Genomic DNA, 56,262 nt, shown 5'->3' with positions numbered 1-56,262 from the left:
AGCATCGCTGACACCGAAACCCGTGACCCGGCCTAGGGTCGAAGTATGGCTGAACTGCACGACCTGACCGCGATCGAGCAGCTGGCGGTGTTGCGGGCGAGCGACGTCAGCCCCGTTGAGCTCGTCGCGCATTATCTCGACCGGATCGAGCGCGTCAACGGCGCGGTGGGAGCCTTCGTCGAGGTGACGGCGGATGCTGCGCTCGCGCGAGCCGCATTGCTTTCGGCTGCTGCGCCCGCGGGGGCGCTGTGGGGTCTGCCGTTCGCCGACAAAGACCTCGTGGCTCGCGCGGGCGTGCCGACACGATTCGGCTCCCAGCTGCACCGCGACTTCGTTCCGGATGCCACAGCCGATCAGGCGGCGGTGCTCGATGAGGCCGGGGGCATCAGCCTCGGCAAGACGAACACCCCCGAGTTCGGATTGACGGGATACACCGAGTCGAAGGTCGCGCCTCCCGCGCGAGACCCGTGGAACACGGACAACGGCGCGGGGGGATCGAGCGGAGGGGCCGCGACCGCTGTGGCTGCCGGGCTGCTGCCGCTCGCCCCGGCTTCCGACGGTGGCGGGTCGATTCGAATTCCCGCCGCAACCGTCGGAGTCGTCGGACTGAAGCCGTCTCGGGGGAGGATCTCATTCGCATCCGGACTCGACAGCCCCGGCGGGCTCGCAGTCGCCGGCCCCATCGCGCGCACCGTCGCGGATGCCGCGCTGCTGCTGGACGTGCAGGTCAGCGGACGGCCGTATCCGTACGCCACCGGGGCACCGGGGCGCGGCTCTTTCCTCGATGCGGCGACGGCGGCCACGGCATCCGCTCGCATCGGCGTGACGATGGTCTCACCCTGGGATGACGACGAAGACATCGCACTCGACCCGGACGCGGCGCGCGCTGTCGACGTCGCGATGGCGCTGCTGACGGATGCGGGGCAGGGCATCGACGAGTTCGACTGGCGTCCGCGCGGGTACGCGGAGATGTTCACCACGATCTGGCGCACGAGCGCTGCGCGAATGACCCTGTCGGATACTGAGCTTGAGCTGGTCGAGCCGATCACCGCGTGGCTCGCCCGCGAGGGGCGTGCCCTCAGCGGCACCCAGGTGCTGGATGCGCTCGCCGCTGCGACGGTGTTCGAGCGCGAGACGATCACCGCGTTCGCACCGTTCGACGCAGTCCTGACACCGGCGCTCGCGCTGCCGCCGCGGCCGATCGGATGGTTCCACCCGACCGACGCAGCGGAGAACTTCTCGCAGCAGGTGCGTTATGCGCCGTACTCGAGCTTTGTGAACGTCGCTGGGCTCCCGGCGGTGGTGGTGCCGGTGATGCTGGATGCCTCGGGGCATCCGGTAAGCGTGCAGCTCATCGGGCGCCCCGGAGGGGAAGCGGCGATCATCGCGCTCGCCGCGGAACTGGAGCGCCGCACAGGCGCACTCCCTCGGCCCCCTGTCTGGGACGCCTGATGGCTGGTGTGCGGGATGCCGGCGATCCAGCCCCTTGACGTACCGCGCATCGGGTGCTCAAATATCACACCGGAACTGAGCTCGAGGGGGCAGCATGTGGGGTCGCATCAGAGCGAGCAGTGATCGCGGACTGCCGGGCGGCAGCAGCCACCTGAACCGAATCGAACCGTTCACATTCGGACTCGTCGGGGCGCTGGGTGTGCTCGTCGCGCTTCTGATCGGCGCGATCGTCGGTCAGCTCGCGACGGTCTTGATCTACGTCGGAGTGGCGCTATTCCTCGCCCTCGGCCTCGATCCCATCGTGGTCTTCCTGGAGAAGCGGATGCCGCGTGCGGCGGCGGTGAGCGTGGTCGTCGCCGGAGTGCTGGTGATCTTCGCCGGCATCCTGCTCGCGATCGTGCCGATCATCGTGCGTCAGATCGCCAATCTCATCGAGGATGCCCCGATGCTGATCGAAGACGTGATGAGCAGCGACTGGTTCACACAGGTGACCGGCCAGTACGCCGCCGAGATTGCGAACGCCGCCGATGGTGCTCTGGAATTCATCCAGGATCCCGATAACCTCGGCCAGATCGGCGGCGGGTTGATCGCTGTGGGATCGGGGATCGCCAGCGGGGTCACCGGGGTGATCATCGTGCTCATCCTGACGCTGTACTTCATGGCGTCGCTTCGAAGCATGAAGCGGACAGCCGCGCGGTTCGTTCCCGCGTATCGGCGGGCGCGTTTCACCGAACTTCTCGAAGACGTGTCAACGGCGGTGGGGCGCTACGTGATCGGTCAGGCCAGTCTGGCGTCGATCAACGCGGTGCTGACGATCATCTTGATGAGCATCATCGGGGCGCCGGTGCCGGCGCTGCTCGCACTCATCGCGTTCATCGGCTCGCTCATCCCGCTTGTTGGAACCCTCAGCGCTTCGATCATCATCTCGCTCGTCTGCCTGATCGACGCACCGGTCACCGCGTTGATCGCAGCCGCCTACTACCTCATCTACATGCAGATCGAGGCGTATGTGCTGAGTCCGCGCATCATGAGCCGAGCGGTGTCCGTGCCCGGTGCGATCGTCGTGATCGCGGCGGTCGGCGGCGGCGCGCTCGGCGGAATCCTCGGTGCGCTGGTGGCGATCCCGGTGATGGCGAGCATCATCATCATCGTGCAGAAGGTGCTGTTTCCCGCGCAGGACCGGAAGGTCGTGCCGCCCGACGCGGAGGTGGGGGTCATCGCCTAGGCGACAGCATTCAGAGGCGAGTCCAGCCTTCGATGGGCGCGTCACTCATGAGTCTTGCCTGGATCGTCGAGCTTCGCGGACTGTTCATCGGCGGCATCCTGTTCGTCCGCAGTATCTGCGTCGACGACGATGATCGGAAGCGACGAGGTCTCGAAAACTTCGGTGAACGCCTCGTCTACGGGCACGTCGATCCAGGGGTGATCGTCCTGGGAGTGATCGTATTCACTCGGGACGAGCGCGAAGTCGTCACCGAACTCGGCCAGCCCGGTGCGCACGCTGTGTCGCAGCGCTTGCCGCGCATACTTGTCGCGCAGGATCAGCGGATCGCGGCCGAGATCCTTCATCAGCGCGATCATCATGAATACCAGGATGATGGCGAATGGCAGCGCCGCGATGATCGTCACGTTCTGCAGTGCGCGCAGACCGCTTCCCTCGACCCCGGTGACGAGCAGAACCGCAGCGATCACGCCGACGAGCGTGCCCCACGTGATCGTGACCCAACGCTTGGGCGTCGGGTCGCCCTGCTGTGACATCGTGCCCATGACGAGTGACGCCGAGTCGGCGCCGGTGATGAAGAAGATCGCGATGAGGAGCATCAGCATGATGTTCGTGATGCCGGTGAGTGGCAGGTTCTCGAGCACGCCGAAGAGCACATTCTCCGGCGGCGTCGTCGCCAGCTCTGCTCCGTTCATCTGCAGATCGATCGCGGTTGTTCCGAAGATCGCGAACCACACCAGAGAGATCAGCGATGGAACGGCGATCACGACCAGCACGAACTGCCGGATCGTGCGGCCACGGGAGATCTTGGCGATGAACATGCCGACGAACGGCGACCACGAGATCCACCACGCCCAGTAGAAAATTGTCCAGGATGCCAGGAACTGCTCCGTCGCTTCGCCTTGCGCGCCCGAGCGACCCATCATCTGGGGAAGGTCATTGATGAACTCGAAAGCGATTGCCGGGATCATGTTCAGGATCAGCAGCGATGGGCCGACGAAGAAGACGAACAACGACAGCACGATGGCCGCTACCGAGTTGATATTCGACAGTGCCTGGATGCCCTTGGACACGCCGGATGCTGCGGAGGCGATGAAGCAGGCGGTGAGGACGGCGATCACGGCGATGAGGACGCCGTTGCCGATCTCGCCGATGCCGGCGACGAGCTCGACTCCGTGACCGATCTGCAGAGCGCCGAGACCGAGAGACGCCGCCGTTCCGAAGAGCGTCACGAGGATCGAGAAGATGTCGATCGTCTTGCCAATCGGGCCCGTCGTCTTGTGCTCGCCCAGCAAGGGCGCGAACACCGACGAGATGAGCGGCGTGCGCCCTCGCCGGAAGGATCCGTATGCGATGGCGACGCCCACCAGTGCGTAGAAAGCCCATGCCTGCGGGCCCCAGTGATACAGAACCTGGGCCTGTGCGGTCTGCATGGCCTCGAGCGTTCCGCCTTCGACGGTTCCCGGTGGCGGGTTGTCGAAGAATGTCAGCGGCTCTGCGGCGCCCCAGAACACCAGGCCGATGCCCATGCCCGCGGCGAAGAGCATCGAGATCCAGGAGAACATCGAGAACTCCGGGGCTTCATCGTCGCGCCCGAGGGGAATGCGGCCGTACTTGCTGACGCCGAGGAAGATCATGAACAGCAGGATCGCTGTGGCCACGGAGGTGAACAGGACTCCGGTGTACTCAATGACCCAATTCAGTGTGGACTGCGCAGTGGTGGAGAGGCTCTCGCCGCCGAGGATGCCCCAGCCGATGAATGCGACGACAAAGGCCGCTGCGACACCGAACACCAACCAGTCGGTGCGATACACCCGTCCGGTCTGCTCGACCCCCACGCCGGGGATCAGCGCCGGGTGCACGCCCTTCGGCGACAGGTCCTTCAGGCTGCGCGCGATATTTCGTGCGACTTTCACCGCGCGTGTGGGCGGGCGTGCTGTCGATGACCCGTCTGGGGCGTTCTTCCGCGTTCCCTGATCGCTGTTCACGAGACCCATACTTGCAGTGTCTGGGTCGTAGCGGAGGTAGGGTGAGCAGAAACGGAGGGATGCCGCAGTGATCACTCGGTTCGAAGAGCTTGACTGGCAGCCCACCCCGATCGGCGACCTGATGCTGCGACGGCGCACGGAGCCGTCGGTAGGACAGGAGATCTACGAGGTAAAACTCGGTGACGAGTACCTCATGTCGAGTCTGTTCACGGTGGCGGAGGAAGAGCTGGCAAATCTCGGACTCGCCGCTGTCGAAGGCGATGATCTGTCCGTCCTGGTGGGAGGCCTCGGGCTCGGGTACACAGCCGTCGCCGCTTTGCGTGACGAGCGCATGCGCGCGCTCACGGTGATCGACAGGCTCGGTGCGGTGATCGGCTGGCATGAGCGCAAGCTGCTGCCGGCGTCGGCCGAACTCGTCGAAGATGCTCGAACGACGCTTGTCGAGGACGATTTCTTCGCCATCGTTCGGGCTGAGCCTGCGGGGGACCGTGCCGGATACTCGGCCATCCTGCTCGACGTGGATCACTCACCGCGACACCAGCTGGATCCCACCCACGCCGATCTTTATACGGCGGCGGGGTTGCGGGCTCTGGACCGGCACCTCGCAACGCGGGGGATCTTCGCGCTGTGGTCGGATGATCCGCCTGACGATGTCTTCATGATCGAGTTGAACGCGGTGTTCGACGATGCCGTCGCGCATGTCGTGGACTTCGACAATCCGGTCACGGGTGGCGTGTCATCCAATACGGTCTACGTCGCGCGCAGTCGCGGCTGACCGAGACTGCGCGGGTCAGGCTCAGCGGCGGACGCGCGCGCGGGATTTCGCCACACTGGCGAGCGTCGCGCGCAGCGGTGTGCCGAGGTAAAGTCCGAGCGAAGCCCCGGCCGCGAGGCCCACGCCGATCGTGGCAGCCAACACGAGCGGGCTGATGCCGGCTAGCATCCCCTCGACCGTTCCGTCGGAGTCGACGATGCCGAGCAGCCCGCGGAACACGGCGGAGCCGGGCACGAGGGGGACGATCGCCGCGGTGGTGACCGCGACCGAAGGAACATGCTGGTTGCGGGCGAGAAGCACGCCGATGAAGCTGGCAAGGAGAGCCCCCACGCCGCTCGCACCGGCCGCGTGGATGTCGAGCAGTATCGCGAGGTTGTAGCCGATGATCGCGATCACGCTCAGCAGGGCGCTGACGACGATGATGCGCATCCCGGCGCCGTTGAACAGGGCCACGGAGACCGCAATAATGATGGCGCCCACGATCTGAGAGGGGAGCGATCCGAACGGCAGGGTGTCGGTGGGCAAGGCCATGCTGAAACCGACGAGACGGGCGAGTTCCAGTCCGATCAAGATGCCGAGCACGACCCCCAGGGTCTGCATCGTGAGGTCGAGGATCCGGCCGACCGCCGTTACCGCGAACCCGTCGATAGCATCCTGAGCGGCACCGACGACGGTGAGTCCGGAGAGCATCAGCACGATCCCCGATGCGACCATGATCGACGGTTGCACGTCAGTGAACGGCGTGATGTTCGCAGCGCCCAACGCTGACACGATGGTCGCGACGGCGGTGATGACGAATGCGCCGGCAGTCTGGCTGAAGAACGACGGCACCTGAATGCGTGCCAGCCCTGCCTGGGTGAACGCGGCCCCGAGCGCTGCGATGAAGGTCAGCAGCATCATCAGCGGTGAGGCGCTGAACAGGAACGCGACGCCGACGGTGAGCAGTGCGCGCGAAACGATCACGACAATCGGGCGGTACAGGAATGGCGTGCGGCGGATGACACGGAATGCCAGGCGTGCTTCGCCGAGCTCCATCCCCTCGCTGATGTCGACCAGGAGCGCTTGCAGGCGCTGCAGTTTTGCGTGGTCGGGTGACGCGGCTTTGACCACGCGCAACAGGGTCGTGGGCCAGTCCTCCTCACCGCGGTGGTACGAGACGTTGACCGAGTTATAGGTGACGTCAACGTGCACACCGGTCAGGCCGTACACCTGGGCGACGCGGACGATGGCGAAGGTCACGTCGTGCGCGGAGGCACCGACCGTGAACATCGACTCACCGATCCGCAGCGCGAGGTCGAGGATCTTGACGACAACAGTCTCGTTGAGCACCGGATACGCCTCGGTGAGCGCGACCTCGGACGGATCGGACCGGATCACACGGCGCACGGTGCTCAGCAGCCGCCAGGGGTGTTCGCGAGGCATGTACCCATTCTCTCCGCGCGACGGCTGAACGTCACCCTTGCGGGACAGAGTCTGCGTTCTGGTTCGGATGAAGACGGATTCGACCACGGAGGAACGGCAGCGTCGGCGCCCGGTATTCCAGCGCCGGCCGGTCGTGCGGTTCGAGGGTAAAGTCCGCCTGTCCGAAGCGCCAGAGCCGGTTGAAGAGAAACACGCCCACTGTCACCGTTCGGTCGGACGGCACCTGCCACGTGCCCAGGCCCCACTGCGTCGGCTGTCCGCGGCCTTCGATGATCAGTGTTGGTCTGACGCCGGCGTACAGAGCGAACCAGGGCTTGTGTAAGGTCAGCTCGATGCGGCGACTCTCGTTGTCAGCGTTCACCTTTGCATCGACTCCCGGGGGTTGGATTGCGATCAGCTTAGCTGTGGCGCGGGGAGTCGCTCGTCCGTGCTCCGACTACGAGAGTGGCACGGGATGCAGCCTCGTCACCTCGCGAGTCGCGAGGTCGATCATCACGGCGCTGTCTTCGGGGACCGGTGTCCATCCTTCTGCATCGAGGCCGCTGGAGATCACGTGAACGGCGTCGACCGTGATGCGGTAGTTCATGGCGTAGTACTCGGTCGCGTGGCTGGCGGGCATCGCCTCGTCGGACTCGAAGAGCTCGCGTAGGGATTCGACGGGCGAATCGACACGGCTGTTGATATGAATCGCGAACAGCTTGCTCGGGGTCAGGAGAAGGGCGTTGAGGCTCGAGTTGGGGAACTCGCGAACCAGGATCTCAAGCGCACGAGTGACACCCTCTGCTTCATCGCCTGCAGCTTCATCGATGCATTGCATGACGAGACGGAAGTAGCGCTCGCTGTCGGTGTCGCCGATGAGTTTGTCTTGTGACGCCGTGCTGAGCTGTGATTCGAGGTGAGAGATCGGAGAGATATGTCCGTTGTGCGCGAATGCGTAGCCGTCATCGGTGAAGGGGTGCGTGTTCTCGGGCGACACGGGCAGCCCGCCGGTCGCCCAGCGCAGGTGCACGAGCCCGCAGCATCCGAGTTCCTGTTCTGACAGTGCCGTGTAATGCGGGTCGAGGGAAGCGTTGAGCGCGGACGATACCGCTTCGGTGTCGCCACCGAGCGCGCGATGCCATGCCATGCCCCACCCATCGCCGTGCACCTCGGTGAGCGCGGTGAACGTCTCGAAATCGTCGTGTCCGAGAACATCGACGATCGACGTCGGACGGGTGGTGACGTAGCCAAGCAGTCGGCACATGGGGCTGTTCTCCTCTCGTTGCAAGGCCGAGTTTCCCCTCTTCGACGCGTGCAGGCAACCCCGGCTCATCGGTTCCGCTCTCCGCGCAACCGCTTCTGCCGTTATCGAGTCGACCTGACACACTGGGCGCATGCGCACTGTCGGAGTTGAAGAAGAACTGCTGCTCGTAGACGCGGAGACGGGCCGGCCACGATCGGTTGCTGCGCGCACGCTGAGGTATGCCGAAGAAGTCGCGAACCCTGTCGAGCCTCCCAGCGGCGGCGCATCGGCCGACGTCGAGGAACCGCCAGGCGGTTCACTCGAGCACGAGTTGCAGCAGCAGCAGGTCGAGACAGACACGATTCCACACACCGACATGGTCGCGCTCGGCGACGATGTTCGGGCGTGGCGTGATCATGCGATCACCGCGGCACGCCGTGCGGGTGCTCGCGTGATCGCCTCAGGAACATCGCCGCTTCGGGTCGAAGCTGCGATCGTCGGCAAGCCCCGTTACCTGCAGATGGTGGAGCACTTCGGGCTGACCACAACCGAGCAGCTCACGGGAGCATGTCACGTGCACGTCTCGGTCGAATCGGACGATGAAGGCGTGGGTGTGCTCGACCGCATTCGAGGCTGGTTGCCTGTGCTGCTCGCGCTGAGCGCGAACTCGCCGTTCTGGCAGGGGGAGGACACGAAGTACGCGAGTTTCCGCTCGCAGGCGATGGTGCGTTGGCCCACGGCCGGTCCCACTGAGACATTCGGGTCTGCGGAGAGCTATCGCGAGCTCGTCCGCTCGATGATCGCATCCGGTGCCATTCTCGATGAGGGCATGGTCTATTTCGACGCCAGGTTGTCGCACCACTATCCGACGGTCGAGATCCGTGTCTCCGATGTTTGCCCGGATGCTGCAGATGCGGTGCTCATCGCAGCTCTGTGCCGGGGTCTCGTGGATACGGCTGCTGCGGCGTGGCGCGCGGGGGAGGAGCCGCTGCCCCTGTCTGTGTCGATGCTTCGGCTCATGAGCTGGCAGGCGGGACGGTTCGGCATCGAAGGTGACCTGATCGATCCGGAAACGCTGAAGCCGCGGGCTGCGCGTGAGATCATCACTGATCTCGTCGACCACATTCGCGCAGCACTGCGCGAGAACGGCGACGAGTCACTTGTCGACGAGCAGATCGAGCAGATCTTCGCGCGAGGTAACGGCGCAATGCGCCAGCGCGCGATGCTCGAGAAGACCGGTCAGCTGAGCGATGTCGTTGCGGATCTCGCCCGCCGTACTGCTGATCTCGCCGGCTGATTCAGGCCGCGGGGAGCCAGCGAATTACGCGGTCGTTGAAATACTCCGGGCGTTGTAGAGGGATGCCATGGCCGCAGTCGTCGATAATCGAGAGTTCGCTGCCGGGTAGTGCTGCGTGGATGCTGTCGGCTGAATCGCGCATCAAACGTCGCTCTCGTCGTCCGACCATGATGATTACGCGCCCCGGGAATGTCGACCATCCCGCGGGTAGCTCGAACCTCATGTTGTCGCCCACGGCGGCCAAGAGCGTTGCCTTCGTGATGCTGGCGCTGGTACTGATGTAATCCTCCATCAGGTGAGGAGGTACGAATAGCTCCCGGGCTTGCAGTTTCGCGAACCATCGTTGGCGAGCCAGGGGAGCGCTGAAGCCGAGCGCGCCGAGCGTGAAGCCAGTGAACGGCATGGCCTTCGCCTGAGCGCTGATGACGATCACTTGGCTTACGAGGTCAGGATGTTCGGACGCAAGTTGAATGGCGAGCTGGGCTCCGAGAGAAAAGCCGATCACGGTCACCGGCCGACTAGGCACCGTCGCGGCGAGCAGCTGCGAGAGCGCAGCGACGGTCTCTGAATGGGAGACGTACGACTCGCCGGCCGAGCGACCGTGGGCAGGTAGATCGGGAACAAGAACGGTGTAATCGGGCTCTAGCCGTCCCCTCAGGGAGTCCCACATCCACCCGGCAACGCCGCCGCCGTGGAGAAGGAGCACGGGCGATGCGTCGTCAGGGCCAGAAAGAGCGAAAAACATGATGCACTCAACCCTGCCAGAGCGCCGCGGTTGTGCGGATCCGGAACTGGAGGCATCGGCCCAAGAGGATGCGCGCTATAAGTCACTTTCAGGAAGTGGGTTTGAGAGTACGCGCCGCATCCGGCCTCGGTGCACTCGTTGCTGGTACAACCACCCGCTTGCGCCGCCGCGCTGGACCCCCTCGTCTTAGCGCAGCACCGCGCGCGCAACCTCGAGTGCAGCGGTGCCGTCGAGTGCGGGCATATCTTCCCAGCGACCGCCTCCGACTGCTACCTCAAATTCTGGCGTCCACACCACCGACTGGAGTGCGGCTACCGTTCCGGTACCCATCTCAACGACGTACGCGACACCGCCGAGTTCTGCGACCCACTTGTCCGTGATCTCGGCGGTTTCGGGAAAGACCTGTTGCAGTCCTGGAATGTCAGGCCTGGTCGACGCGTCGTCTACCGGTGTGACGCCGAGTGAGACCTCGCGGGCATTTGCCCAGTCAGTATTGTCTTCCGGCATCGTCCAGGTACAGCTCACGCCCCACTCGTTGACGCTGTTTCCTTCGATCTGAGTGAGTCCATCGATGTACGGCGCCATCGTTGATTCCAGGTCATCACATGATGAAATGTGGTCGATCGACAGTGTTTTGGGCGCCGGCGGTACTGAGTCGGAAACATCGTTGCCCGGTGAGGCATTCTGGCCAGTGTCCTCAACGGGGTCGGGAGAAATAGCAGCCGCGCAACCCAACAACATCACAGACGAGACAGCGAATATGACAACAGACATCTGAGTTTTCACGCGTAGTAGCTTACCAAGCAACACGTGTTCGCCTCGTCGCTCGGCGGGGCCCGCGAGTTGTCGCGGGCGTGATGCGCAGGAAGGTGTGTGGCCGCTCAGCACTCGACCCCGAACGCCTCCGTAACTCCAGTGTTTCCAGGGCAAAACAAAACCCCCGCCATGTAGAAGCTAGGCGAGGGTTTCCAGGACCACTGTAATGATGACCCCTGTGGCTCTGACGGGCGTCGATCCCGTGACCTCACGATTTTCAGTTGGATTCGGTGAGGTAGCGGGTACTTGTTGGTCGCCGTTTGCCGCGTGATTCCGGGGAAGTCGTCATGGTTGCTCGCGACTGGTTGAGGGTGGTTTCAGAGGGGTTACCGGCACAATATCGGCACGTCGGCCGCGAGATCCAACCCCTGTAAGGTGGGTCGCTCAACGTGGGCGTCGAGTGCTATTCCGGTGTCTGCGCGCGAGTAAGGGTACGAACGTGGTCTCGAGGTCTTGGTAGGAGGAGAGTCCGTCATGCGTAGCGACTATTTCGCCACCGCTGAAGGCCATGAACGTCGGCGCAACGTTGACGTCGTATCGTGATGAGATTCCTGGCGATTCATCGGTGTTGACGAAAAGGGTTTGCACCTGCTTCGCGTGCTTTGAGGCGAATGCAGAAAGAGCGCGTTGGACGTTGAGCCAATGCGCCCCCTGCCAAGTCGGGCCGAGGCCTACGAGTGAGACGCCGCGATAGCCCGAAAGTAGGGCATCGAATGTGTGATCAGTCGCTAGCTGCGCGACAATGCGCGGTGGTGGAGAGAATGTGCTCAGCGTCGGGTTAAGCGCGAAATCTTGTGTTCGCTTCAAGAAACGCAATTCTGCTCTTCCCGTGAGCTTCTGTGGGCTGCCCAACGCGTACCGATCAGCCGTCGACCACACGTAAGTGCGACTCTCCTGGCGCCATGAGAAAAGGGGGGACTGCCATCGCACCTGCATGTAGAAGCCCTCGTCGGGGTGAATCTCCCACCTGTACTCGTTCGCTCGTGGCGGGTCCGAGTGATGGGTTTCAGCGGGGTCGAAGACGTCGACAAGAACGTGCTCACCACGGTGCAGTTCAGGTCTTCTCACGATCGCATCTCCGTGCATCGAGAAGTCATGCGGAGTCAATTGGCCGCCAACCACGTCAAGATTACGAACCGGGTTGGATCCATCCGAGCTGATGTGGAAGGTAATCGAGGGTACGAGACTGGGCCACGATGATGACGTGACCTTGAGCTTGGCGCGCGAACGAACAGCCCAGACCACTCCCGCAATTGCAATGATCGCAGCCAGTATCGTCAGGCTGTTAGCAACTCGTCCGAACCATGTATCGAATGACTCCACTGACTAAGCCTGGCAGACTCGAGACGCGCGGGGGAACTGGCAACCGGTATGGTTCTGGTCGGCAGACTCGCATGCGGTCGCAGAGAAGCCCTGACCTGACCTGGCGTAAGAGTACGTGTGCCGCACGAGTAGAAGCCTCGTAAGAGACAGCGGCTCCGACGGGAGTCGATCCAATGACCCCAGGATGTTCGGTTAGATGCGTTGGGTCAGTGGGTACTCACTGGCCGCGTGATTCCGAGGGAAACGCCATGGTTAGTGACAACTGGCTGAGGGCGGTTTCAGCTGAGCTACCGGCGCGAACTGGCCCGAATCACGGTGTGGTTACTATCTTGAGGAGGCTCCGGGAATTCTGCAACGAGACCTCGCTATTGCACTTCGAGCAGAAGAGGCCCGCTTCTGAGCCTATTGCGATTTCGTTACAGCCTTCGCACTCGATGATATAAGTGTCGAGGTATCGTTCGATATCTGCGACTTCTCTGTTTCGGAGGAGAATGCGCGGATCGCTGAAAGCGTATACGTGGAGGGGACGATTGCGTCCGGTCTGCTGTTCTCCGACCTTACTCACGGCGCCAATTGCATCCCACTGAAGAATCTTCTGTCGCATCGCTGGGACTGAGATTTTGAAAACGTCGCTGGCGAGCTTCGGCGTGGTGAAGCTGGCACCCGGGACACGCGAGAAATCTACCTCTATGCGTGGGAAAAGTTCCTCAACCCGCTGGCCGGAGAACTCCCGGATTCCTCGCATGAGGTCACTTCGCGAAATCGCCTCAGTGTCTCCTGCCCGCGTAGCCTCCGCGATGACGTGCTTAGCGAGGCGGATCATGTCGCGGGGAGAGCCGTGGGCCAGATAACAGAGCAGTGCATGGGCATCGATTCCGGCTTCCTCGCTCATCAGGTTGTTGAAGGAGGAGATTTCCCGACCCGAGAAAGTCAACAGCCGGCGCGAGAGCATCTCTGAGAGTTCTTCGACAGACCACCGGAGCGGCTTGATGGTCACCCGGTCAGGGCGCCCGCCTTGTGTCCGGAACAACGCCTCAGTCTGATCCCATAGGAATAGCTTGAAGCCAATTCCTGGTTGCTCGAGCGTGGGAAGGCTGGTCACCAATGATCGGATTACGTTGAACGCCGCCTGCGGATCGGCTGCGGTTGCCGACGTCTCGTCGACCCGATCTACCAGAACGTAGACCGACCTCCAAGCAAGCTTGCGGGCAATGGTCACTAGATCGGCTAGCAGGTCCTTCGCGCCAGCTGACAACGCGGTTGGCGACGAGACCAATTCCGCGTTGATCGGTGAGGTCGTGAGCCCAGCAGCAGCAGACAGCGCGCCGACGATGCCGGTGACGAGCCCGCCGTACTTGGCCCACAGTTCGCTGGCCTTGTCGTGACGGTTCTTAATGGACCCCATCGCGGCGCGAAATTGCGTTGCAGTCAAGGAGGATAACAACGCAGTCGTCGCAGTCTTGAGGACGACCTTGTCGTAGTCGTCGATGTGGGAGGACGCTTCCGTGGGTTCCGCTTCAATCTCGGACAGGATCGCGAGGGCCAGTAGACGAGCGATCTCAATCTGGTGTTGTTCCACGGTTGGGGTCGTGGCGCCTGCCCATTCGAAATCCATGTACGCAATCGCGAGGTAGGGGTTTGAGTCGTTCGTCGAATTCACTTCGAGCATGCGGCGAAGAGCAGACTTTCCGGTTCCACGTGGCGAGAAGATGATAGTCGGTTCGGGCGCCGTGGGATCACCGAGCACGCTGGGGAAGTATGGCGGTGGGACGAAGTACTCGGCGAGCAGTTCCTCGCGGTCAGAGTCCCAGGTGGCAAATGGATCGGAAGTGAAACCTGCTCGAGACATGATCGAAGGTTGCGTCACGTTGTTGGCTCCTTGGGTAGTTCGTCGGCGAACTTCCCTTAGCCTATCCGGGGCGAGATCAAGCTTCGATCTGGCCCAGCCACGTAGCGCCGCCGAGGACCGGACGCACCGCAGGCGGCGCAGCTGGCCGCTAGGCCGGCCTTGAAAGAGTATAGAAAGTTCTCACAGATCCTCGCGTCGTGTGCGCCAACGCGTTCAAGTCTGCTGCACCAGCGTCTCGAACGCGCGTCTCGCGAGCTCCCGGTCGTGCTCGTCGAGTATCTGCCAGGCAGGGTGGCCAATATCGGCGAGGTGATCTACTGCTGGCCGCAGGTGTCGACGTTGAGTGGTGGGGATGCTCGAGTACTTCAGCGGGTTGTTGGTGTCGGCCGCAAGGAGAACCACAATGTCTTCGAGGTGGCGCCCGCGGTCTCTTTGATCGTTCTTGAACGCGGCGGCCTTGAGTACGAGCGCCGCCGGTGTTCGAGGAACGGCGATCCGAACGTCGCGGCCGTCGGCTTCCACGATGTAGACGTCCGGATCCTGCAGCGCGAGCGTGGCGCCAGGGGCGCGCATGATGGGGCGCGACATCCATCTCGCGCGGCCAGCCAGGTTGGTCACCATGATGTCGACGACGTCTTCGCCTCGCGTGAATCTATGGAAGGGGCCACTGGGTTCCACTGGACGCATGCCCAGGCGCTGGAGCGGTCCGACTACAGCGCTCACATCAGCGGCGATTGCTTGGAGGTTCAGGAGCACGTCAACGTCCGTTGTGGGCCGAGCGGCGGAGACACGGCCTCGTAGCGCGTGGAGGTGAGTCATCATCCCACCCATCAGCACCCAGCTGTGAGGTGGGGTCGCCTCGACGACTTCGATCAGCAGCGGCCACGGTAGAGCTGCAATATCGACGTCTGTCAGGCGATGCTCGTCAACCATTGCGCCCTCATCTTCAGCAGTGCATCAACTCCCACTGACCTGACCCGCGTCGATGTCGAGCGGAAGCAGTCCGCGGCGACGAGCCCGACGGGCGTCTCCGGCCACGGGAACACATCGTCGCGAATCCGGTAGACGAATACGTCACCAGTTGAATCCTCGACGAGGCGCGCAGCGGCCGCGAACGTCCGAAATGCGTCGTCGCTGTGAACATACCCGTGGAGACCACGCGCGCCGGCGTGCAACTGCCGCCATGGCTCGGTAGTGATCCGATCGATCGCATTCTCGCCCGTGAAGATCAGATGCTCGGCCACGCGCTCCATCCATTTCGTGGAGTACCGGCGAACTGTGATCGCCTGGCCTATCTTCGCCGCGAGCTCCTCAGCGCTTGTGTGCATGATCAGACCGGTGTCACGCTTGCTGAGCCGCCCGCCGTCCGAGAGAGCATCGATGATGCGACGGATGGTTGCCGCAGTCCACGGGCGTCCTGCTGAGATTCCGAGTGATGCGCGCGCGGCAACCGAGGTCTCGGCGACGAGCCAGGTGCGCCCCACACGTCTGCCTGCGAGTTGTTCGTCATGAAGTAGGGAGAGCACTCGCTGCGGGCTCACTTGTAAGCGCCGAGCTGCTTCCTTTGTCGAGATCTCCATGGCTGCACAATCATTGGTTTGAAACAATAATTATGCACCGATCGGGCGGGGCTGTCCAGGGTGGCTGCCGGCACAAAACAGGCACGACGTCTCCGAGGAGCCCGTTTCGTCTCGATCCGCTCGCTCAATCACCGGGAGGGGAGGCGCGTTTCGTCTCGCTCTGTTCGCTCAATGATCGGGGACGGAAACCGCCTCTCACCAGGGCAAAGCAAAACCCCCGCCATGTAGAAGCTAGGCGAGGGTTTCTAGGATCACTGTAATGATGACCCCTGTGGCTCCGACGGGCGTCGATCCCGTGACCTCACGATTTTCAGTCGTGCGCTCTACCAACTGAGCTACAGAGCCATGCGGCACATCATAAATCTGCCGCATCCTAGACGAAAGGCCCTTACCGAAATAAGGGCCCGTCGCTTAGAGCGACCCTGACGGGACTTGAACCCGCGACCTCCGCCGTGACAGGGCGGCACGCTAACCAACTGCGCTACAGGGCCATGCATATTAAATTATATCGGAGTGACCCCAACGGGATTCGAACCCGTGCTACCGCCGTGAAAGGGCGGCGTCCTAGGCCGCTAAACGATGGGGCCGAGGCTGTCCCGGGGGACTTCCTTGCCGACGCTCAAGCATAAGCGATCTTTTGGGCAAAAAGCTAATCGAGGGCGCGTCCGCCGAACGCCCGGGCGTTTCGGGGAGAGGATGGCTCATATCCATGGCCTCCTGGCGCCCCGCGTGCTGTTGCGGATGTTAAAGATGTTGTTACTGTGGCATAAGTGAATTGGGTGGAAGGGGCCGTGTGAACGACGAGCAGTCCTTGATGGATGCTGCGCTCGACGCAGGGGACTCCTGTGGTTGCGCGCCCAGCATCGATGAGCGCCGCACCTTCTGGCAGAAGAACGTCCTCACCCGGCGCAACGCCCTCGGTCTTGGCGCACTCAGCGCCGTCGCGCTCAGCGCGTTCGGTATCGGCTCCGGTGTCAACGCTGCTTATGCCGCCAGCTACCCCACGTGGGAAGACGTCGAACGTGCGCGAAACAATGAAGCAGCCAAAGCCGGCGAGATCACCCGCATCGAGGGCTTGATCCAATCCCTCACCCAGCGCGTCGCTGAGACACAGGCGGCCGCAGAGGCAGCCGGCAATGAGTTCTTCGAGGCTCAGCAGGAATATTTCGCAGCGATCGCCGAAGCCGAGGCGCTTCAGTCGCAGGCTGACGCTCAGGCGAAGATCGCCGATGAGTCGGCCCGCAAAGCCGGCCAGGTCGCCGCACAGCTTTACCGCAACGGTGGCGACGACACCGCACTGGAACTCTTCTTCGCCGGTTCCGCGGCGAACGCGGATCAGCTGCTGTCCCGCCTGGGCACGATGGACAAGCTCCTGCAGTACAACCAGTCCGTCTACGACGACGCCGTCGCCGCTCGAAACTCCGCGCAATCGCTCAGCGATCAGGCCGTGGTGGCACGCGATGAGCGCGACCGTCTGCAGAAGGTCGCGGAAGAGAAGATGCGCGCAGCGCAGGACGCCGCAGCGGCCGCCCAAGCCGCTCTCGCAGAGCAGGCCGAACACCGAATCACGCTCGAAGCACAGCTGCAAGCCCTCAAAGGCGAAACTGCGAAGACCGTCGCCGACTACCAGGCGGGCGTTGCTGAAGCCAAGCGCATTGCCGAAGAGAAGCGCAAGGCTGAAGAAGCCGCACGCCGCGCAGCCGAAGAGGAAGCGCGACGCCGCGCTGAAGAAGAACGGCGACGTCGTGAAGAAGAAGCAGCCGCCGGTGGCGGTGGCGGTGGCGGCGGTGGTGGCGGCGGCGGAGGCGGAGAGAGTCCCGCTGCAGTCGGCAGCGGCGGCTGGGTTCGCCCGCACGGAGGCTGGCGCTCATCGGGCTACGGCCCGCGCACTGTGCAGTGCGGCAGCAGCTACTGCTCGAGCGGATTCCACTACGGCGTCGACCTCGCCAACGGCTGCGGCACACCGATCTTCGCGGCGCAGTCAGGAACCGTCGACTACGCCGGCTGGAACGGCGGCTACGGCAACTACGTCCGCATTCAGCACGGCGGCGGTGTGGGCACCGGCTATGCGCACATCAACTCCTTCGCCGTCAGCTGGGGCCAGTGGGTCAACGCCGGCCAGATCATCGCCTACGCGGGCAACACCGGCAACTCCTTCGGCTGCCACCTGCACTACGAGGTGTATATCAACGGTGGCTACACGAACCCGATCAACTTCATGGCGGCGCACGGAATCTCCGTCTGACGCCTCCCGCACACGAAGAAGCCCTCGGCCGCAATACAGCGGATCCGAGGGCTTCTACATAGGGGAACGGTTCAGTGACCGTTCTCGCCGAAGCGCACGATGGCTTCGTCGAGGATGCGCTGCGCCTCGGCAGCGTCACCCCACGCATCGACCTTGACCCACTTGTTGGGCTCGAGGTCCTTGTAGTGCTCGAAGAAGTGCGTGATCTCCTTCTTCGTGTACTCGGCGATGTCGTCGATGTCCTGGATGTGCGCCCAACGCGGGTCTTTCGACAGCACGGCGACGAGCTTGTCATCGCCGCCGGCCTCGTCGCTCATCTTCAGAACGGCGACGGGGCGGACCTCGACGACGACACCGGGGAAGAGCGCGTGGTCCAGGAGAACCAGCACGTCCAGCGGGTCGCCATCCTCGCCGAGCGTGTTGTCGAAGTAGCCGTAATCGGCCGGATAGCCGAACGTCGTGTAGAGCACGCGGTCGAGGTGGACTCGTCCGGTTTCGTGGTCGACTTCGTACTTCACGCGGCTGCCGCGCGGGATCTCAATGACGGCGTCGTGTGCGCCCATGCGTGTACTCCTCAAGAAAGACGGTTGGGATGCCGCGGACTAGCCTACCCGCGCAGTCGCTCAAGCAACTTCTCCAGGGGTGTTGAGAAGACCAACAGCAGCAGAGCGAAGTAGCCGACCTCATGCACCCAGGCCGCGATCGGCAACGCGATGCAGAACAGGGCGATAGCTGCGATGTCGCCGATCGCCCCGTGCCATAGCCGTTGCGCCGTGAAGCCGGAAAGGGACGGATGCCGGATCAAATACAGCTTGCCGGCGAGGGTGGCGGCCTGCGTGAGGATCAGCGTGCCGATGTAGACCAGCGCCTGCAGCGGGTCGGTCTCCATCTGACCGAGCATCGCCGTCGGCACGGGCAGCCAGACGATCGTCAGCATCCACGCGACGTTGATCCAGACGAGCGGCATCGTGACACGAAACACCTGATCGTACTGTCGGTGATGCTCCATCCAGAACATCGCGATCAGCAGAAAGCTGAGGATGAAGCTGATCAGCTGGCCCCGATGCGAGACCAAGAATTCCCACGTAGTGGCGCCGGTGCCGGCCTCATCGGAGATCGATTCGAGTAGCGGCAGGATCAACAGCGTCATCGCTATGGCAACGACCGCATCCACGAACGCCTTCAGCCTCTCCGGCGCCATTGTGACCGCTTCCTCGGCCGACTCCGACGATTGCGTCACGGGCCCAGAATATGACCGAGACGGATGCCGCGGTAGGGGCTCTTCGGTGTCGTACCGTTGTCGTGTGCCCTCTCTGTCACCCGCTATCGCTGAGCTTCGCCGCGCCGTGCGCACCGCCCTTCTCGACCTGCCCGACGACTCGACCGTCGTCGTCGCGCTCTCGGGTGGTGCAGACTCTCTGGCGCTCGCTGCTGCGACCGCCTTCGAAGCGCGCGCGCGGAGCATCCAGGTGGTGAGCGTCACGATCGACCACGGTCTGCAAGAACGATCGGCGGAGGTTGCGGCTTCGGCCGTCGCGAAGGCGGAAGGCCTTGGCATCCGTGCACTCAGCGAGCGCGTGCACGTCGCATGCAGCGGAACGGGGACCGGCGGGCCAGAGGCCGCGGCCCGCGACGCGCGCTACGCGGCGCTGCGTCGAATCGCGATCGAGCTGCGCGCCCGCGCAGTGCTGCTGGGACACACGCTCGACGACCAGGCCGAAACGGTGCTGCTCGGGCTCGCCCGCGGCTCCGGAGCCGCCAGCCTCATGGGAATGGCACCAGCACGCACCGACGACGAGGGCGTCGCATGGCTCCGGCCGATGCTGGCGGTGCGGCGTGAAGTGACCCGCGCGTTCTGCGCAGCATCCGATTTCACACCCTGGGATGATCCGCATAATCTCCAAGACCGGTTCGCACGAGTCCGCGTGCGCGAACGCGTGCTTCCGGTCCTGGAATCAGAACTCGGCCCCGGCATCGCCGAAGCGCTCGCGCGAACAGCCGAGCAGCTGCGCGAAGACGCCGAAGCGTTCGACGAGATGATCCACGAGACGATCGAAGACATCGTCGAGCATGCCGAGGCCGGGATCTCTGTCAGCGTCGCGGCGCTCGCGGCGAACCCGGCTGCCCTTCGCAACCGCATCATCCGCCTCGTCGCGGACAGCGAGTTCGGGGCGAGCCTGACCCGCACGCAGACCGTCGAAGTCGCTCGACTGGTGACCGACTGGTCAGGTCAGGGCCCGATCGATCTGCCCGGGTGCACGGCCGCGCGGCAGGGTGGGCGGATCGTCTTCACCGCTCGATGAGCGGGCTACTTCTTCCCGCCGAAGAGTCCGCCCAGCAGGTCGCCGATGCCCCCACCGCCGGAATTGTTGCCGCCGCCGAGAAGACCGCCGAGCAGGTCGCCGATGCCGCCGCCCGAGCTGTTCCCGCCGCCGAGGAGCCCGCCGATGACATCGCCGAGTCCGCCACCGGATTCTGCGTTGTTCGATGAAGACTTGTCCTTCGTCGCATTCGCGATCAGGCCCATGACGATCGGCGCGAGGATCGGCAGCAGCTTTCCGAAGTCGATTCCGGCGGTCTTCTCCGACGAGTTCAGCTTCGCGGTGACGTCCTTCTCAGAATCACCCAGCACGTGCTTGACGATCTTGCCGCCATCGGCCTGGTCGATGTCATCGAGCGAGGATGCCCCCGACGCGCCCTGGTGCTTCTTGAGCGCGTTCTGGATCGCCGCCGAGCCTTCGCTGCTCTGTGCGTTCTGGGCCAGACCGCTCAGCAGAACGGCCCCGCCCTGCTCGACAGCCGACTTCGCGACGTCCGGGGAGACACCGAGCTTTGCCGCGATGTCATCGAGTGGTAGCTGCTTGAGGATGTCGTCGAGAGCCATGAGAAGTCCTTCCATCTGAGGGCGAACGCCCGCTTGATCATCACAGTAGCGGGGCACCCACAGCATCCGTCACCTAAAATGCAATACATGCGTGCGGCTGAAATTCAAGAAGACCTTGCAGACATCCTCGTCACAGAGGAGGAGATCATCGCCAAACTCGATGAGCTCGCAGCCCGAGTCACCGAAGACTATGCCGGCAAAGACCTGCTGCTGGTCGGCGTTCTCAAGGGCGCGGTGATGGTGATGGCCGACTTCGCCCGGGCGCTGCCCATGCACGCACCGATGGACTGGATGGCGGTGTCCAGCTACGGATCCAGCACGAAATCAAGCGGTGTTGTGCAGATCCGCAAGGACCTCGACACCGATCTGCACGGCAAGCACGTGCTGATCGTCGAGGACATCATCGACTCGGGGCTCACCCTGAGCTGGCTGCTGGAGAACTTCGAGTCGCGCGGACCCGAGTCGATTGAAGTGCTGGCGCTGCTGCGCAAACCCGAAGCGGCCAAGGTCGAAATCGACTGCAAGTACGTCGGCTTCGACATTCCCACCGACTTCGTCGTCGGCTACGGCCTCGACTACGACGAGCGCTACCGCAACCTGCGCGACGTCGCGGTGCTCGCGCCGCACGTGTACTCCTAAGTCGCGCGCCGCCCGGACGCTTCAACAAGCTCAGCGGTCGAAAGCGTACGCCGTGGGCGAATCACAGGGGACCACTAACCGAGGCGCGATACGCTGATCGCATCATGAACGTGAAGAAGATCACCCGGAATCCGCTGGTGTATGTGGCGCTGATCGGTATTTTGCTGTTCGGCGGGTTTCTGCTGATCTCGAACCTCGGCGCTCCGAAGACGATCACGACGCAGGAAGGCCTCGACCTTCTCTCCGGCGAGACCGTCACCGAGGTCACGAACACCGACGGTGATCAGCGTGTCGATATGACGCTGTCGAAGGCGTTCGAGGACTCCAAGAAGGTCCAGTTCTACTACGTGGATGCCCGCGCGGACGAGGTTGTCACCGCCATCACCCAGGCAGACCCGAAGGACGGCTTCAACGACGTCGTGCCGCGCGCGACCTGGTTTGACGGCTTCCTCTCTCTTCTTCTTCCGCTCGTCCTGCTGGGGCTGCTGTTCTGGTGGCTGCTGTCCTCGATGCAGGGCGGCGGCGGCAAGGTCATGCAGTTCGGCAAGTCCAAGGCGAAGCTGGTCAGCAAGGAGACGCCGACGGTCACCTTCGCCGATGTCGCCGGGGCCGATGAGGCGATCGAGGAGCTCGAGGAGATCAAGGATTTCCTCCAGGATCCCGCGCGGTTCCAGGCGATCGGCGCTCGTATCCCGAAGGGCGTGCTGCTGTACGGCCCTCCCGGAACCGGCAAGACCCTGCTCGCCCGCGCTGTCGCCGGCGAAGCGGGTGCCCCGTTCTACTCGATTTCGGGTTCTGACTTCGTCGAGATGTTCGTCGGTGTCGGCGCATCCCGAGTGCGTGACCTGTTCAACCAGGCCAAGGAGAACTCTCCCGCCATCATCTTCATCGATGAGATCGACGCCGTCGGACGTCACCGCGGTGCCGGCATGGGTGGCGGCAACGATGAGCGTGAGCAGACGCTGAACCAGATGCTCGTCGAGATGGACGGCTTTGACCCGAACGCGAACGTCATCGTGATCGCGGCGACGAACCGCCCCGACATCCTCGATCCTGCCCTGTTGCGCCCGGGCCGTTTCGACCGCCAGATCGGTGTGGATGCTCCGGACCTCAAGGGCCGACTGCACATTCTGCAGGTGCACGCCAAGGGCAAGCCGCTCGCAGAGAGCGTCGACCTCGAAGTCGTCGCACGCAAGACCCCGGGCTTCACCGGTGCAGATCTTGCCAACGTGCTTAATGAGGCTGCGCTGCTGACCGCGCGCTCGAACGCGCAGCTGGTCGATAACCGTGCGCTGGACGAAGCCATCGACCGCGTGATCGCCGGCCCGCAGCGTCGCACGCGCGTCATGAAGGATCGTGAGCGGCTCATCACCGCGTACCACGAGGGTGGACACGCACTGGCTGCGGCGGCGATGAACTACACCGATCCCGTCACCAAGATCACGATCCTGCCTCGTGGCAAGGCCCTCGGCTACACGATGGTGATGCCGCTGGATGACAAGTACTCGGTCACGCGCAACGAACTGCAGGACCAGCTGACCTACGCGATGGGTGGCCGCGTCGCGGAGGAGCTCATCTTCCACGACCCGACCACCGGTGCGTCCAACGACATCGAGAAGGCGACCAGCATCGCCCGCAAGATGGTCATCGAGTACGGCATGACGACCGATCTCGGCCCGATCAAGCTCGGCTCCGAGGGCGGCGAGCCCTTCGCTGGTCGCGACATGGGCCGCGGGCGCGAGTACTCCGAATCGGTGGCCGAACGCGTCGACAATCAGGTGCGACAGCTCATCGAGCAGGCGCACGATGAGGCCTACCAGGTGATCAGCGACAACCGTGACGTCCTCGACCGCCTCGCCCTGGCCCTCCTCGAGGAGGAGACCCTCGACCACAACCGGATCGCCGAGATCTTCAGCGATGTGCGCAAGCTTCCCGAGCGCCCGCTGTGGCTGTCGAGCAACGAGCGCCCGGTGTCGGAGCGTCCCCCGATCGAGGTGCCCAAGCGCGTGATTCCGGCGGATGCTGCAGCTTCCGTCGAGGGCGCGGCGGATGCTTCGGCATCTCTCGGTGCGACCGACGGCGCGCCGGCATCCGGACAGGCACGCCCGGCGACGGCCTGATCGTGGCCGTCGACAGGGAGCGTGTCGAGCGGCTGACTCGCGAGCTTCTCGAAGCGATCGGAGAGGATCCGGAGCGCCCAGGACTCAAGCAGACGCCGGCGCGGATGGCCGATCTGTACGCGGAGTTCTTCGCCGGAGTCGGTGAGGATGCTGCGGAGCCGCTCGCTCGTACGATCAGCGTTTCTCGCGGTCCGGCGCCCGAGACGCTGCCGTCAGGCGCTGTGATGCTGCGTGACATCCGTTTCCGCTCGGTGTGCGAGCACCACCTGCTGCCCTTCGCCGGCCGTGCGCACATCGCCTATCTGCCGGGTGAGCAGGTCGTCGGCCTCGGAGCGCTCGTCCGTGTTGTCGAGACTCTCGCCGCCCGCCCGCAGGTGCAGGAACGGCTCGGTGAGCAGATCGCCGACACCATCGCCGAGCACCTCGATACTCGCGGTGTGCTGGTGGTGCTGGATGCCACGCACGGGTGCGTGACGATGCGCGGCGGCCGCCAGAGTGAAGCCTCCACGCTGACGATCGCTGCGCGCGGTGACTACAGCGAGCCGATCGCACGGCAGGAACTGATCGCACTGATCGGTACCCTTCGACCGGCTCAGGGACCGGATCAATGACCGGCATCTGGGGCATCGTCAACGTCACACCGGACTCCTTCAGCGACGGCGGGCAGTTCATCGACCCTCAGCGTGCGATCGCCCACGGACTCGCACTGCGAGATGCCGGTGCATCCGTGCTCGATGTCGGCGGCGAGTCGACCCGTCCTGGCTCCGAACGCGTCGATCCGGCCGTCGAAGAGCAACGGGTGCTGCCTGTTGTCGAAGCCTTCGCCGCCCGCGGCATTCCGGTGAGCATCGACACACTGAACGCCTCGACAGCCGCAGCCGCAGTTCGAGCCGGCGCCCGCATCGTCAATGACGTCTCCGGCGGTCTCGCCGACCCCGGCATGCTGGCAGCCGTCGCCTCATCCGGCGCCGATTTCGCGATCGGACACTGGCGGGGTCCTTCAGACGACATGTATGCGCACGCCGACTACCGTCGGGCGTCACGCGAGGTCGCGAGCGAACTGCGAGCGCGCGTGGGTGCGGCGGCCGCCGCCGGCATCGCACCGGCACGCATCATCGTCGACCCGGGCATCGGATTCGCCAAGGCGGGGGAGCAGAACTGGGATGTGCTGCGCGGGATCGCCGATATCAAGGCGCTCGGGCATCGGGTGCTCATCGGCACCTCGCGCAAACGGTTCCTGTCCGAGACGCTCAGTGGCGCTCCCGCGGACGTCGACATCGAACGCCGCGATCTTGCCACCGCGGTCACCAGCGCTCTCGCAGCCCGTCACGGTATCTGGGCCGTGCGGGTGCACAACGTCGCAGCGACCCGGGATGCCCTCGCGGTCGCGCACGCCTGGGAGGGATGACGATGTCGACCGATGTGATTCAGCTCACCGGGCTCACGGTGTTCGGCCGACACGGCGTCTTCGAGCACGAACGCGAGAGCGGCCAGGAGTTCGTGATCGACCTCAGCCTGCATCTTCCGCTGACGGATGCCGCGGCATCCGATGATGTCACCGACACCGTCCACTACGGCGAGCTCGCCGAGAACGTGGCGGCCGTTGTCGCCGGTGAACCGGTCAACCTCATCGAGACGCTCGCCCAGCGCATCGCCGACGTCGCACTCGCGGACCGGCGTGTTCAGCAGGTGACCGTTACGGTCCACAAGCCGCATGCTCCGATCGCCCTGACTTTCTCGGACGTATCGGTGCAGATCACACGCACGCAGGCGGGGGAGGGTTGATGACGAGGATGCCCCCGTTGACCGCCCCGAACGCACGGTCCGGTCGCGAAAGCGTGAACGCGGTGGTCGCCATCGGGGCGAATCTCGGCGACCGCGAAGAGACGATCCGCCGTGCGGTCGAGCGCATCTCCCGGCTGCCGCTCGTCGAGGACGTGCGGCTGTCGCCGCTGTACGAGACGGTGGCGGTGCGCCTGGATGGACCGGACCCGGATGCTCCGACCTATGTGAACGCCGTCGTCGTGTTCGCCACCCGGCTCGCGCCCGAAGTCCTGCTCGGGCTGCTGCACGCCATCGAGGACGAGCACGGTCGGGTGCGACGGGAACGCTGGGGCGACCGCACCCTCGACCTCGACCTGATCACCTATGCAGACGTGACCTCGGACGATCCACAGCTGCTGTTGCCGCATCCGCGCGCCGCCGAGCGGCTGTTCGTCTTGGAGCCGTGGCTGAGCCTCGATCCGGATGCCGAAATCCCCGGAGTCGGACGGATTGATCGTCTGGTCGCGGATCTGCGAACGGATGCCGCGGGCAGCAGCCAGGGGCATCCGTGAAGCGCACATCTGCGGTCGCGCTGATCCTGCTCGCGTTGGTCGGCGGCGGAGCGGGGTATCTGCTTGACCATCTGCTGACGGTATCGGGACGCGCAACTTTCGCCCCATCAGGTTTCTTGCCCGTCCTCCTGCTGCTGATCGCGGCCGCCGTGCTCGCGCTCGCGTGGCCGGTACGGCGCAGCGTGCAGGGGCGCACGGCCGGACGTATCGATCCGTTCCGCGCAATCCGTGCGGCGACGCTCGCGCGGGCATCGAGCCTTCTGGGCGCGCTCATGGCGGGTTTCGGTGCCGGGTTAGGAGTGTTTCTCCTCTCGCGGCCGGTGACCGCACAGGTAGGGTCGATTGTGGCGATGGCCGCGCTCGTGGTGAGTTCGCTCGTCCTCGTTGCCGCAGCACTCGTCGCTGAACACTTCTGCACTCTTCCGAAGGAACCTGATGACCGACAGCCAGATCACACCGCCGGAGCCGACGGGCGCTGACCGATCACCGGCTGCGCAACCGGTGCTCGATGAGGGCACCTACGAGCAGATCCGCGAGCCTCGCGGGGCCGGACGACTGGCGCTTGATGGGCACTGGCACCAGATCTCGCCGCGCTACGTCGTCTCGCAGTTCGTGCAGGAGGGGCTGCTGCTCGCCCTGGTGATCATCGCGGCGCTTGTCGTCGGACTGGTCTTCGACCAGAAGTGGGTGTGGATTCCCGCCGGGATCATCACCGTGGTGATTCTGTTCACTCTGGTGATCCTGCCCCGCCAGGCGAAGGCTGTCGGCTACATGCTGCGTGCGGATGACATCGTGTTCCGCAAGGGCATTCTGTGGCAGCGCGTCATCGCCGTTCCCTACGGGCGCATGCAGCTGGTCGACATCACGCACGGGCCGCTCGACCGCGCCTTCGGCGTATCTCAGCTGAAGCTGGTCACTGCCGCGGCGACGACGGGTGTGCAGATTCCGGGACTGACCCAGGCCGCTGCCGAAGCACTTCGCGACACCCTCATCGAGGTCGCCGAGACCCGTCGGACCGGCCTGTGAGCACCCCCGCCGAGAGCACGCCAGCACAGAACGTTCCCGTGCCGAGCACATCGCTCGCAGACGGTGAATGGCATCGGCTGCACCCGCTGACCCCGCTGTTCAAGGGCGGCCTGGTGCTCATCATCGTCGCCGGTGTCGTGCTGAACAACTTCCGCGATCGCATCATCTTCTGGGCGATCAACCTCTTCGCCCCAGAAGAGGTACATGTCGACGAGTACTACGGCGCCGGTGACCCCGTGGACTGGGTGATGGCGAACAACCTCATTCTGGTCGCACTGCTCGCCGTGCTCGGCGTTCTCATCGTGCTGATTCTGCTCTTTTGGATGGTCTGGCGGTTCCAGGAATTCCGCATCTCCGACGAACACGTCGAGGTGCGAAAAGGCATCATCTTCCGTTCGCAGCGTCGGGCGCCCCTGGATCGTGTGCAGGGCGTCAACCTGACGCGGCCCTTCCCCGCACGCCTGATCGGGCTGGCCAAACTCGAGGTCGTCGGTGCGGGAACCGACGCGAACGTGCCGCTGGAGTACCTTTCCACGTCCAAGGCCGAGGGTGTGCGCTCAGACATCCTCCGCCTCGCATCCGGAGCACGCGCGATGCGTCGTGGCGAGACCCCCGGTGTGCAGCCGGCAACAGCGTCGGCGACGATGCGCTCGCAGCTGGTCGGTTCGATGAACCACGGGGTCAATGACCTCATCGGCGGCGTGGACCTGGCAGACGTCGAGCCGGAAAGTGTCGTGAAGATCCCCACCGGCCGACTCGTCGGCTCACATTTACTGACCGGGGTTCTCTGGTTCCTGTTCTTCCTGGTGATCTACGCGGTCTCGCTCGGATTCACGATCCCCGTGATCCTCTCCGACGGGGACCCGGATGCCTGGATCGGCGTGGTGGCAATAATCCTCGGGATGGGGATTCCGTTCATCATCGCGACAGTCGCCATCACCTGGGGCCAGATCTCCAAGTCGCTGCGCTACTCGATCGCTCCCACCCCCGACGGTGTGCGCATCACCTACGGCCTGTTCACTACGGTGACCGAGACGATTCCGCCTGGCCGCATCTTCGCGGCTGAAGTGACGCAGTCGTTGCTGTGGCGGCCCTTCGGCTGGTGGGCGATCAAGATCAACCGCATGTCGGGAAAAAGCGCCTCACAGCAGCAGTCCAGCTCGGCGCAGCAGTTCAACGTGGTGCTCCCGGTCGGCACCCGCGCCGACGTGGAGCGCGTGCTCGCACTGATCCTCCCGAACCTGCCGGCGGAGGATCTGCCGCTGGTCTGGGAGCACGGCATCCTGGGGCCGCAGGCTGAGGATCCGTACACCTCACTGGAGCGGCGAGCATGGTGGCGCCGACCGGTGTCGTGGAAGAGGCATGGACTCGCCGTCACTGACTTCGCACTGCTGATGCGTCGCGGCCAGGTATGGCGCAAGCTCGCTGTTGTCCCGCTGGCTCGGCTGCAGGGCATCTCCGTCTCGCAGGGGCCCATCGACCGCGTCCAGCGGGTGGCCTGGATGAAGGCGCACAGCGTCGCCGGGCCGATCCTCGGCGAGGTCGTCGGAATCGACAGCGTCACAATGATGGCGACGATGCACGATATCGCGCAGAAAACCTACGCCGCGACTGGGCGGGATCAGAGCCACCGGTGGGCGCAGCACGTTCACGTGGTGGAGGATGCTGCGGGCGGGGGCCCTTCGACAGGCTCAGCGGCCGCGGACGCAGACGGGGAACCGCGTGAAGCGTGACGGACGCCTCGGTGTCGGCATCGTCGGCGCCGGACGAGTCGGGCCGGTGATCGGTGCTGCGCTGGCCGGAGCGGGGCATGCGATCACGGGGATCACGAGCGGGTCCGACGACGATCGTGTTGCCGGGATCCTTCCGGATGTTCCGGTGCTCGACGCCGCCGAAGTGCTGCGGCGCAGCGAGTTGGTGATCCTGGCCGTGCCGCATGAGGAACTACCGGGCCTCGTCCACGGTCTCGCCGAGGTCGGTGCTTGGCAACCCGGACAGCTCGTGCTGCACACCGACCCGGCGTATGGGATCGGTGTGCTCGAGCCCGCGCAGCGTTCGGGCGCGATCCCGCTGGCGGTGCACCCGGCGATCTCATTCACCGGAACCTCGATTGATCTGCGCCAACTGCAGGTGAGCTTCGCTGCTGTCACAGCCCCCGCTCCGGTGCTGCCGATCGCGCAGGCGCTCGCCGTGGAACTGGGGTGCGAGCCGGTCGTCGTCGATGAAGACAACCGTGCGGCCTACGCGGAGGCGATTGCGACGGCATCCGAATTCTCTCGAGCGATCATCGGACAGTCGACGTCGCTGCTGCGGGGAATCGGCGTGGAGAACCCGGGCGGGTACCTCTCTGCGCTCGTGCAGTCGACCGTCGAACGGGCGCTGCGCGAGGCATCCGACCCGCTCCTGCCCTGACGCCCTGGCCGTCAGCGTCCGCCGGAGAACCCGCCGCCGCCTCCGCCGCCGGAGAAGCCTCCACCCATCGACCCGCCGGCGCTCGATGAACCGCTGCTCGGGGCTGTGTAGGTGGACGACGTCTGGGTGACCGACGAGAAGATCAGCATGCGGGTGACCAGGCCGTAGTGGGAGCCGTTGACCCATTCCGGGTCTTGCTGCGCGGCGCCGTAGGCGACTTCGAGCACCGTGCCCCATTCGCGCTCCTGGCCGAACAAGATCGCATAGGGGAGCAGCTTCTCGTAGAGGTGGATCACATCGATGCTGCCGTCGCTGCGCCGCTCTGCGCCGGTGTACGACTGCAGCATCTGCAGCCGGTCGGCTTCGGCGACGCGAATGAACTCGCGCACGCCCTCCAGATACTCCAACTGCAGTGCACCTTCCTTGGTGAGGACGGTGTGCTTTTTGAAGGCGACGACGCTGGAGATGAGCACGGCGATGCCGCACAGCAGAGTCATGAAAAAGACCGGACCTGCCGACGCGCGTCCGGTGAACATGCCCCAGCCCAGCAGAAGCACCATGCCGGCGAACACCACCAGAGCGAGGGTCTGGATGATGCGTGCCAGCGTGCTGCGGGCCTGCGTCGTGAATCCGCGCTTGTCCGCTTCCTTCGGCGCCGCCGCGAGCAGCTTCTGAATCCGTGCCGCAAATGACGAGCTGTTCTTGGGCATCTTCATGACGACGCCCAATTCGGTGCTGCCGAACAGTGCCTTCAGTGACCGTTGATCGAGCGGATCGGGAATCGGTGCGTCGAGTCGGCGCAGGCGTGGCCGACGCTTCTTCTGGCCTTCCTCCGGGAGCTCCTCCACGCGGAGCAGGCCCTGCACAGCGAGGTGGATGATCTGGGCGCTGAGAGCGTCCTTCGCCTTCGGGACGATCGCACTCGCCAGCAGAGGCGGCATGGAACCGGGCACGTCGTACTGTGCGACGATGATGCCGGTTCCGCGTCGGCGGGAGCGAATCATGGATCGAGTGGCGAACCACCCGCCGAGCGAGAGCAGAAGAGCACCGCCGCCCACGGCGTACGGCAGTACGTCGGTGGCAGCGTTGGGCTGGCGCGCGGACGGCTGAGTCACCGTGCCCGAATCGAGGCCGATCGCGACAGTAAGGCCTTCGCCCGCAGGCACATCACGCGCGGCGACGCTGAACGTCGCGCCGTCGATGGTGATGTCGCACGTGGCGGTGGAATCCTGCTCTCCCTGGTAGCAGGAGGAGGCGCTGCCGGTGAGATGTTCGGCCAGCTGATCATCAAAGCGGATCTCCGCGTGGAAGGATGCAATGTCCTGAGTGCTGTCCAGGGGCAGAAGGTTCCAATAGAACTCGTCGAGCCCGCTCTCGGTCGCCGCGAGGATCACATCGCGCATCTCGTACTCGATGACGTACGTCGTCGGGCCGTGCACATAGTCGTCGTTGCCCGTGAGTACATACAGGAAACCGTCGTCGTCATCGGTCTCGTAGGGGACGTCGTCACCGTTCTCATCGCGCACGGAGAGGATCCTCGTGTCGATGCTGGCGCCCTCGAAAGAAGTCGGGTAGCCGGCGACGATTCCGCGGTTCTGGTCGAAGTCGGGGAACTCCGCAACGCGGGTCTCCTCGACGTGCATCTTCGCGCGTCCCTCGTCATCGAGGCTGATCTCGAACGTGGAATCCCACGACGAGAAGTCGAAGTCGTTGACGTTCGTCGACGCGGCAACAGCCGCTGTTGCGGGCGCCGACCCGAACAGCACCGCCCCCACCGCCGCGGCGAGAAGAGCGAGAATACGGGGAAGGCGACTCGGAGTCATGCTTCGAGCGTAGCCACGCGTGCTGCGGCTACCTGGACGAAGCCCCCAGGGGAAGGGGGCGAGTGCCCAGCCCGGTAAACTGGGACAGACTTTCAAGGAGCCGCTATGACCCCCGCGCCTGACGCGCCTGCATCAACCCCCGACGACGCCTCCGCCGAGGACATTCACGAGCAGAAGGCCGTGCGTCTCGCCAAGCGAGAGCGGCTGATCGAACAGCGAGCGGATGCCGCGGGCGGGGCGTTCCCGGTCGCTGTTCCCGTGACGCACACTATCCCCGCGCTGCGCGCCGAATACGGCGACCTCGAGGCCGGGGCCGAGACCGGCGTCGTCGTCGGTGTCGCCGGTCGTGTGGTGTTCAGCCGCAACACCGGCAAGCTCTGCTTCGCCACCCTGCAGGCCGGCGATGGCTCTCGCATCCAGGCGATGGTCTCACTGGCAGAGGTCGGCGATGAATCGCTTGCGGGCTGGAAGGAGTTCGTCGATCTCGGCGACCACGTCTTCGTGCACGGCCAAGTCATCTCCAGCCGCCGCGGCGAGCTGTCGATCATGGCAGATGACTGGACGATCGCATCGAAAGCGATCCTGCCGCTGCCGAACGCCTACGCCGACCTGAGCGATGAGAGCCGCGTGCGCAGCCGTTACCTCGACCTCATTCTCCGCGAGCAGGCACGCGTCACCGTGCGTGCACGGGCCGCGGTCAACGCGAGCCTTCGTGCGACGTTCTCCTCACACGAATACCTTGAGGTGGAGACGCCGATGCTGCAGGTGCAGCACGGCGGGGCATCCGCTCGTCCGTTCATCACGCACTCCAACGCCTTCGATACCGAGCTGTACCTGCGCATCGCGCCCGAGCTCTACCTGAAGCGCGCGGTTGTCGGCGGTCTCGAGCGCGTGTTCGAGATCAACCGCAACTTCCGCAACGAAGGTGCGGACTCGACGCACAGCCCGGAGTTCGCCATGCTCGAGGCCTATCAGGCCTACGGCGACTACAACCAGATGGCGGAGATGACCCAAGAACTCGTGCAGAAGGCTGCCATCGCCGTTTCTGGTTCGACGACGGTGACGTGGGCTGACGGCACCGAGTACGACCTCGGTGGCCAGTGGGATCGCGTGTCGATGTACGACTCGCTGTCCGAGGCGACTGCGCGCACATTCACGACCGAGGATGCCGTCGAAGACCTCATCGCCTTCGCAGAGAAGCACGGTGTGGATGTGCCGCCGCACGCCACGCACGGCAAGCTCATCGAAGAACTGTGGGAGCACTTCGTCAAGGGTGATCTGACCCGCCCGACCTTCGTGATGGACTTCCCCGTCGACACCTCGCCGCTGGTGCGCGAGCACCGCTCGATTCCGGGCGTCGTGGAGAAGTGGGACCTGTACATTCGCGGGTTCGAACTGGCCACCGGCTATTCCGAGCTCGTCGATCCGGTCATCCAGCGGGAGCGCTTCGTCGAGCAGGCGAAGCTTGCCTCCCGCGGAGACGTCGAGGCGATGCGAGTCGATGAGGAGTTCCTCCGTGCCCTGGAGCACGGTATGCCGCCATCGGGCGGTATGGGGATGGGCATCGACCGGCTGCTCATGGCGATCACCGGCCTGGGCATCCGCGAGACGATTCTGTTCCCGCTCGTCAAGTGACCATCAGCGCGGGGGGCTTATGCGCCCCCGCGCTGGAAAACCCACTCGGGCAGCACAGCAGCGCTCGTCATGACATCGATCAACCGTGCCATCGAGTACGCCGGGTCGATCTCGGCGACGGCGTCGAGATAGCGGGCGGTATGGGTTGAGCGACCCAGCGCCCACGACAGCCAAGCTGCGAGAGTGAGGGGCGCCGGACGCGCGGCGCGTGGTGCTCGCGCGGCAAGGTGCTGCGTCAGGGCCAGCGCTGCCTTGAGCCGTTCAGGATCCGGCGCGATGCCGCGACCGAGCAGTACCATTCCGAGCTCATCCGAGATGGTCTCCGCCTCGTGCGCATAGGCCAGCTGCGCCGCCAATGCGCGAACGCCGGTAGGCAGATCCGTCGCCCATTGCAGCAGCGCGGAGTCGCGGAACGGCGGCAGGTTCAGACACCACAGCAGCCCGGCCGCGGCGTACGGCGGCATATTCTCGGGGTCGTCGAGAGCGTCTTCGAAGAACTGCGGCAGATCGTCGAGCATTCCGGATGCTTCGATGGCCTGCGGATTGATGCGCTGGTTGCGCGGCTCCTCATCGGCGGAGAGGAATGCGGTCAGATCACGCAGAGCCCGGGCGACTCGTTCCTGCTCGAACACGCCGATCTTCGGCAGCTCCGCTCCGGCATCCTGATCGGTGTCGACGTCGAGTTCCGGGGGCGCTGCGGGTTCGGGAATGACGTCGAGCGGCTGCAGGACCGGGTCGTCATCCAGATAGCTCGACCACCCCTCCGGGGTCACGCAGAGGGCATCCACGATGCGCAGCCCCAGATCATCGACCACCTCGAGGAGATTGTCGACCAGCACGCACGATGGCAGAACGATGCCGTCGGGGGTGTGCTGCGGGTACTCATCGGTGTAGACCACGACAGCGATAGCGTTCATCCCATCGACCCGAGTGATCAGCTCTACAGCGGTGTCGACGTAGGTGTTCAGGTCAACGTCGGGGCGGGGCAGATCGATGCGCATGGCGCCGTGAGTGCGGGAATCGTGAAAGGGGAGCAGGACGACGCTCTGTCGGGGTCTGAACCCGGCAAGGGTGGGCACGATGCCGAGGAACTCGGCGGAATCGGTGGCTCGAAGGACTGTGTTCATGTCGAAAGTGTGCCGCGGTTCGAGCATCCGAAACCGAACTCACAGCCACATCTGTCAGCACCTCGATTGTGGAGGACAAGTCGTGCCGACCCCCAGGGCCGACAGCGTACGATGGAGGGATGGACAACTTCTGGGTCGCTGCGGCGTGGTCGCTCCTGCCGACCCTTGCTGTCGCGTTCGTGTTTTTCTTCGTGCTGCGGGCGATCTTGCGCTCCGATCGCACGGAACGCAACGCTCGTGCCAGGGTAGAAGCCGAAGAGCGAGCCGTACGCGGTTTGCCCCCGCGCCCCTGACGGGCGATTTCGACTTACCGGCTACTCTGATCTCAGACGCCGAATTCGGCAGGTTCTGACAGGTTCTTACCGGGGGTGATGGGCGTGGTTGGATGGCCGTGGTGGATTCTTGCGATCGCCGCCGTCATCGACATCACGATCCGTGTGATCGCGATCATCGTGATCCCGCGCAACCGCCGGCCTACATCCGCGATGGCCTGGCTGCTGGCAGTGTTCTTCATCCCGTACGTGGGCGTGCTCCTTTTCCTCGTCATCGGCAACCCGAGGCTGCCGCGTGCACGTCGGCGTAAACAAGACCAGATCAACGCGTACATCAAAGAGGCCAGCGATCAGCTGCACTTCGGCACGCTGCGCCCGAACGCCCCGGAGTGGTTCCCCTCGCTGGTGGCGATGAACCAGAACCTCGGGGCTCTGCCGATCTCCGGTGATAACGGCGCGCATCTGATCAGCGACTATCAGGAATCGTTGGACGCGATGGCGGAGACGATTCGCACCGCGACGGACTACGTCCACGTGGAGTTCTACATCCTGCAGTCTGACGACTCCACTGACAACTTCTTCCGCGCTCTCGAAGAGGTCGCCGCGCGCGGGGTCGAGGTGCGCGTGCTGCTGGATCACTGGGCGAACCGCTGGAAGCCGCGTTATCGCAAGACCATCAAGCGGCTCGATGCGATGGGGGCCGACTGGCACCTGATGCTGCCCATGCAGCCTTTGAAGGGGCGGATGCAGCGCCCTGACCTGCGCAACCACCGCAAGCTTCTCGTGGTCGACGGCAACGTCGGTTACCTGGGTTCGCAGAACATCACCGATTCCACCTACAACCTGCCCAAGAACATCAAGCGCGGGCTGCACTGGGTTGACCTGATGGCACGCGTCGACGGTCCGATCGTGCTGAGCCTGAACGCGATCTTCCTCAGTGACTGGTACAGCGAGACCGACGAGATCCTTTCCGAGATCGACATCACCCAGGCGGAGATCGGCAGCGCGGACCTGGACTGTCAGATCATCCCCTCCGGCCCCGGGTTCGAGGTTGAGAACAACCTGCGGCTGTTCCTCGCGCTGCTGTACGCCGCCCGCGAGAAGGTCATGATCGTTAGCCCGTACTTCGTGCCGGACGAAGCTCTGCTGTTTGCCGTCAGCGCCGCCTGCGACCGCGGCGTGCATGTCGAGCTTTTCGTCTCGGAAGAGGGCGATCAGGCGGTCGTCTACCACGCACAGCGAAGCTATTACGAGGCGCTGCTGCGGGCCGGTGTCCGCATCTGGATGTACCGCAAGCCGTACATTCTGCACACGAAGAGCCTGACGATCGATGACGAGATTGCGGTCATTGGTTCGAGCAACATGGACATGCGCTCGTTCGGTCTCAACCTCGAGATCTCGATGCTCGTGCGCGGCGAGGAGTTTGTCGCCGAGATGAGAGCAGTGGAAGACAAGTATCGCTCATTGAGTCGCGAGCTCACGCTCGAGGAGTGGATGCAGCAGCCGCTGCGCTCCACTGTCCTCGATAACCTTGCTCGGCTTACCTCTGCACTGCAGTAACGACTGCGTCAATATCGGCAGGGCTCTCTGCCGCTGACGCGCGTCGAGCGATACTCTGAGCGCATGACTTCCTCTTTGCGTCTTGTGATGTCGGCAGCGGCTGTGCTCGCCACTGCTCTGCTCGTTGCCGGTTGCACGACTTCGCCGGGATCGTCCACACCGAGCACGTCGAGCGCCCCGACCCCGGATGGCTCTGGATCGTCGACGGTGCCGGTAGCTGAAGATGACTTTGAAGCGGCATGGCTCGACGATGGGCGTCTGTTCGCCATCGTGACTTGGGGCTCTTCGATGTGCGTTCCGGTCGTCGATGAGGTCACCGCGAGCGGGCAGACGGTCACGGTCGCTCTCGTCGATGCACCCAGCGCAGACGGTGCGGAGACGGCCTGCACTGACGACCTCGTTCCTCGCGCGAGCATCGGTGGAGTTCCTGAGGGCGTTGATCCGAAACAGGACGTCGAGTTCATCGTCACCGCCGGTGACGTCACAGACGATATCGATCTTGACGGGAACGCCGCCCTTGCCGGCACCCCGGGTGAACCATCTGACTTCCTGCCCAGTGCGGGCTGGTTCGACGACGAAGGCGTCGTGCTGCTCACCTGGGGATCGTCGACTTGCCCTCCGGTCGTGGAAAATCTCGAGGAACAGCCGGGTGGTGCGACGGTGACATTCAAGCCTCATGACGGAATTTGCACCATGGACATGGCGCCTCGAGCGACGATGCTCGGATTCAGCGATGACAGCGATGACAGCGAGGAGAATGACTTCATTCTGACCCTCGTCGGTGACAACCTCGACGGCACAGTCACCGTGATCGGGAGCTGAGTGATCGAGGGTTGATCTCAGAGCGCGTCGGTGCGATGGCCCTCGGGCAACGTCACCAGCAGGGCGCCGGGGTCGACCCGGCACTCGATGCGCACGGCCAGACCGAATCCGTCGCCATCCAGTTCGATCGGGGTCGGTGCGACGGCAGCTGCTTCAATGCTCTGTGCGCGCAGATAGCGCACCGAAGCATCCTTGCCGCGCCGCTGCAGAACCAGCCGTCCGGCGCGGAACCGGCGCAGCACCGAGTTGTCCCACCAGATCTTGCGCCATACCCCGAGCCAGCCGAGTGGTCCGGTTGGCTGGATGATCGCGATATCCATTTCGCCGTCGGTGATGGATGCCGAGGGGATGAGGGAGATTCCCGCCGGCAGCGTGCCGCAGTTCGCGAAGAGCACGCTGTGCACCTTCGTGGAGTGCAGGCGAGATTCGTCCGCCTGGTAGACGATGCGGAAGGGCTTGGCATTGGGCAGTGAGCGTGCCGCGCCGTCGACATACGCCACCCAGCCCACTGATTTCTTCAGATCCGGCCGCGTGTTCGCGATCATGTCGGCATCCAGGCCCATGCCGGCCAGCACCACGAACGCATGCTCTCCGGTTTCGCCGTTGGCTCGGGTCAGCTTCGCCCAGCCGATATCGATGGGATGCCGGAACCCGCGCAGCGCCGCGCGAATCATCGCGTCCGGATCCAGCAGGGGAAGACCGAGGTTGCGAGCGAGCAGATTGCCGGTACCGCTGGGCACGATCGATAGCGGCACCCCGGTGCCGGCCATCTCCTCGGCCACCGCGCGCACCGTGCCATCGCCGCCGGCGACGAGCACGACGTCCACGCCGCGATCCAGGGCCTCGCGCGTCATGCCTTGCCCAGCATCCATGACCGTTGTGGGGTAGAAAGCGGGGTGCGCCCAACCAGCGGTCCTCGACAGTTCGCGGACGGTAGCGCGCAGACGCTTCTCGTCGACCTTGATCGGGTTGTAGATGAGAGCGGCCTGGCGGTGCTGCGAGGTGCTCTGCGTCATGCCGATCACTCTACGGCCAGCATCCGCTCGCGCGTGTCACGCCAACTAGACTTGTCGAATGATCGACCTTGCTCTTCTTCGCGACCAGCCCGACCTCGTCCGTCGCTCGCAGGCAGCCCGTGGCAACGACGAAGCCACTGTTGATGCGGCTATCGAGGCCGATCGTTCCCGTCGTTCGGCGCTGACCGCGTTCGAGGATCTGCGTGCCGAACAGAACGCTTTCGGCAAGCAGGTGGCGAAAGCCCCCAAGGACGAGAAAGCGGCTCTTGTCGCGCAGGTGAAAGAACTCGCTGAGCGGGTCAAGCAGGCGCAGCAGGCATCGAACGAGGCATCGGATGCCGCGGTATCCGCTCTCGGGCGCATCGAGAACGTGATCATCGACGGCGTCCCCGCCGGCGGCGAAGCGGACTTCGTTGAACTGCGCCGCGTCGGCGAAGCGCCGACATTCGACTTCGAAGCCCGCGACCACCTCGAGATCGGTGAGATCCTCGGCGCCATCGACATGGAGCGCGGGGCGAAGGTGTCGGGCTCGCGGTTCTACTTCCTGCGCGGCATCGGCGCCCGCCTCGAGATCGCACTGATGAACATGGCGCTCGACAAGGCTCTGCAAAACGGTTTCGTGCCGATGATCACCCCGACGCTGGTGCGCCCGGAAATCATGCAGGGAACCGGATTCCTCGGCGAGCACGCCGACGAGGTCTACCACCTCGACAAGGAAGACGACCTGTATCTCGTGGGCACGAGCGAAGTTGCGCTCGCCGGATACCACAAGGATGAGATCGTCGACCTGTCCGATGGTGCCCTGCGCTACGCCGGCTGGTCGACCTGCTACCGCCGTGAGGCCGGGTCGTACGGCAAAGACACCCGCGGAATCATCCGCGTGCACCAGTTCAACAAGCTGGAGATGTTCGTCTACACGACCCTGGAAGACGCCGAAGCGGAACACCTGCGCCTCGTCGCCCTGCAGGAGGAAATGCTGACCTCGCTTGGGCTGTCGTACCGGGTGATCGACGTCGCGGCGGGGGATCTCGGATCCAGCGCTGCGCGCAAATTCGACATCGAGGCCTGGGTTCCCACGCAGGGTGCGTTCCGCGAGCTGACCTCGACCTCGAACTGCACCACGTTCCAGGCTCGCCGACTCGACGTTCGCCACCGCCCGGCAACGGAGGATGACGCGCCCGCCAAGACGCAGCATGTCGCCACCCTGAACGGCACACTGGCGACGACGCGCTGGATTGTCGCGCTGCTGGAGACCCATCAGCAGGCGGACGGCTCGGTGATCGTTCCTGAGGCGCTGCGGCCGTATCTGGGCGGGTTGGAAGTTCTGGAGCCGCAGGCATGACCGCCGCTTGGCTTGTCGGCCTCGACGTCGACGGAACGATTATCCTCCAGGACGAGACGATGAGTCCCGGCGTGCCCGAGGCCGTGGCCCGGGTCCGCGATGCCGGAAACATCGTCACGATCGCCACGGGGCGCAGTTGGATGGCCACCGAGCGCTGGGTCGACGAGCTGGAGCTCACTCCTGAATTCGTGGTCTGCTCGAACGGCGCGGTCACCATGCGCCGGGTGGGTGACAGTTGGGAGCGGTGGAACGTCGAACTGTTCGACCCGACAACCGTGCTGGCGCTGCTCACCGAGCGGCTCCCCGAAGCCCACTACATGGTTGAGTTGGAATCCGGGCAACGGCTGTTCACCGGTGAGGTCGATGACTGGACGCTCGCCGGCGGTCGCCAGGTCACGCTGGACGAGTTGGGTTCGCGTCCCGTCTCGCGCGTGGTGGTCGTCTCGCCCGGGCACGACGAGGAGGACTTTCACCGACTGGTTGTGGATGCCGGACTCAACGAGGTTTCCTACGCGATCGGCTGGACGGCCTGGCTCGACATCGCCCCGCACGGTGTTGACAAGGGCACCGCGCTCGCACGCGTTCATTCCGAACTGGGCATTGACGGCGGCAACGTATTCGTCGCGGGTGATGGCCGCAACGACATCGGCATGTTCGAGTGGTCGCTACGCATCGGCGGACGAGCCGTTGCGATGGGACAGGCGCCGCCCGAGGTGAAGGATGCCGCGGGTGAGGTCACCGCTGACGTCGAAGACGGTGGGCTCGCGCTCGCGTTGGATACCCTGGTGAACCATCCAGCGGCTCCTCAGGTCGAAGCGCGAGAATGAAAGCGACTAGACTCGACCACTGATCAGCAGATTCATCTGTTGATGGAGGGTTGTCCGAGTGGCCGATGGAGCTGGTCTTGAAAACCAGTGGGCAGAAATGTCTCGTGGGTTCGAATCCCACACCCTCCGCAGAAAACTGACTGCGGTACTTCGTAGCACTGCAGTCAGAGTGAAAGGCATCGAGTGAGCGAGAAGATCCGCCGCCGCAGAACCGTCGCGCGCCATGGTCAGTTGCGATCGCCAGGACCTGTCGCGCAGCTGCTCAAAATGCTCGGCGTCGGGCTGACCGTCGTGCTGGTGAGCGCGCTGAGCATCGGTGCTTTCGTGGTGACCGACCTCAGTAACACCGTCAGCGCGAATGCGGTCGAGCTCGAGGGGCAGGAGGCTGCTCCGCCGAACATCAGCGAGTACGAGGGCGGGTTCGACCTGCTTCTGGTGGGCACTGACTCGTGCGAAGTGGAGTACGCGCATCTGTTCGGCGACCGGTGCGCGGGGCCTGATTCCGAAGGCAACCTCAACGACGTCAACATCCTGCTGCACGTGTCGGAGGAGCCGCGCCGGCTCACCGCGGTGAGTTTTCCCCGTGACCTGATGCTCCCCATCCCGTCGTGCACGACGGAAAGCGGCGGCACCACTTCGGCGATGAGCAAGCAGCCCCTCAACAGCGCCTACATGTACGGCGGTTTGAACTGCGTCGCCAAGACGATCACTGAGCTCACCGGCCAGGACATCGAGTTCGCGGCATCCGTCACCTTCGGCGGTGTGATCGAGATCACCAACTCCATCGGTGGCGTCGATGTATGTCTGGCCAGCCCGATCAAGGATTATCACACCGGTTTGGACATGGCAGCCGGCACGCATACCGTCACGGGCCTGGAGGCGCTGCAGTTCCTGCGCACCCGGCACGGGGTCGGCGACGGCAGCGACCTCGGCCGCATCGGAAACCAGCAGCAGTACATGTCGAGCCTGGCGCGCAAGCTCATCAGCGGTGAGGTTCTCGGAAACGTGCCGACCATGCTGCGCCTGGCGAACACCGCACTCACCAACCTCGAGGCATCCACGTCGTTGACCAACCCGATGACGATCGCGCAGATCGGTCTCGCGGTCAAGGACGTACCGTTCGAGGACATCGTGTTCCTGCAGTATCCGACCTTCGGTGACCCGGCCGACGTGAACAAGGTCGTCTCCAACACGGCGGACGCTCAGCTGATGTGGGACGCGATCAATGCGAACCAGCAGCTGCAGGTGACCCATGTGAACACCGACAATGAGGGTGTCATCGTGGAAGAGCCGGCGGCCCCGGTCGACCCGGAAGCGGTGCCGGATCCCAGCGTGTACGCGCTGCCCGACGCCATCAAGGGCAACTCGGCGGCTCAGGCGACATGCTCGAACGGCAACGTTCGGTAGAGCAGGCCTCAGCCGGTCGTCGACCTGCGGATGACGAGCTCGGGCGGGAACACCGTCTGACGCGGGATGCTGGATGAATCCGCTGCTTCTTCCAGCAGAACCCGCAGCGCGGTGCGCCCGATCATGCGGCTCGGCTGGCGGATGGACGACAGCGGAACAGCCGCCGCGGCAGCGAACGGGTTGTCGTCGAAACCGATAATGGCGATCTCGTCCGGGACGAGCATCCGCCCATCGATGACCAGGGACTGCAACAGGCCGAGCGCCAGCAGATCGTTGGCGGCGAAGATCGCGTCCGGCCAGTCCCGTCGTGAACGCGCCAGCACGCGAGTGCCGGCGGCAGCGCCCTCCTCCACCGTCATGGCGGCCGTGGCGATGACCTCGAGATCGACGGGGACGGCGGCGTTCTCTGCGGCAGCACGCGCGCCTGCGAGGCGGTCGGTGACCTGGCGCATCTCGAACGGGCCGCCGACGAAGGCGATTCGGCGTCGTCCCGCCTCGATCAGGTGATCGATTGCGAGCCGTCCGCCTGCGACGCTGTCGACCGAGACGGATGAGAACCCGCTGTCGGCGCTGAAACGGTCGACGAGAACAGTCGCGATGCCACTGGAGCGGAATCGACGCAACTGCGTCATCACATCGCCGTACGGTGCGATGAGGAGTCCGCGAACCTGCTGTTCGCGAAAAAGGTCGAGGTACACCTTCTCCCGGGAGGGATCCTCATCGGTGTTCCCGTACAGGATCGCGATTCCATGGCGGGTGGCCTCGTCCTCCGCTCCGCGGACGACGTCGTTGTAGAACGGGTTCTGGCCGTCGAGCACGACGAACCCGACCGTCGAGCTGACCCCGCCGCGCAGTTTTCTGGCCGCGTCATTGCGCACGTAGCCGAGCTCTTCGATGGCCTGTCCGACTCGTTCGACCGACTCTGCAGACACTTCGTCGGGACGGTTGAGCACATTCGAAACGGTGCCGACGGAGACGCCGGCACGCTGGGCGACATCGCGGATACTCACCGACATTCTGCATTCCTTTTGATTGATCGGGTCACGATTAGGTCACCGTGGGGTTGACGTCCTCGGGTTGTTTCATACACTAGCCTGAACGCTCATGAATCGATTCATGTAGTTTCAAAACGAAGCATCCGGATTCACCTCAACGGAGAGGACGCGCCGATGGCCGTCGAAGACGACAATCCCCGTTTGCGCAGCCCCGCGCTGGAGCTGCATCGTGTCGTGAAGTCTTTCGGGCCGGTCATAGCGCTGCGCTCGGGCAGTCTCACGCTGCGGCCGAAGTCGATCCACGCGCTCATCGGCGAGAACGGGGCGGGTAAATCGACGCTCGTGAAGATCATGGCGGGCCTGTACCGCCGCGACTCCGGCGAGTTCCGATTGCACGGTGAAGCGGTCGATTTCTCTAGCACCGCACAGTCAAAGGCTTCCGGAATCGCCGTGATCTACCAGGAGCCCACGCTGTTTCCTGATCTCTCGGTCACCGAGAACATCTTCATGGGGCGCCAGCCCACGAACCGGTTCGGGCGCATCGATCGCAAGGCGATGCGCCGAGAGGTCGAGCAGATTTTCGATCGCCTCGGCGTCGCCCTCGATCCCGACCGTCTCACCGAAGGCCTGTCGATCGCGGACCAGCAGATCATCGAGATCGCCAAGGCAATCTCCTTGGATGCCAGTGTGCTCATCATGGATGAGCCGACTGCTGCGCTCAGCGGCGTCGAGGTCGACCGGCTCTTCGCCGTGGCCCGAAGCCTGCGAGATGAGGGCCGTGCCGTCCTGTTCATCTCCCATCGGTTCGATGAGGTGTTCGCCCTGTGCGACACCGTCACCGTGATGCGCGACGGCGCGTACATCAGCACGACGCCGATCGCTGAGACCACCTCCGACGAGCTCGTACGGCAGATGGTCGGGCGCGATGTCACCGAGTTGTTTCCCAAGCAGATCGTTCCCGTCGGGGACCCACTTCTCGAAGTCTCGGGCCTGACGAGCGCAGGCATCTTCCACGACATCTCGTTCACCGTGCGTGCCGGTGAGATCGTCGCGCTCGCCGGACTCGTCGGCGCTGGTCGCAGCGAGGTCGCTCGAGCCGTCTTCGGCGTCGACCCCTACCGAGAGGGCGAGGTACGGATGCTGGGAAAGACGGTGCCGCACCGTAGCCCCACGGACGCGATGCGGGCAGGCCTCGCCCTGGTTCCCGAAGACCGGCGCAAGCAGGGGCTGGTGATCGAATCCGGGGTGGGCAGCAACATCACCCTGGCGATCCGCGGCCGGCTGGCGAAGCTCGGCCTACTCACAACCGGCATCGAGAACCGCGCTGCAAAGGAATGGGCCAGCCGCCTCGAGGTCAAGACGCATGCGCTCGACTCAGTGGCATCGACTCTGTCCGGCGGCAACCAGCAGAAGGTGGTCCTCGCGAAGTGGCTGGCGACGAAGCCTCGCGTGCTCATCATCGACGAGCCGACGCGAGGCATCGATGTCGGCACGAAGTCTGAGGTGCACCGCCTGCTCTCGCAGCTTGCCAGCGAGGGGATGGGCATTCTCATGATCTCCTCCGAACTGCCTGAAGTGCTGGGCATGGCCGACCGCGTGCTCGTCATGCGGGAGGGGCGTATCACCGCCGAGATCGACCGCGCCGAAGCCACCAGTGAGAACGTCATGTTCGCCGCGACGCACGCAACGGAGATCCACTCGTGACCACCATTTCGGCTCCGCGCGCAGGGCTGCGCAAGTCATTCGGCGGCGTCGGCAAGGCGCGAGAGGTCGGCATCCTGATCGCCCTCGCTCTCGTGGTGATCGCCGCAACCGTGAAGAACCCGAACTTCTTGTTCAGCGCTGACGGGTGGCGCGACCTGCTGCTCACGCCGTCCATCCTCATGCTGGTGGCAGTCGGACAGGCGATCGTCATCATCACCCGTAACGTCGATCTCTCCGTCGGGTCGGTGATGGGCCTGACCGCCTACCTGACCGGGCGACTGTTCATCGACATTCCCGGCATCCCGATCATTCTTGTCGTCCTTGCCGCGGTCGTCTTCGGCGGACTGCTCGGGCTGATCAACGGCGCGATCGTGGCTCTTGCCAAGGTCCCGGCCATGGTGATCACCCTCGGCACGCTATATGCCTATCGAGGAATCAACGTGCTGTGGGCCGGGAGCGACAGGGTCAACGCATCCGACATGCCGAGGGACTTTCTCGCGCTCGGAACAGCCCAGGTGATCGGGATTCCCGTGCTTGCCATCGTCGCTCTGATCGTTCTGGCCGTCGCCGCCTGGTACATGCGCAACACCCGGGGCGGTCGTGAGTACTACGCGATCGGCTCAGATCCCGCTGCGGCAGAGCTCTACGGGCTCAAGGTCACACGGCGCGTGCTTTCGGCTTTCGTCCTGTCCGGTGCTCTCGCCGGGCTCGCCGGTGTCTTCTACGCGGCCCGCTACGGCTCGGTCAGCTCACAGGCCGGTGCGGGATGGGAACTGGATGCGGTGGGTGCCGCCGTCATCGGAGGAATCGCCATCATGGGCGGCGTCGGCTCTGTCTGGGGTGCGGCGATCGGCGCGATGCTGCTGATGACCATCAACCGCGCCCTGCCGATTCTGGGGATACCGGACTTCTGGCAGCGGGCCGTCGTTGGCGCGCTCATCATCGGAGCCATCGTGCTTGACCGCGTACTTGCCGTCAGACAGAGACAGCAACTGATCGAGGCGAGGGATCAATCATGACGATGACAACAACCACGGGCTCGATCCGTGTGATCCGTGACCATGATCGTTCCCTCTGGCGCAGGATTCTGCTGACCAGAGAGGTCGCGATCATCGCACTGCTCGTCCTGGTCATGATCGTCGCTGCCACGTCGGTGAAGGGCTTTGCTCAGCCGATCACCGTGAACTACCTGCTGCTCGATGTCGCACCGATTCTGCTCATCGCCCTCCCGATGGCCCTGGTCATCGTCACCGGCGAGATCGATCTGTCCGTGGGCAGCATGGTCGGCCTCGCCAGCGTGGTGACCGGCGTGCTCACGCAGGCTGGTGCTCCGTTCGAGGTCGCGGCGCTCGCGGCGCTCGCCGTCGGTGTGATCGGCGGTGCGGTCAACGGATTCCTCGTCACGGTCGTCGGGCTTCCTTCGCTTGCCGTGACGATCGGCACACTTGCGCTGTTCCGCGGCCTCGCCGTCGGCCTGCTCGGCACCACCGCCGTTACGGACTTCCCCGAGCAGTGGACGGCTCTGGCTAAGGCGAAGATCGCCGGGACGACGATCCCGTACATCGTGATTCCGTTCCTCATCCTGCTGGTGATCTTCGTCGTGCTGCTGCACTTCACTCCGTTCGGCCGTGGGATTTACGCGATCGGCCTGTCGAAGGAAGCAGCTCGATTCTCCGGCGTGCACGTTGAACGGACGAAGTTCATTCTGTTCGTGCTCTCCGGTGTCGTGGCGGCGTTCGCCGGGATCTTCTTCACCCTGCGCTTCGGGAGCGCGCGTGGCGATAATGCCACCGGACTCGAGTTGCAGGTCATTGCCGCTGTCGTGCTCGGAGGCGTCTCGGTGTTCGGTGGACGCGGACAGCTGCACGGTGTGGTCGCCGCGGTGCTGCTGATCGGAGTGCTTTCCAGTGCCCTGCGCCTGGCCAACGTGACCTCTGACGTGATCAACATCATCACCGGCGGACTGCTCGTCCTGTCTGTGGTGGCGGCAAGCCTCCTCAGCTGGGCGCACCGGGTTCGAGCCAGGCCGACTCCAGCGCTTCGACGAGCGGTCACCTCGACCAGCTGAGATCTCCGTGCCGCCGGCATCCGTCTGCGGCAGCCCCAACGAAAGGAAGAACAATGAAGTTTGCACGCAAGCGTGTCACAGCATTCGCCGCTGTCGCCGTTGCCGCAGCCCTCGCCCTGACCGGCTGCGCTGACACCAGTGGTTCGACGGGTGGCGGCGACGCCGGAGGGTCGGAAGGCGGATCATCGGACAATCTGTCGATCACGTTCCTGCCCAAGAACCTCGGAAACCCGTACTTCGACACCTCCAGCACGGGCGGCAAAGCCGCTGTTGAAGAGCTCGGCGGCACGTTCGCCGAGGTCGGACCGGCCGAGGCCACCCCTGACGCCCAGGTGAGCTACATCAACACCGCCACGCAGCAGGGCGTCGGTGCGCTCGTCGTCTCGGCGAACGACCCGAAGGCGATCTGCGATGCACTCAACGAGGCTCGCGACGCCGGAGTGAAGGTCGTCACCTTCGACTCCGACACCAACCCCGAGTGCCGCGACCTGTTCATCAACCAGGCCGATGCTGCCGGCATTGCCAAGGTGCAGGTCGACCTCATCGCCGAGCAGATCGGCGGTGCGGGTGAGATCGCGGTGCTGTCGGCATCTGCCAACGCCACCAACCAGAACGCGTGGATCGATCTGATGAAGGAGTACCTCGCCAGCGACTTCCCCGACATCACTCTCGTCGAGACTGTGTACGGCGACGATGATGACCAGACGTCGTTCGACAAGACGGCGGCACTGCTGCAGACGCACCCCGAGCTGAAGGGCATTGTTTCGCCCACAACGGTCGGCATCGCGGCTGCTGCGCGCTACCTGTCGACCTCGGACTACAAGGGCACGGTTGCGATCACCGGTCTCGGCACGCCGAACCAGATGCGCGAGTACGTCGAGGACGGCACCGTCACCGCGTTCGCGCTGTGGAACCCGGAAGACCTCGGCTACCTCTCGGCATTCGCTGCGGCGGCGCTGATCTCCGGTGACATCACCGGCGCTGAGGGCGACACGTTCGACGCCGGCGACCTGGGCGAGTTCGAGGTCGGCGCTGACGGGACCGTTCTGCTCGGCGAGCCGTTCGTGTTCGACGCAGAGAACATCGGTGAATTCGACTTCTGAGTCGACTCGCCCGGTTCGCAAGAACGCACGAATCTCGCAGGAATCTCAGGATTCTCTGCGAGGTTCGTGCGTTTCTGCGTAGTTTGTGCGCGGCGGCGTGCCGACCTGCAGGCGAGGCTGCGCTCAGCGCGGGGCGTAGCGCTCAGGTTCATGCGTACGTGCGACGAGTGCGCGCAGCTCCTCGAGCGTTGCGGGCGCTGCTCCCAGCGCACGGGCCTGGACGAGCACGTTGCCCAGGGCTGTCGCCTCGACGGGGCCGGCGAGCACCGGCAGACCGGTGCGGTCGGCTGTGGCCTGGCAGAGGAGACGGTTCAGTGAGCCGCCTCCGACGAGACGGATGCTGTCGAGCTCACGCCCCGTCAGCACAGCAGCCGTCTGCACCGCGGTGGCGAACGCTGCGGCGATTGATTCCACGATCGTCCGCGTGAAGGCCGCACGATCCTCCGGAACCGGAGAGCCGTGCGCGCGAAGGACCGCGGCGATCCGGGCTGGCATGTCGCCGGGAGCGCTGAGCGAAGGATCGTTGGCATCGAACACCACGATGTCTCCCGCGACAGCGGCCGCGGCATCCAGCAGCTCGGGCAGATTGATCGGCGCGCCGTCCTCTGATTCCCACGCCCGCACGGTCTCGCTCAGCAGCCAGAGTCCGGTGACATTGTGCAGGAAGCGGTAGCGGCCGTCGACACCGAGCTCATGCGTGAAGTTCGCTTCGCGCGCGGCATCGGTGAGCACCGGCTCGGTTAGTTCTACGCCCACCAAGCCCCACGTGCCGCAGGAGATGTACGCCGCATCGGGCGAACTCAGAGGTGCGCCGACAACAGCGGATGCCGTGTCGTGCGAGCCGACCGCGATCACGGGAAGCTCTTTGCCGATGCGTGCGGCGAGTTCTGGGCGCAGCATTCCGATCACCGTGCCGGGGTCGACGAGCTCGGGTAGAAGCGTCGTCGGGATGCTGAGACGTTCGGCCAGCTCCGTGTCCCACTCGCCCGTTTGCACGCCCAGCAGCCCGGTTGTCGAGGCGTTCGTCCGCTCAGCGACCCGCGCACCCGTAAGCAGATGGGCGATGAGGTCGGGGATCAGCAGGGCGCTGTCTGCATCCGGCATCCGTCCATCGACGCGGTACTGATACAGCGTGTTGAACGGCAGGAACTGCAGGCCGTTGCGCTCATACAGCTCGGCGAACGGAACGATCTCGTGCACCTCGGCGACGCCGCGCTCAGAGCGTGAATCGCGGTAGTGGAACGGCTCGGCAAGCAGTTCTCCGTCCCGCAGCAGGCCGTAGTCGACCGCCCAGGAGTCGATGCCGATGCTCTCGATCGCGGGTTCCCGGCGCACGGCCTCGGCAAGTCCATCGACGATGTTCGTGTACAGCGCGTCGAAGTCCCAGTGCAGGCCGTCGGGACCCTCGACCGGACCGTTCGGAAAGCGAGTGACGAGTTCGAGTTCGAGCGTGTTCTCGCCTACTCGTCCGATCATGACCCGCCCACTGGTCGCGCCGAGATCGACGGCGGCGACGGTGCGGGTCGGACCCTGAGCCTGTCGAAGGGTCATCGCAGGAACGCCGCGGCGACGCCCGAGTCGACGGGGATGTGCAGGCCGGTGGTGCGGCTGAGCTCCGGACCGGTCAGCACGTACACGGCATCCGCGACGTTCTCAGGCACGACCTCGCGCTTGAGGATCGTACGGTTCGCGTAGAACTGGCCGAGATCCTCTTCGTTGACGCCGTAGGTGGCCGCACGGTTCGCGCCCCAGCCGGAGGCGAAGATGCCCGAGCCGCGCACGACACCGTCGGGGTTGATGCCGTTGACGCGGATGCCGTACTCGCCAAGCTCCACAGCCAGCAGTCGCACCTGGTGCGCCTGGTCGGCCTTCGTTGCCGAGTAGGCGATGTTGTTCGGGCCGGCGAAGACGGAGTTCTTCGACGAGATGTAGATGACGTCGCCGCCGAGCTTCTGGTCGATGAGCACGCGGGCTGCGGCCTGGGAGACGAGGAACGAGCCCTTCGCCATGACGTCGTGCTGCAGATCCCAGTCCTTCTCGGTGGTCTCCAGCAGCGGCTTGGAAAGCGAGAGGCCAGCGTTGTTGACGACGAGGTCGACACCGCCGAAGGCGAGGACGGCTTCGTTCATCGCGGCTTGGACCGCTTCGGCATCCGCCACGTTCGCGGCGATGCCGATCGCGACGTCGGTGCCTCCGAGTTCGGCCGCTGCGGCCTGTGCCTTCTCGAGGTCAAGATCCGCGACGACGACGCATGCGCCCTCGGCCGCAAGGCGGGTGGCGATGGCCTTGCCGATTCCGGATGCGGCGCCCGTGACGAAGGCGATACGGCCCTGGTGGGACTTCGGCTTCGGCATGCGCTGGAGCTTCGCCTCTTCCAGTGCCCAGTACTCGATGTTGAACTTCTCCGCATCCGAGATGGGGGAGTAAGTGGAGAGCGCCTCCGCGCCGCGCATGACGTTGATCGCGTTGACGTAGAACTCGCCGGCGACGCGGGCGGTCTGCTTGTTCGCGCCGTAGCTGAACATGCCGACGCCGGGGATCAGGACGATGAGCGGATCGGCGCCGCGGATCGCCGGGCTTTCCGCGGCCGCATGCGCGTCGTAGTACGCCTGGTAGTCGGTGCGGTACTCGGCGTGCAGCTCGTGCAGGCGAGCGATCTGCTCCTCGGCGGACGCCGTTGCGGGCAGGTCGAGGATCAGGGGCTTGACCTTGGTGCGCAGGAAGTGGTCGGGGCAGCTCGTGCCGAGGGCAGCGAGCGCGGGAGCCTTCTCGGATGCCAGGAAGTCGAGCACCACGTCAGAGTCAGTGAAGTGGCCGACCATGGGCTTGTCGGTGGATGCGATGCCGCGGACCGTGCCGGCAAGAGCCGCTGCGCGCTCACGCCGCTCGGTCGGGGCAAGGGCTTCGAAACCGGAGCGCACGCCGCCGAAGGGCTGTGCCGTACCGTTCGCCTCGATGTAGGCCGCGGCCGTGTCGATGATCCACAGCGAGTTCGTCTCGGACTCTTCCGAGGTGTCGCCCCAGGCAGTGATGCCGTGGCCACCGAGGATGCATCCGATCGCCTGCGGGTTCTGCTTCTTGATCTCGGCGATGTCCAGGCCCAGCTGGAACCCGGGGCGCCGCCACGGCACCCAGACAACCTTGTCGCCGAAGATCGTGGAGGTCAGCTCTTCGCCGTCAGCGGCGGTCGCGATGGCGATGCCGGAATCGGGATGCAGGTGGTCGACGTGCGCAGCATCCACCAGGCCATGCATGGCAGTGTCGATCGACGGGGCGGCGCCACCCTTGCCATGCAGGCAGTAATCGAAAGCGGCGACCATCTCGTCTTCGCGGTCGATGCCCGGGTAGACGTTCACGAGCGCGCGCATGCGGTCCAGACGCAGCACCGCCAGGCCCTGCTCCTTGAGCGTGCCGAGGTCGCCGCCGGATCCCTTGACCCACATCAACTCGACCGGCTGACCGGTGACCGGGTCGGTCTCGGTGCCCTTGGCGGAGGTGTTGCCGCCGGCATAGTTCGTGTTCTTCGGGTCGGCGCCAAGGCGGTTCGATCGTTCGATGAGAGATGCTGCGGTGGGGTTGGTCATGGGGATTCCTTGTATCAGTGGATGCATGAAAGCAAGATCACTCGCGCGCGGCGAGAGAAGGGGTGGACAGTCGTTGGATGCGTGCGGCGAAGCGGTCGATGGATGCCGCTGCTGCTGGTTCTTCCGGGCGGTTCAGATGACCGTGCGTGGTGCCGGGCTCAGTGGACACGTCGATGTCGACTCCGGCTTCTGCCAGAGCACGGGCGAAGAACTCGCCGGAGACACGGAGTTCATCGGACTCGCCGTTGATCATGATGGTCGCCGGGAAGCCGGCGAGCTGGTTGGGTGTCGCGGTGCCGGGGATCGCGTAGACGTCGGCCTCAGAAGCCGGACCGCCGAGGTAGTTCTCGTACATCCCGAGCACCGTCTCCGGGCGGAAGCGATCGGCGGTCGGGTCCGCATTGAGCAGCGCGCGCAGTGCGGCATCCGGAGCATCCTGCACGGCCTGCAGCGTCGGATAGGCGAGGACCGCGAGATCAGGAACGGTGCCGCCGTCATGCGTGAGCCGTAACGCGGCGCCGGTGGCGAGGTTGGCGCCTGCACTTGCTCCGCCGATCGCCCACGCTCCGTCTGTGAGGCCGGATGTCGCGGCCCAGCGGAAGGCGAAGATCACCTCGTCGTGGGGGACGGGATAGTGGACGCCGTTGCTGCGGTCGTCGGAAGCCTGTGCCCCCTCCAATGGTGCCGGCGCGAGGCGGTAGTCGACCGAGACGACGAGGATGCCGCGCTGTGCGAAGGCGCGGCTGACCCAGTCGGCCTCGGGCATGTCGAGGTCGCCGCCCGCGAATCCGCCACCGTGCACCCATACCAGTCCGTGACCCGAGGGATCGGACGGTGTGTAGGTGCGAACGGTGAGCGGACCGTGCGGTCCATCCAGGACCGTATCGGCGACCTCGACAGGGAGACTCATGCGCTCAGGCGCCCCAACCAGCCTGGACGCCGCCGACGCGGTCGGCAGCGATCTGCTGCTGATATCCGGATGCTGCATACGCTGCCATCGGGTCGGCGGCGAGGCCGCGGGACTCGCGCCACTCGGCAAGTGCCGGGCGGACGTCGGTGTAGAAGGCATCCATCATCACGGCATTGGCCGCGAGAACGTCGCCGGAGCGCTGGGCTGCGGTGAGGGCATCCGTGTTGACGAGCAGCGCGCGGGCGGTCATCTCCTGGACGTTCAGCACCGAGCGGATCTGACCGGGGATCTTGTCCTCGACGTTGTGGCACTGGTCGAGCATGAAGGCCACATCGGGGTTGTTGAGCCCGCCGCCGCGGACGACCTCGAAGAGGATGCGGAACAGCTGGAACGGGTCGGCAGCGCCGACGATCAGGTCATCGTCAGCGTAGAAGCGCGAGTTGAAGTCGAACGAGCCGAGCTTGCCGAGGCGCAACAGCTGCATGACGATGAACTCGATGTTCGTGCCGGGCGCGTGGTGGCCGGTGTCGAGGCAGACGAGTGCCTTGTCGCCGAGCGCGCTCACCTGCGCGTACGAGGTGCCCCAGTCGGGAACGTCCATGTGGTAAAAAGCGGGCTCGAAGAACTTGTATTCCAACACCAGACGCTGGTTCTCGCCGAGGCGCGCGTAGATCTGCTGCAGTGACTCCTGGAGGCGGTCCTGACGGCCGCGCATGTCGGCCTGGCCCGGGTAGTTCGAGCCCTCCGCCAGCCAGATCTTCAAGTCGCGGCTGCCCGTGGCATCCATCACGTCGATGCACGCGAGGTGGTGATCGATGGCCTTTCGGCGCACGGCAGCATCCTCGTGGGTCAGGGCGCCGAACTTGTAATCGTCATCCTGGAAGGTGTTCGAGTTCACGGTGCCGAGGGCAACGCCGTGATCTTCGGCGTGCTTGCGCAGATCATCGAAATCGCACATGTCCCACGGAATGTGCAGGGCGACGACAGGAGCGAGCGCGGTGTACTTGTGCACCTGCGCGGCATCCGCGATCTTCTCGAACGGGTCGCGGGGCGTGCCGGGGGTGCCGAACACCTTGAAGCGGGTTCCGGAGTTTCCGAACGCCCAGGACGGGAGTTCGATCGACTGCTTCTCGAGCTCGGTCAGCTGATCAGGGGAGAGGATGCTCATGTTGCACTGCTTTCGTTGTCGGATGCTGCGGCGGAGAGCTGCTCCGCCAGGTTGAAGACTTCGGTGAGTGGTGTCGCGGCCTGATCAGGACGGCCGTCGAGGCCGACGAAGAACCGAGCCATCTCGGATTCCCAGCGCGTGGCGACTTCCGACTGCGCGAGATACGCCTGAGCGGCAGCGTCGTCGTCGGTCTCGTAATAGCCGATCAGGCGACCGCTCTCGCCCAGGAAGAGTGAATAGTTGCGCCTGCCGGATGCTGCGATCTCGGCCAGCATCTCGGGCCAGACGGGGCTGTGCCGCTCAAGGTACTCTTCGAGCAGCTCGGGGCGGATTTGAAGCTGGAAGCAGTAGCGGGTGGCACTGGTCATCGTCGTCCATTCATGAATCGTTTCAACACACAATGCTACGGAGTTTTCACGGGTCACGTCAAGTGCGAGAGCTGTTCCCGGATACACTCGCGTCAGCATGGATGCGAGGAGTTTCGAATGACGGTTAGCGTACGAGATGTCGCAATAGCGGCAGGTGTATCGGTCGGCACGGTCTCGAACGTGATGAATCGTCCGGATAAAGTCGCACCGGCCACCGTGGCGCGCGTTGTCGCAGCCATTGAGGAGCTCGGGTTCGTCAGGAATGATGCCGCTCGACAACTACGGGCCGGGCGAAGCCGCAGCATCGGCATGATCGTGCTCGATGCGAGTAACCCCTTCTTTGCTGCGGTCGCGCGCGGCGCCGAGGCGCGTGCCGAGGAGGACCGGTTGTCGGTGCTGCTGGGAAACAGCGACGAGGATCCCGCTCGAGAAGAGGCGTACATCGACCTGTTTCGGGAGCAGCGGGTGAATGGTGTGCTCATCACTCCGACATCGACTGCTACCGAGATGCTCGCGCGTTTGCGTGACGCCGGTGTTCCCGTCGTGCTCGTCGACCATGAAATGCCGAACAGCCAGTTCTGCTCGGTGTCGGTCGATGACGTTGAGGGGGGCCAGCTGGCAACAGAACATCTGTTGCAGCAGGGGCGGCGGAGGCTCGCTTTTGTTGGCGGGCCAGCCTCGATCCCACAGGTTGAGCATCGTCTCGAAGGCGCCCGGCGCGCGGTCGCCGAGGTGCCTGGAGCATCGCTCGAAGTGGTTGAGATGCCAGCGCTGACGGTGCTCAACGGGCGAACTGCCGGAGAGGTCATCTCGCGACGCGAGCCTGCGCACCGACCGGACGGTGTGTTCGCGGCGAACGATCTGCTCGCCGTCGGCCTGCTGCAGGGACTCTCGATATTCGGCGGCATGCGAGTGCCCGAAGATATCGCCTTGATCGGATACGACGACATCGACTTCGCTGAGGCGACGGTGGTGCCGCTGAGCTCCGTGCGTCAGCCCGCGCAGAAGATTGGGCACACTGCAGTGGAACTGCTGCTCAAAGTCATCGAGAACCCGGACGGCGAGTACGAACGACGCGTGCGCTTTCGGCCTGAGCTGGTGGTTCGTCGCTCGTCTGGCGGCTGAGCTGGTGGCCAAATCGGGCTGCTGACGAGTGCGGTTCGAGCTCGGTTCGTCGCTGGTGTGGGAACCAGTTATGATGGACGAGCGCATCCGAGTTTTGGCCTGGATGCCTGGAGACGTCGCATAGTGGCCTAGTGCACCACCCTGCTAAGGTGGAGTCCTCTCTAAGGGGACCGAGGGTTCAAATCCCTCCGTCTCCGCCAAAATCCCCCTGGTCAGAAGCTATTTTCTAAATTCTCTGCACTCGTTTTGCGTCAAATTGCCCATGGAGACGTCGACCCAGGGCGCCCAGTCTGTTCGGTAGGCATGCACGACAGCGCTGGTCACAAGGCTTTTAATGATGACCTCGCGCCCGGAGGCCGAGGGATCTTCTCCCTCGGTCTCTCGCCGCCCCGCGCCTAAGTCCCGGAGCCGTTCTATTTCTGCAAAAGATGACCTACCTTTTCAGCCGAGATGCGCGCCTCGAGCGCCGCTCACCACACTGTGGGCCGGACTTTTCCGGTTGGGTCCGATGAGTTTGTCCGAGTTCGATACGGCGACGCGCGTGGCCACAGGGAAGCCACTGCTCGACTTCCAGTTCCGAGAGCACGGTGTTCAAGCCGGAGAAGGAGCTCTACGGGTTTGATGTCAAGTCATGACTCTTCGCGATGCAGTCGTTGCTCAGGGGATAATGTGCTCAAGTGGAGAGGAGCACGGCGGTGTCAGGTGTTGACAAAAAGTTTCCGTCCAAACGGGTCACAGCGGCTGATGTCGCGCGTTCAATAGGTTTGTCCCGCGCTACCGTCGGTTTTGTTTTCAACGACACCCCGGGGCAGACCATTCCGGAGTCCACGCGCCGGCGGGTGTTCGCCGAAGCGCAGCGGCTCGGATACAAACCGCACACCGCCGCACGTGCCCTCGCAAGTGGTCGAAGTCACATCGTGCTGATCCTGTTGCCAGACTGGCCCGTCGACTACAGCATGAGGGCAAATTTGGATGAGGCATCGCTGGTGCTCGATCGGGCCGGGTACTCGATGGTGACGATGACGCCGCATCCAGGGGGACAGGCAGTTCCTCTCTGGGAGAGCCTGAGTCCCGAGGTGGTCATCGCGTTGGCTCCGCTCTCGGACGCGCAGCATTCGGCGATTGTCGCAACCGGTGCACACACGCTGGTCCCCGGTAGAGATGCCCTGGAACTAGGACGTGAGCTCCATTTCGAAGAAGGCCCCAGCCTTCAAGTAGAGCACCTCGTGAACTCCGGCCGTCACCAGATTGCTTTTGTGGGGACAACTGATCCGAGGCTGCAGGATCTGGTTTCACAGCGCAGTGGGCTGGCGGATAAGACGCACCGTGCCATCACCGGGCGGCCCTTGGTGGCAAGCGTCGCAGTGAACGAGTCCACCGTCGGATCGACGCTCGCCGAACTCGTCAACAACGGAGTCGATGGGATCGTGGCGTACAACGACGACGTGGGCGCTCTCGTTCTCGGTGCCGCCATTCGCGCGAGTCTGCCCGTGCCGGGCACTCTCGCGATCGTCGGCCACGATGACACACCGCTGGCTCGTCTCGTGGTCCCGGCTCTCTCAAGTGTTCGTGTGGACACCGCGGGTCTAGGGCGATTCCTCGCTGAGCTCGCTCTGAGTCGTGTGACGGCTTCTGACTACCCCCAGGCAGGCCCGGAAGCGACTGCTGTTCTAGTGCGCCGGGAGACTAGCTAGTACCTAGTACTTTGCGCTCGTGAGCTGCGTCCCGTACCCTTAGGTAGCGCGCGCTAGTGGCGCGTCTCACGACATCGGAGTCTCATGGCATTCAACGACGAAAACACCCCAGCGGGTGCATCCGCTCAGACTGGTGCATCCACCCAGGTCGAAGTGGTACTTCCGGACCCACAGAAAAAGGTGAGTCGACTCTTCATCACCTTGTTCGGGCTGTTGAACTTCGGCCTCTACTTAACCGTGATGATGCCTGCGTTGTTCAGCCTTCCCTACAAGGTCGGCGTGTTGGACCCAGGCAACAAGGCTGCTCTTCTCGGAGTGGTCGCGACAGTGGGTGCCGTCGTCGGGCTCATCGCTGGGCC

The 56,262-nt window shown here is 64.4% G+C and carries 53 protein-coding genes and 5 tRNA genes (2 of these 58 cut by a window edge); 33 read left to right on the top strand and 25 right to left on the bottom strand.

Annotated elements, in window-relative coordinates:
* The 3 genes from ACW5CM_RS06445 to ACW5CM_RS06435 all read left to right on the top strand — a co-directional run.
* Positions 1-11: the 3' end of a hypothetical protein gene (locus tag ACW5CM_RS06445; protein ID WP_438252982.1), read on the top strand. It extends 223 nt beyond the left edge of the window; only the last 11 of its 234 coding nucleotides appear in the window; the start codon falls outside the window, past its left edge; it ends in the stop codon at positions 9-11.
* A 34-nt stretch (positions 12-45) separates the two neighbouring features.
* On the top strand, positions 46-1,452 hold the full coding sequence (locus ACW5CM_RS06440) for an amidase (protein ID WP_457124533.1): 1,407 nt from the start codon (positions 46-48) through the stop codon (positions 1,450-1,452).
* Positions 1,453-1,546: 94 nt separating this feature from the next.
* Positions 1,547-2,677: an AI-2E family transporter gene (locus tag ACW5CM_RS06435; protein ID WP_457124532.1), complete on the top strand. Its 1,131-nt coding sequence runs from the start codon at positions 1,547-1,549 to the stop codon at positions 2,675-2,677.
* A 41-nt stretch (positions 2,678-2,718) separates the two neighbouring features.
* Here ACW5CM_RS06435 and ACW5CM_RS06430 read toward each other — a convergent pair whose 3' ends face one another.
* Positions 2,719-4,671 carry a BCCT family transporter gene (locus ACW5CM_RS06430; RefSeq protein WP_457124531.1) on the bottom strand — a complete coding sequence of 651 codons (1,953 nt, stop codon included), beginning with the start codon at positions 4,669-4,671 and terminating at the stop codon, positions 2,719-2,721.
* A gap of 58 nt (positions 4,672-4,729) precedes the next feature.
* Here ACW5CM_RS06430 and ACW5CM_RS06425 point away from each other — a divergent pair, with 58 nt between their 5' ends.
* A complete protein-coding gene (locus ACW5CM_RS06425; protein WP_457124530.1) occupies positions 4,730-5,437 on the top strand; it encodes a spermidine synthase family protein in 708 nt (235 codons plus the stop codon).
* A 21-nt stretch (positions 5,438-5,458) separates the two neighbouring features.
* Here ACW5CM_RS06425 and ACW5CM_RS06420 read toward each other — a convergent pair whose 3' ends face one another.
* From ACW5CM_RS06420 to ACW5CM_RS06410, 3 genes are all read right to left on the bottom strand, one after another.
* The gene (locus ACW5CM_RS06420; protein WP_457124529.1) at positions 5,459-6,859 is read right to left on the bottom strand and encodes a threonine/serine exporter family protein; all 1,401 of its coding nucleotides are present in this window, start codon (positions 6,857-6,859) and stop codon (positions 5,459-5,461) included.
* Between the two features lie 31 nt (positions 6,860-6,890).
* The gene (locus ACW5CM_RS06415; RefSeq protein WP_438252988.1) at positions 6,891-7,220 is read right to left on the bottom strand and encodes a hypothetical protein; all 330 of its coding nucleotides are present in this window, start codon (positions 7,218-7,220) and stop codon (positions 6,891-6,893) included.
* Between the two features lie 75 nt (positions 7,221-7,295).
* Entirely contained in the window at positions 7,296-8,102 is an 807-nt protein-coding gene (locus ACW5CM_RS06410) for a class II glutamine amidotransferase (RefSeq protein ID WP_439255715.1), read from the bottom strand.
* A 130-nt stretch (positions 8,103-8,232) separates the two neighbouring features.
* Between ACW5CM_RS06410 and ACW5CM_RS06405 the strand changes: the two genes are divergently transcribed.
* Positions 8,233-9,378: a carboxylate-amine ligase gene (locus ACW5CM_RS06405; protein WP_457124528.1), complete on the top strand. Its 1,146-nt coding sequence runs from the start codon at positions 8,233-8,235 to the stop codon at positions 9,376-9,378.
* A gap of 1 nt (position 9,379) precedes the next feature.
* On the opposite strand, the gene ACW5CM_RS06400 is transcribed toward ACW5CM_RS06405, so the two are convergent.
* From ACW5CM_RS06400 to ACW5CM_RS06360, 9 genes are all read right to left on the bottom strand, one after another.
* A complete protein-coding gene (locus ACW5CM_RS06400) occupies positions 9,380-10,123 on the bottom strand; it encodes an alpha/beta fold hydrolase (protein ID WP_457124527.1) in 744 nt (247 codons plus the stop codon).
* Between the two features lie 186 nt (positions 10,124-10,309).
* Positions 10,310-10,708 carry a hypothetical protein gene (locus tag ACW5CM_RS06395; RefSeq protein WP_457124526.1) on the bottom strand — a complete coding sequence of 133 codons (399 nt, stop codon included), beginning with the start codon at positions 10,706-10,708 and terminating at the stop codon, positions 10,310-10,312.
* Positions 10,709-11,323: 615 nt separating this feature from the next.
* Positions 11,324-12,262, bottom strand: a complete 939-nt coding sequence (locus ACW5CM_RS06390) for a thioredoxin family protein (RefSeq protein WP_457124525.1) — start codon at positions 12,260-12,262, stop codon at positions 11,324-11,326.
* 310 nt (positions 12,263-12,572) lie between these two features.
* Positions 12,573-14,129, bottom strand: a complete 1,557-nt coding sequence (locus ACW5CM_RS06385) for an anti-phage protein (protein ID WP_457124524.1) — start codon at positions 14,127-14,129, stop codon at positions 12,573-12,575.
* Between the two features lie 195 nt (positions 14,130-14,324).
* Positions 14,325-15,044: a nucleotidyl transferase AbiEii/AbiGii toxin family protein gene (locus tag ACW5CM_RS06380; protein WP_457124523.1), complete on the bottom strand. Its 720-nt coding sequence runs from the start codon at positions 15,042-15,044 to the stop codon at positions 14,325-14,327.
* Complete coding sequence (locus ACW5CM_RS06375) at positions 15,023-15,691, bottom strand: helix-turn-helix domain-containing protein (protein WP_457124522.1); 669 nt, start codon at positions 15,689-15,691, stop codon at positions 15,023-15,025. The genes ACW5CM_RS06380 and ACW5CM_RS06375 overlap by 22 nt, the downstream gene beginning before the upstream one ends.
* Before the next feature lie 272 nt (positions 15,692-15,963).
* Positions 15,964-16,036 (bottom strand) — tRNA-Phe (locus ACW5CM_RS06370).
* A gap of 72 nt (positions 16,037-16,108) precedes the next feature.
* Positions 16,109-16,182: transfer RNA gene (locus ACW5CM_RS06365), tRNA-Asp, on the bottom strand.
* Positions 16,183-16,205: 23 nt separating this feature from the next.
* Positions 16,206-16,278 (bottom strand) — tRNA-Glu (locus ACW5CM_RS06360).
* A 206-nt stretch (positions 16,279-16,484) separates the two neighbouring features.
* Between ACW5CM_RS06360 and ACW5CM_RS06355 the strand changes: the two genes are divergently transcribed.
* Positions 16,485-17,936 (top strand): M23 family metallopeptidase, encoded by a 1,452-nt coding sequence (locus tag ACW5CM_RS06355; RefSeq protein WP_457124521.1) that lies wholly within the window; start codon positions 16,485-16,487, stop codon positions 17,934-17,936.
* A gap of 71 nt (positions 17,937-18,007) precedes the next feature.
* Here the strand turns inward: ACW5CM_RS06355 and ACW5CM_RS06350 are convergent, their stop codons facing one another.
* Both ACW5CM_RS06350 and ACW5CM_RS06345 read right to left on the bottom strand, forming a co-directional pair.
* Positions 18,008-18,499: an inorganic diphosphatase gene (locus tag ACW5CM_RS06350; RefSeq protein WP_457124520.1), complete on the bottom strand. Its 492-nt coding sequence runs from the start codon at positions 18,497-18,499 to the stop codon at positions 18,008-18,010.
* A gap of 44 nt (positions 18,500-18,543) precedes the next feature.
* Entirely contained in the window at positions 18,544-19,176 is a 633-nt protein-coding gene (locus ACW5CM_RS06345; RefSeq protein ID WP_439255722.1) for a TMEM175 family protein, read from the bottom strand.
* A 64-nt stretch (positions 19,177-19,240) separates the two neighbouring features.
* Between ACW5CM_RS06345 and tilS the strand changes: the two genes are divergently transcribed.
* On the top strand, positions 19,241-20,239 hold the full coding sequence (tilS, locus tag ACW5CM_RS06340; RefSeq protein ID WP_457124519.1) for a tRNA lysidine(34) synthetase TilS: 999 nt from the start codon (positions 19,241-19,243) through the stop codon (positions 20,237-20,239).
* A gap of 5 nt (positions 20,240-20,244) precedes the next feature.
* On the opposite strand, the gene ACW5CM_RS06335 is transcribed toward tilS, so the two are convergent.
* Positions 20,245-20,820 (bottom strand): DUF937 domain-containing protein, encoded by a 576-nt coding sequence (locus ACW5CM_RS06335; protein ID WP_457124518.1) that lies wholly within the window; start codon positions 20,818-20,820, stop codon positions 20,245-20,247.
* Positions 20,821-20,907: 87 nt separating this feature from the next.
* Here ACW5CM_RS06335 and hpt point away from each other — a divergent pair, with 87 nt between their 5' ends.
* The 10 genes from hpt (at position 20,908) to ACW5CM_RS06285 (ending at position 29,353) form a co-directional block, all read left to right on the top strand.
* Complete coding sequence (hpt, locus tag ACW5CM_RS06330) at positions 20,908-21,459, top strand: hypoxanthine phosphoribosyltransferase (protein WP_439255724.1); 552 nt, start codon at positions 20,908-20,910, stop codon at positions 21,457-21,459.
* Between the two features lie 104 nt (positions 21,460-21,563).
* A complete protein-coding gene (gene ftsH / locus ACW5CM_RS06325; protein ID WP_438253001.1) occupies positions 21,564-23,579 on the top strand; it encodes an ATP-dependent zinc metalloprotease FtsH in 2,016 nt (671 codons plus the stop codon).
* Positions 23,580-23,581: 2 nt separating this feature from the next.
* Complete coding sequence (gene folE, locus ACW5CM_RS06320) at positions 23,582-24,190, top strand: GTP cyclohydrolase I (protein WP_438253002.1); 609 nt, start codon at positions 23,582-23,584, stop codon at positions 24,188-24,190.
* On the top strand, positions 24,187-24,987 hold the full coding sequence (gene folP / locus ACW5CM_RS06315) for a dihydropteroate synthase (protein ID WP_457124517.1): 801 nt from the start codon (positions 24,187-24,189) through the stop codon (positions 24,985-24,987). Before folE ends, folP begins: the two co-directional genes overlap by 4 nt.
* A gap of 2 nt (positions 24,988-24,989) precedes the next feature.
* Positions 24,990-25,364, top strand: coding sequence for a dihydroneopterin aldolase (gene folB, locus ACW5CM_RS06310; RefSeq protein WP_438253068.1), 375 nt, complete (start codon positions 24,990-24,992; stop codon positions 25,362-25,364).
* Between the two features lie 8 nt (positions 25,365-25,372).
* Positions 25,373-25,915 (top strand): 2-amino-4-hydroxy-6-hydroxymethyldihydropteridine diphosphokinase, encoded by a 543-nt coding sequence (folK, locus tag ACW5CM_RS06305; protein ID WP_457124632.1) that lies wholly within the window; start codon positions 25,373-25,375, stop codon positions 25,913-25,915.
* The gene (locus ACW5CM_RS06300; RefSeq protein ID WP_438253005.1) at positions 25,912-26,394 is read left to right on the top strand and encodes a DUF3180 domain-containing protein; all 483 of its coding nucleotides are present in this window, start codon (positions 25,912-25,914) and stop codon (positions 26,392-26,394) included. Before folK ends, ACW5CM_RS06300 begins: the two co-directional genes overlap by 4 nt.
* Complete coding sequence (locus ACW5CM_RS06295) at positions 26,351-26,941, top strand: PH domain-containing protein (RefSeq protein WP_438253006.1); 591 nt, start codon at positions 26,351-26,353, stop codon at positions 26,939-26,941. Before ACW5CM_RS06300 ends, ACW5CM_RS06295 begins: the two co-directional genes overlap by 44 nt.
* A complete protein-coding gene (locus tag ACW5CM_RS06290) occupies positions 26,938-28,674 on the top strand; it encodes a PH domain-containing protein (RefSeq protein ID WP_457124516.1) in 1,737 nt (578 codons plus the stop codon). The genes ACW5CM_RS06295 and ACW5CM_RS06290 overlap by 4 nt, the downstream gene beginning before the upstream one ends.
* Positions 28,664-29,353 (top strand): DUF2520 domain-containing protein, encoded by a 690-nt coding sequence (locus ACW5CM_RS06285; protein ID WP_439255728.1) that lies wholly within the window; start codon positions 28,664-28,666, stop codon positions 29,351-29,353. Before ACW5CM_RS06290 ends, ACW5CM_RS06285 begins: the two co-directional genes overlap by 11 nt.
* An 11-nt stretch (positions 29,354-29,364) precedes the next feature.
* Here the strand turns inward: ACW5CM_RS06285 and ACW5CM_RS06280 are convergent, their stop codons facing one another.
* Positions 29,365-31,176 (bottom strand): DUF2207 domain-containing protein, encoded by a 1,812-nt coding sequence (locus tag ACW5CM_RS06280; RefSeq protein ID WP_457124515.1) that lies wholly within the window; start codon positions 31,174-31,176, stop codon positions 29,365-29,367.
* A gap of 105 nt (positions 31,177-31,281) precedes the next feature.
* Here ACW5CM_RS06280 and lysS point away from each other — a divergent pair, with 105 nt between their 5' ends.
* Complete coding sequence (lysS, locus tag ACW5CM_RS06275) at positions 31,282-32,811, top strand: lysine--tRNA ligase (RefSeq protein WP_457124514.1); 1,530 nt, start codon at positions 31,282-31,284, stop codon at positions 32,809-32,811.
* 17 nt (positions 32,812-32,828) lie between these two features.
* Here the strand turns inward: lysS and ACW5CM_RS06270 are convergent, their stop codons facing one another.
* The gene (locus ACW5CM_RS06270) at positions 32,829-33,938 is read right to left on the bottom strand and encodes a DUF4192 family protein (RefSeq protein WP_439255731.1); all 1,110 of its coding nucleotides are present in this window, start codon (positions 33,936-33,938) and stop codon (positions 32,829-32,831) included.
* A 119-nt stretch (positions 33,939-34,057) separates the two neighbouring features.
* Between ACW5CM_RS06270 and ACW5CM_RS06265 the strand changes: the two genes are divergently transcribed.
* The 3 genes from ACW5CM_RS06265 (at position 34,058) to ACW5CM_RS06255 (ending at position 36,592) form a co-directional block, all read left to right on the top strand.
* The gene (locus tag ACW5CM_RS06265) at positions 34,058-34,231 is read left to right on the top strand and encodes a hypothetical protein (protein ID WP_438253013.1); all 174 of its coding nucleotides are present in this window, start codon (positions 34,058-34,060) and stop codon (positions 34,229-34,231) included.
* Positions 34,232-34,315: 84 nt separating this feature from the next.
* Entirely contained in the window at positions 34,316-35,770 is a 1,455-nt protein-coding gene (gene cls / locus ACW5CM_RS06260; RefSeq protein WP_438253015.1) for a cardiolipin synthase, read from the top strand.
* A 63-nt stretch (positions 35,771-35,833) separates the two neighbouring features.
* The gene (locus tag ACW5CM_RS06255; RefSeq protein WP_457124513.1) at positions 35,834-36,592 is read left to right on the top strand and encodes a hypothetical protein; all 759 of its coding nucleotides are present in this window, start codon (positions 35,834-35,836) and stop codon (positions 36,590-36,592) included.
* A 17-nt stretch (positions 36,593-36,609) separates the two neighbouring features.
* Here ACW5CM_RS06255 and ACW5CM_RS06250 read toward each other — a convergent pair whose 3' ends face one another.
* Positions 36,610-37,608, bottom strand: a complete 999-nt coding sequence (locus tag ACW5CM_RS06250) for a diacylglycerol/lipid kinase family protein (protein WP_438253018.1) — start codon at positions 37,606-37,608, stop codon at positions 36,610-36,612.
* Between the two features lie 58 nt (positions 37,609-37,666).
* On the opposite strand from ACW5CM_RS06250, the gene serS reads away from it, so the two are divergent.
* The 4 genes from serS to ACW5CM_RS06230 all read left to right on the top strand — a co-directional run bounded on the left by serS (position 37,667) and on the right by ACW5CM_RS06230 (position 41,184).
* Entirely contained in the window at positions 37,667-38,950 is a 1,284-nt protein-coding gene (gene serS / locus ACW5CM_RS06245) for a serine--tRNA ligase (RefSeq protein ID WP_457124512.1), read from the top strand.
* A complete protein-coding gene (locus tag ACW5CM_RS06240; protein WP_457124511.1) occupies positions 38,947-39,777 on the top strand; it encodes an HAD family hydrolase in 831 nt (276 codons plus the stop codon). Before serS ends, ACW5CM_RS06240 begins: the two co-directional genes overlap by 4 nt.
* A gap of 44 nt (positions 39,778-39,821) precedes the next feature.
* Positions 39,822-39,906: transfer RNA gene (locus ACW5CM_RS06235), tRNA-Ser, on the top strand.
* Positions 39,907-39,960: 54 nt separating this feature from the next.
* The gene (locus ACW5CM_RS06230) at positions 39,961-41,184 is read left to right on the top strand and encodes an LCP family protein (RefSeq protein ID WP_457124510.1); all 1,224 of its coding nucleotides are present in this window, start codon (positions 39,961-39,963) and stop codon (positions 41,182-41,184) included.
* A gap of 8 nt (positions 41,185-41,192) precedes the next feature.
* On the opposite strand, the gene ACW5CM_RS06225 is transcribed toward ACW5CM_RS06230, so the two are convergent.
* On the bottom strand, positions 41,193-42,200 hold the full coding sequence (locus ACW5CM_RS06225) for a LacI family DNA-binding transcriptional regulator (protein WP_457124509.1): 1,008 nt from the start codon (positions 42,198-42,200) through the stop codon (positions 41,193-41,195).
* A 153-nt stretch (positions 42,201-42,353) separates the two neighbouring features.
* Here ACW5CM_RS06225 and ACW5CM_RS06220 point away from each other — a divergent pair, with 153 nt between their 5' ends.
* From ACW5CM_RS06220 to rhaS, 4 genes are read left to right on the top strand one after another with little or no spacing between them, the layout of a single operon-like run.
* Positions 42,354-43,883, top strand: coding sequence for a sugar ABC transporter ATP-binding protein (locus ACW5CM_RS06220; RefSeq protein ID WP_457124508.1), 1,530 nt, complete (start codon positions 42,354-42,356; stop codon positions 43,881-43,883).
* A complete protein-coding gene (locus tag ACW5CM_RS06215; RefSeq protein WP_457124507.1) occupies positions 43,880-44,902 on the top strand; it encodes an ABC transporter permease in 1,023 nt (340 codons plus the stop codon). The genes ACW5CM_RS06220 and ACW5CM_RS06215 overlap by 4 nt, the downstream gene beginning before the upstream one ends.
* Positions 44,899-45,951 carry an ABC transporter permease gene (locus ACW5CM_RS06210; RefSeq protein ID WP_438253025.1) on the top strand — a complete coding sequence of 351 codons (1,053 nt, stop codon included), beginning with the start codon at positions 44,899-44,901 and terminating at the stop codon, positions 45,949-45,951. The genes ACW5CM_RS06215 and ACW5CM_RS06210 overlap by 4 nt, the downstream gene beginning before the upstream one ends.
* A 53-nt stretch (positions 45,952-46,004) precedes the next feature.
* The gene (gene rhaS / locus ACW5CM_RS06205; RefSeq protein ID WP_457124506.1) at positions 46,005-47,054 is read left to right on the top strand and encodes a rhamnose ABC transporter substrate-binding protein; all 1,050 of its coding nucleotides are present in this window, start codon (positions 46,005-46,007) and stop codon (positions 47,052-47,054) included.
* A 123-nt stretch (positions 47,055-47,177) separates the two neighbouring features.
* Here rhaS and ACW5CM_RS06200 read toward each other — a convergent pair whose 3' ends face one another.
* Genes ACW5CM_RS06200 through ACW5CM_RS06180 form a run of 5 tightly spaced genes read right to left on the bottom strand, consistent with a single transcriptional unit; the run spans position 47,178 to position 53,084 of the window.
* Complete coding sequence (locus tag ACW5CM_RS06200) at positions 47,178-48,605, bottom strand: rhamnulokinase (protein ID WP_457124505.1); 1,428 nt, start codon at positions 48,603-48,605, stop codon at positions 47,178-47,180.
* Complete coding sequence (locus tag ACW5CM_RS06195; protein WP_457124504.1) at positions 48,602-50,638, bottom strand: bifunctional aldolase/short-chain dehydrogenase; 2,037 nt, start codon at positions 50,636-50,638, stop codon at positions 48,602-48,604. The genes ACW5CM_RS06200 and ACW5CM_RS06195 overlap by 4 nt, the downstream gene beginning before the upstream one ends.
* A gap of 37 nt (positions 50,639-50,675) precedes the next feature.
* Positions 50,676-51,548 carry an alpha/beta hydrolase gene (locus ACW5CM_RS06190; protein ID WP_457124503.1) on the bottom strand — a complete coding sequence of 291 codons (873 nt, stop codon included), beginning with the start codon at positions 51,546-51,548 and terminating at the stop codon, positions 50,676-50,678.
* Positions 51,549-51,552: 4 nt separating this feature from the next.
* Positions 51,553-52,716, bottom strand: coding sequence for an L-rhamnose isomerase (rhaI, locus tag ACW5CM_RS06185; protein WP_438253040.1), 1,164 nt, complete (start codon positions 52,714-52,716; stop codon positions 51,553-51,555).
* Entirely contained in the window at positions 52,713-53,084 is a 372-nt protein-coding gene (locus ACW5CM_RS06180; RefSeq protein ID WP_457124502.1) for an L-rhamnose mutarotase, read from the bottom strand. The genes rhaI and ACW5CM_RS06180 overlap by 4 nt, the downstream gene beginning before the upstream one ends.
* 117 nt (positions 53,085-53,201) lie before the next feature.
* On the opposite strand from ACW5CM_RS06180, the gene ACW5CM_RS06175 reads away from it, so the two are divergent.
* The 4 genes from ACW5CM_RS06175 to ACW5CM_RS06160 all read left to right on the top strand — a co-directional run.
* On the top strand, positions 53,202-54,209 hold the full coding sequence (locus tag ACW5CM_RS06175) for a LacI family DNA-binding transcriptional regulator (RefSeq protein ID WP_457124501.1): 1,008 nt from the start codon (positions 53,202-53,204) through the stop codon (positions 54,207-54,209).
* A gap of 109 nt (positions 54,210-54,318) precedes the next feature.
* Positions 54,319-54,409, top strand: a tRNA-Ser gene (locus ACW5CM_RS06170).
* Positions 54,410-54,904: 495 nt separating this feature from the next.
* Entirely contained in the window at positions 54,905-55,903 is a 999-nt protein-coding gene (locus tag ACW5CM_RS06165; protein WP_457124500.1) for a LacI family DNA-binding transcriptional regulator, read from the top strand.
* Between the two features lie 84 nt (positions 55,904-55,987).
* Positions 55,988-56,262, top strand: the 5' portion of a protein-coding gene (locus ACW5CM_RS06160) for an MFS transporter (RefSeq protein WP_457124499.1). Its footprint extends 1,030 nt past the window's final position; the window shows 275 of its 1,305 coding nt (coding positions 1-275); its start codon is at positions 55,988-55,990; its stop codon lies beyond the right edge, outside the window.

The sequence above is a fragment of the Microbacterium wangyouchuni genome, from assembly GCF_054072595.1.
This window is presented reverse-complemented; position numbering and strand designations above follow the sequence as displayed.

Bases quoted from the DNA above. Each gene is read 5' to 3' on its own strand.
- ACW5CM_RS06440 (WP_457124533.1), top strand. From the start codon at position 46: ATGGCTGAACTGCACGACCTGACCGCGATCGAGCAGCTGGCGGTGTTG.
- ACW5CM_RS06435 (WP_457124532.1), top strand. From the start codon at position 1,547: ATGTGGGGTCGCATCAGAGCGAGCAGTGATCGCGGACTGCCGGGCGGC.
- ACW5CM_RS06430 (WP_457124531.1), bottom strand. From the start codon at position 4,671: ATGGGTCTCGTGAACAGCGATCAGGGAACGCGGAAGAACGCCCCAGAC.
- ACW5CM_RS06420 (WP_457124529.1), bottom strand. From the start codon at position 6,859: ATGCCTCGCGAACACCCCTGGCGGCTGCTGAGCACCGTGCGCCGTGTG.
- ACW5CM_RS06410 (WP_439255715.1), bottom strand. From the start codon at position 8,102: ATGTGCCGACTGCTTGGCTACGTCACCACCCGTCCGACGTCGATCGTC.
- ACW5CM_RS06405 (WP_457124528.1), top strand. From the start codon at position 8,233: ATGCGCACTGTCGGAGTTGAAGAAGAACTGCTGCTCGTAGACGCGGAG.
- ACW5CM_RS06400 (WP_457124527.1), bottom strand. From the start codon at position 10,123: ATGTTTTTCGCTCTTTCTGGCCCTGACGACGCATCGCCCGTGCTCCTT.
- ACW5CM_RS06395 (WP_457124526.1), bottom strand. From the start codon at position 10,708: ATGGCGCCGTACATCGATGGACTCACTCAGATCGAAGGAAACAGCGTC.
- ACW5CM_RS06380 (WP_457124523.1), bottom strand. From the start codon at position 15,044: ATGGTTGACGAGCATCGCCTGACAGACGTCGATATTGCAGCTCTACCG.
- ACW5CM_RS06375 (WP_457124522.1), bottom strand. From the start codon at position 15,691: ATGGAGATCTCGACAAAGGAAGCAGCTCGGCGCTTACAAGTGAGCCCG.
- ACW5CM_RS06350 (WP_457124520.1), bottom strand. From the start codon at position 18,499: ATGGGCGCACACGACGCCGTCATTGAGATCCCGCGCGGCAGCCGCGTG.
- ACW5CM_RS06335 (WP_457124518.1), bottom strand. From the start codon at position 20,820: ATGGCTCTCGACGACATCCTCAAGCAGCTACCACTCGATGACATCGCG.
- hpt (WP_439255724.1), top strand. From the start codon at position 20,908: ATGCGTGCGGCTGAAATTCAAGAAGACCTTGCAGACATCCTCGTCACA.
- ftsH (WP_438253001.1), top strand. From the start codon at position 21,564: ATGAACGTGAAGAAGATCACCCGGAATCCGCTGGTGTATGTGGCGCTG.
- folP (WP_457124517.1), top strand. From the start codon at position 24,187: ATGACCGGCATCTGGGGCATCGTCAACGTCACACCGGACTCCTTCAGC.
- folB (WP_438253068.1), top strand. From the start codon at position 24,990: ATGTCGACCGATGTGATTCAGCTCACCGGGCTCACGGTGTTCGGCCGA.
- folK (WP_457124632.1), top strand. From the start codon at position 25,373: ATGCCCCCGTTGACCGCCCCGAACGCACGGTCCGGTCGCGAAAGCGTG.
- ACW5CM_RS06295 (WP_438253006.1), top strand. From the start codon at position 26,351: ATGACCGACAGCCAGATCACACCGCCGGAGCCGACGGGCGCTGACCGA.
- ACW5CM_RS06280 (WP_457124515.1), bottom strand. From the start codon at position 31,176: ATGACTCCGAGTCGCCTTCCCCGTATTCTCGCTCTTCTCGCCGCGGCG.
- lysS (WP_457124514.1), top strand. From the start codon at position 31,282: ATGACCCCCGCGCCTGACGCGCCTGCATCAACCCCCGACGACGCCTCC.
- ACW5CM_RS06270 (WP_439255731.1), bottom strand. From the start codon at position 33,938: ATGAACACAGTCCTTCGAGCCACCGATTCCGCCGAGTTCCTCGGCATC.
- ACW5CM_RS06265 (WP_438253013.1), top strand. From the start codon at position 34,058: ATGGACAACTTCTGGGTCGCTGCGGCGTGGTCGCTCCTGCCGACCCTT.
- ACW5CM_RS06255 (WP_457124513.1), top strand. From the start codon at position 35,834: ATGACTTCCTCTTTGCGTCTTGTGATGTCGGCAGCGGCTGTGCTCGCC.
- ACW5CM_RS06250 (WP_438253018.1), bottom strand. From the start codon at position 37,608: ATGACGCAGAGCACCTCGCAGCACCGCCAGGCCGCTCTCATCTACAAC.
- serS (WP_457124512.1), top strand. From the start codon at position 37,667: ATGATCGACCTTGCTCTTCTTCGCGACCAGCCCGACCTCGTCCGTCGC.
- ACW5CM_RS06240 (WP_457124511.1), top strand. From the start codon at position 38,947: ATGACCGCCGCTTGGCTTGTCGGCCTCGACGTCGACGGAACGATTATC.
- ACW5CM_RS06225 (WP_457124509.1), bottom strand. From the start codon at position 42,200: ATGTCGGTGAGTATCCGCGATGTCGCCCAGCGTGCCGGCGTCTCCGTC.
- ACW5CM_RS06220 (WP_457124508.1), top strand. From the start codon at position 42,354: ATGGCCGTCGAAGACGACAATCCCCGTTTGCGCAGCCCCGCGCTGGAG.
- ACW5CM_RS06210 (WP_438253025.1), top strand. From the start codon at position 44,899: ATGACGATGACAACAACCACGGGCTCGATCCGTGTGATCCGTGACCAT.
- rhaS (WP_457124506.1), top strand. From the start codon at position 46,005: ATGAAGTTTGCACGCAAGCGTGTCACAGCATTCGCCGCTGTCGCCGTT.
- ACW5CM_RS06200 (WP_457124505.1), bottom strand. From the start codon at position 48,605: ATGACCCTTCGACAGGCTCAGGGTCCGACCCGCACCGTCGCCGCCGTC.
- ACW5CM_RS06195 (WP_457124504.1), bottom strand. From the start codon at position 50,638: ATGACCAACCCCACCGCAGCATCTCTCATCGAACGATCGAACCGCCTT.
- ACW5CM_RS06190 (WP_457124503.1), bottom strand. From the start codon at position 51,548: ATGAGTCTCCCTGTCGAGGTCGCCGATACGGTCCTGGATGGACCGCAC.
- rhaI (WP_438253040.1), bottom strand. From the start codon at position 52,716: ATGAGCATCCTCTCCCCTGATCAGCTGACCGAGCTCGAGAAGCAGTCG.
- ACW5CM_RS06180 (WP_457124502.1), bottom strand. From the start codon at position 53,084: ATGACCAGTGCCACCCGCTACTGCTTCCAGCTTCAAATCCGCCCCGAG.
- ACW5CM_RS06175 (WP_457124501.1), top strand. From the start codon at position 53,202: ATGACGGTTAGCGTACGAGATGTCGCAATAGCGGCAGGTGTATCGGTC.